Source organism: Paraburkholderia sp. BR10141 (assembly GCF_056155635.1).
Map to the genome: position 1 here is coordinate 1 of NZ_JBMIQH010000014.1, position 56,668 is coordinate 56,668.

Genomic DNA, 56,668 nt, shown 5'->3' on the forward strand with positions numbered 1-56,668 from the left:
CACGACGAGCGACGCCGCCACGAGCACGATCGGCACGCGCAGACGGCGCAGCGTCGCGCGGTCGAGCCGCCACGGCTGCGAGGCGAACTCGAACTGGCAGAGGTCGAAGCGGCAGGCGAGCGCGCGGCGCGCGAGCGCCTCGAACGTGAGCGGCTGCGCGCCCGGCAATGCGGCTGCCAGCGACGCACGTGCGGCGGCGCTCACGGGCTCGCCCGGCAAATTGGTGAGGACGTAGCCCGAAACCGGCGCGCCGCCGGCGAGCGCCGTGACGGTAGCGGCCACGCTCGCGGCAGGCACCGCGAAGCCCTCGGCGAGCGCGCCGCGCACGATCGCGAGTTCGAGCGCCGCTTGCGCCGTGGCTGCCGCCGGCTCGGGCGCGACGCCGGGCAGCAGCATGGGTGCAGTCGCGACGACATGGCCTAGCACGCATGCGGTCACGGGTTCGGGCGCGGGAGGCGCGGGAGGCGCGGCGCCGGGCGCTGCCCCCGGCTCGGCGGGCTCGGCCGGTTCAGTCACCTGAACCTCCTGAACCGCTTCCACCGCCTGCGCGGCCGGGAGGCAGCGCGCCACCGGCACGGCGCGCAGATTGCGGTGCCCCGCGGCGGTGAAGCCTTCCAGCAGAAAGCGGAACCAGCCGCGATCGATGGCCGCCACCACCTGGCGGCCGTCGGCCAGGCGCTTGGGATCGAGCGCCAGATGGCAGGTCTGCGCATCCTGGATCAGATGATCCTCGACCACGTTCGGCAGCGCCTGACGCAGCCGCGGCCCCTTGAGCGGCGGCACGGTGGCGGCGAGCGTGAGCAGGTCGCGCGCGGCGATCATCAGGATGGTGGCCGAGGCCTTCGGCAGCAGCCCGAGCGCCGAACGGCCCGCGCGTTGCGTGTTGCCCGTCTTGTCGAGCAGCACGAACGGCAGTTCCGGCAGCTGCCATTCCTGCGAGTGGACCGCCGGGTCGCGGGGCGGCATGAGGACGATCAGCGTGCTCAAACGCACCTCTTTTCGATGTTGGTCGGGGACGGATTCATGGTTCGTCGCGAACGCGCACGATGCGCGTCGTATGAGTGAGCGGGTCGCGCCAGACTAGCGTCGTGCGGTCCACCTCGGCGCGCTCGTGCTGCACGCGCCCATGGACGAGAAAATAACTCGTGTTGACGTCGATCTGCGTCGTGTCGATCGAGGCCTGCTTTACGCCTACGCCTTCGAGCGCGAGCTGCACGTCGCTCACGTTGCGGAAAAACACGCTCTGGCGACGCGCGACGAGGGCCTGCGCGTTCGACAGGCTCATGCCCGTTACGACGGAGGCGATCACCTCGGCGCTCGCCGTGTTCATGTTCACGGGCGTCACGGTGGGCAGGATCGTCACGAACGGGCGCAGCCGCGCAACGGCGTCGGGCGTGAAGCCGGGCACGTCGAGCAGCGAATCGACGCTCGTCATCAGGAGCGGCGCGACGCCACTGTTGTTGTCGCTGTCCGAGAGGCCCGGGTTGTCGGTGTAGTTGCCGCCGCCAGTCGAGCCGCCGCCGGCGAGCACCTCGGTTTGCGAGGTGCCGCTCGTCGTGGCGGTTTGCGTCTGGAAGCGCGTTGCGGAGTAGGAGAGGCCCGAGCGCAGGTACACCGCGGTGTTCTTGGCGAGTTGCTGGTCGATGCCGAGAATCTGCAGCAAGCGCGCGAACGCTTCGATTTCGGTCAGGTTCAGCTGCAGCGAGCCCGGCGCGTTGGACGCCACCAGATCGCGCAGATTGAAGCGCGACTGAGCGTCTTCGATCGAGCCCGAGAGCCAGGTGTCCGTGCCCTGTTGCGCGCGCGCCTCGCCGATCTGGCCGAGAAAGTCGGACAGGCGCGTCCTCGCGAGCGGCACGCCCCACGCGCCGCCGAGATACGTGATGCCCGCCGACGTATCCGCTTCGGAGCGCAGCACGAGGCGCGTCCAGTCGAGCGAGGCGCGCGCAATCCACTGCGCCTGCGCGAGCAGACGCTGATTCTCGATGCGGCGCAATTGCACCTGCTGGCGCCACAACATGCCCGCGACGAGGATCGCCGACAGCGCCACGACGAGCAGCGCGCTGATGATGGCCGCGCCGCGCCGTGCGCGCGTAGAGCGGCCGAATCGTCCGGTTCGCCGAGTGGAGGTTCGTTGTGTACGCAACGTCATTCCCCCACCATGAATACGCGGGCCACCGGCCGCTCGAGCGAATGCGAACCCACGCTCACCTGCACGCCCGTCACCGCGCGCGGCAACGGGGCGTTGCCGAGCTGCGGCACCTTGAGATCGTTGTTGTAGCCGCTTACCTGCGAGCGCACGTCCTGCATGTTCGCCGTCCAGCCTGTCTTCGGCACGTACAGGCGCGCGTTGATGACGTCCACGCCGCTCATCATCGGCAACGCGCCCCAGTTGTCGCCTTCGCCGCCGCGCAGCGCGCGCCGCAGCTCGCCGAGATTGGCAAGCGGGGGCGACGCATAGCGCACCACCTGGCCGCCCGACACGCGGTAACGCACCACTTGCATTCGCGGCGCGGCGCCCGGCGGCACCGCGAACGCGCGCACGACCTGCAGCGCGCCGCCGTCGAGCGAGATCGCGACGCCGCCCGCTTCGTCATCGGAGGTCGCTGCGCGCAAGTCGATGCGCATCTGGTCGAACATCTGCGCGAACACGCGTTCCTCAGCCATCGAGCGCGTGATGGTTTCGCGCCCGCGCACGATTTCGTCGAGGCCGCGCCACGAGAGGATCGCGACCACGGCCATGATGGCGATCGCCACGAGCAGCTCGATCAGCGTGAAGCCGCGCGCTGACGCGGCGACGCGCGCGCGGTCACAACGAGCGGTTCGTCTCATTGGCGAGCACCGTGACGAGTTGCGCGAGATTGCCGGAACGGCCGGGCGTCGTCACCGACACCTCCACGCGCCGGAAGACGGGGTTGGGCGTCGTCGCGACCTGCTGCGTGCAGGTCAGCCGCAGATTGCCCTGCGAGCAGTCGAAGCTGCTCTCGCCAAGGTCCGGCCACGCGTGCGCGAGACGCAGTTGCGCGAGCGTGTTGTCCGCACTCCAGCCCGCGAGCAGGCGGTCGTGCAGATCAGCCTCGCTCGCGGCGAGACTGCCCACAGCGCGCAACGACGCGGCCAGCGCAATCGCGATGATTGCGAGCGCAACCAATACCTCGATCATCGTGAAACCGCGCTCGCGCAGCGGGCGAGCCGGACGATTCACGCGGGCACCGTGGCCGCGCTTTCCCCCATGCATCGAGCGCCGCATCTCAGCGCACCTCGAAGCGGCCAGTGCCGGTGCCGACGATCGTCGCCTGGCCGGCTGCCGAGAAGAGCGTGACCTGCACCGGCACGTCCACGGCTTCCGTGCCGAAAATGAGCCGGTTGGCCTGCGTGTCGTCGCTGCCGGGGTAGGTGATCGCCACGCCGGTCACGCCGCCTTCCCAGTTGCGCGGGCCGAGCAGATCGTCGCGCAGCGGACGCCAGCCGTCCTCGGTATGGACATCGAAGCGAAACCCGCCCGCGAGCGGCTGCCATGCAATGGGCCGGGCACGCACCTGTGCCTCGTCGCCGGCCGATTCGAACAGGAGCGCGAGTCGCTGCGCTTCTTCGTTCAGGTCGGTGCGCGGATTGCGCGTGAGCGTGAGCGAAGCGAGCGAGATGAGAATCCCCGCGATCAGCAGCACCACGAGCATTTCGAGCAGCGTGAAGCCCGCCGCGCGCGAATTGCGCGCGGTGCGTGTCGATCGGCGGTCCCGGCAAGGGACGAGGCGGCTCGGTTGCATGGCTACGCCGTGGCGGACGACTTACTGCCAGGACCCGACGTCGGCGTCGTTGCCCTCGCCGCCGGGTTTGCCATCGGCGCCGTAGCTGAATACGTCGATCTCGCCGTGCACGCCCGGGTTCAGGTATTGGTACGCGTTGCCCCACGGGTCGTTGGGCAGACGCTCCAGATAGCCGCCGTCCTTCCAGTTGTTCGGCACGGGCTCGGTGGTCGGCTTTTGCACCAGCGCCTGCAGCCCCTGGTCCTGGGTCGGATAGCGGCCGTTGTCGAGGCGATAGAGCTTCATCGCCTGCATGATCGTGCCGATGTCCTGGCGCGCGGCGACGCGGCGCGCTTCATCGGGGCGGCTCATGATCTTCGGCACGATCAACGCGGCCAGAATGCCGAGAATCGCGATCACGACCATGATTTCGATGAGCGTGAAGCCGCGTTGGCGGCGCGCGCGCGTGACTTCGATTTCGGCACGGCGTTTGGCCCACATGGACATGAGTTCTTTCCTCCCTCGCTAGATATGGTTGCGGTGCACGCCTGTGCGCCGCGCTTCGTCCCGCCTGCGATCGGACCCGCCGCTTGTATCGGCCGTGTCCTCGCACGCATGACGGGTCATTGTAATGTCACACGATGACGCCTTTCCGACGCCTTGCGGGCATGGCAAACGCGTACATCAAAAATTTCATAAACCTTCGTACAATGAGCGCATGAGCCCACTGCAAATCCGCCTTCTTTCCCTCGCCGCGTTTGCGGTGTTCTGCGCCACGGCCACGTGGTGGACGATCACCCTCGCCACGAACCGCGCGGCGCCGGTGCAGGCCGCCGCCGCCCGGGTGCCGGTTTCGCTCGATCAGGCCGGCACGCTGTTCGGCGGCAGACTCGAGCGCAACCCGGTGCAGGACATTCACCTGTTCGGCATCCTCTCGCTCGCGCAGGGCGCAGCGGCCATCGTCAGCGTGGGCGGCGAACCCCCGCGGGCCATTTCGCTCGGCGGCCCGATCGACCAGAACTCCAAACTCTTCGAAGTGCGCCCCCGCTCGATCCTCATCGACCGCCACGGCGTGCACTCCGAAATCTTCCTGCCGCCCAACGCAGCCGGTCCCACCATCTACGTGCGCTGAGTTCGGCGCGCCTGCCTTCACGCGACTTCGTGCGGTTCGTACGCCTTACTGCACGAGGTTGTTCAGCTCGATGATCGGCAGCATCACCGCGAGCACGATCACGAGCACCACGCCCCCCATCGCCAGGATCAGGAGCGGCTCCAGCAGGCTCGTGAGGAACATCGTGCGCCGCTCGAGTTCGCGCGCCTCGCCTTCGGCCGCGCGGTCGAGCATGGTCGTTACGTCGCCGGTCGCCTCGCCCGAGCGGATCAGGTGCACGAGCACGGGCGGAAACGTCTTCGTGTTGCCAAGCGCCCGAGACAGCGACGTGCCTTCGCGCACCCGCACGATGGCTTCGTCGATGTTCGTGCGCATCGCCTTGTTCGAGAGCGTTTCGCCGGCCGCCTGCAGCGCGCGCAGGATCGGCACGCCCGCCGCGCTCAGAATGCCGAGCGTGCTCGCAAAGCGCACCGTGTTGTAGCCGCGCACGAGCTTGCCCGCGAGCGGCGCGGTGAGCATCCAGCGGTCGAATGCGAGACGCGGGCCGGGCCGGCGCAAGGTAGAGCGCACGATCCACGCGACCACGGCCACGGCGATCAGCACCGCCCACCACCACTGCCGCACGAAGCCCGAGAGCGCCATCATCACGATGGTGAGCAAGGGCAGTTGCTGCTTCGTGCTCGCGAACACGTTCACCACCTGCGGCACCACGTAGCTGAGCAGGAACGTGACGATGCCGAACGCGATGATCGTGACGATCGTCGGGTACGTGAAGGCGAGCACGATCTTCTGCTTGAGCGCGTTGCGCTGCTCGATGTAGTCGGCCAGGCGCGACAGCACGATGCCGAGCTTGCCGGTATGCTCGCCCGCGGCCACGAGCGCACGGTAGATGTCCGGGAAGTCGCGCGGGTGCTGCTCGAGGGCGCTGGCGAGCGAATGGCCGCCGAGCACCTCGGCGCGAATGGCCGCCATCAGCTCGCGGATGTAGTCGCGCTCGGACTGCTCGGTGAGCACCGCAAGCGCCTCGCCGAGCGGCAGTCCCGCCACCAGCAGGCTCGCGAGCTGGCGCGTGAGGATCGCCTGCTCGCGTTGCGAGAGCTTGCGCCCGAGCGCGAGCCGTTGCTGGCGCGCGCCGCGCGTGCGGCTCGCGGCGGGTTCGACCACGAGCGGCGTGAGGCCCTGGCCGCGCAGCAGCGCACGCGCGCCGCGAGCGCTGTCCGCGTCGAGCACGCCTTTTTGCGCTTTACCCGTGGCGTCGATGGCTTCGAAGCGAAATGCCGGCATGTTGCTGATCGCCCTCGCTTTTATTGAGCGTCCATCTGGTGGTTCATCGTGCGGCCCGTCGTGCGGCGCATTACGCGCCGCCCGTCACGCGCAGCACTTCCTCGAGCGACGTCCTGCCCGCTTCCACCCAACGCTCGCCGTCTTCACGCAGCGTGCGCATGCCTTGTGCGCGGCCGGCCGCGAAGATCTCCGCATCGGCGGCATTGCGGTGGATGAGGGCGCGAATCGGCTCGTCGATGAGCAGCAGTTCGTACACGCCGCGCCGTCCCGCGTAGCCCGAATGACCGCAGCGATCGCATCCCACCGGATGCCAGCGCTTTCTGCCGTCGTCTTCCACGCGTTCTTCCTTGCACACGGGGCAGAGCTGGCGCACGAGGCGCTGCGCGAGCACGCCGAGCAGGGACGACGCGAGCAGATACGGCTCGACGCCCATGTCGGTCAGTCGCGTCACCGCCGAGGCGGCGTCGTTGGTATGGAGCGTGGCGAGCACGAGGTGGCCCGTGAGCGACGCCTGCACGGCGATCTGCGCGGTTTCGAGGTCGCGGATTTCACCGATCATGATGATGTCGGGGTCCTGACGCAGGATCGAGCGCAACGCGCGCGCAAACGTCATGCCGATACGCTCGTTCACCTGGGTTTGCCCGATGCCCGAAAGGTCGTACTCGATCGGGTCTTCCACGGTCATGATGTTGGTCGTAGCCGTTTCGAGCCGCGACATCGAGGCGTAGAGCGTGGTCGTCTTGCCCGAGCCCGTCGGGCCGGTCACGAGCACGATGCCGTGCGGCTTCGCGATCAGCTGGTCGAACTTGCCGAGCGTGTCGCCGGCCATGCCGAGCGCTTCGAGGTTCAGGCGCTGCGCGTCTTTTTCCAGCAGACGCAGCACCGCGCGCTCGCCGTGGCCCGTGGGCAGCGTGGACACGCGCACGTCCACCGGACGCCCGCCCACGCGCAGCGTGATGCGGCCGTCCTGCGGCAGGCGTTTCTCGGCGATGTCGAGCTGCGCCATGATCTTGATACGCGAGATCAGCGCGCCATGCAGCGCCTTCTTCGGGCGCACGACATCGCGCAGCGTGCCGTCCACGCGAAAGCGCACGACCGATGCATTCTCGAACGGCTCGATATGAATGTCCGATGCCTGCTCGCGCGCGGCCTGCGTGAGTAGCGCGTTGATCATACGGATGATCGGCGCGTCGTCTTCGGACTCGAGCAGGTCTTCCACTTCGGGAATGTCCTGCATGAGGCGCGAGAGATCGACTTCGCCTTCCACTTCGCCCACCACCTGCGCGGCGCTGCCGTCCTGGCGCGCGTACGCCTGGTTGATGGCCTGCGCGAGTTCGTCGGCCGGTACGCGCACGAGCGCGAACGCGCCGAAGTTGCGCGCGACCTCGGCGATGGCGGCCTGCGAGGTGCGCTCGCTGATCCACACTTCGAGGCCTTCGGCGCGCTGCTGGGCGACCAGAATCTGGCCGCTGCGCGCAAAGCCGTACGGCACGAGGCGCGCGGCAAGCGGCGAGGGCGGCTCGCGCTCCGCTCCGCCGTTGGCCGCAGGCGCGTGCGGCGTGCTCACGGCTGCACCCGCGTGGTGGCAGGCGCCGCCTGTTGCACCGGCGTGGTTTCGACCGGCGCCGTTTGCACGGGTGCGGCGGGCTGCATTTGCACGGCGCTTGCCGGATTCGCGGGCGCCGCGGGCTGCACGCCCAGCGCCTGTTGACGCCGCATCTGGTCGAGGTCGAACAGGTTCAGCGCGGAGCCGCCCTGGCTCGGGCCGACCGGCATCGGCGGCACGACCGGGTCGTCGCGATCCTTGATCAGGTTGTTGTCGGACTTGTATGCGCCCGTCACGCCCTGGATATAGTCGTAGCGATTCGACGTGACCGCCTGCGCCGTGTCGCGGTCGCTGATGATCACCGGACGCAGGAACACCATCAGGTTGGTCTTCTCGCGGGTCTTGTTTTCCGAGCGGAACAGCTGGCCGATCCACGGAATGTCGCCGAGCAGCGGCACCTTGCTGTTGGCGACCTGGTAGTTGTCCTGCATCAGGCCACCGAGCACTATGATCTCGCCGTTGTCGGCCAGCACCGTGGACTGGATCGAACGCTTGGTGAATTCGGGGCCGGCGGGATTGGTCGTCGCGTTGGTCGTGCCCGTCACGATCGCCGAGTCTTCCGTGTACAGCTGCAGCTTCAGGATGCCGCCGTCGGTGATCTGCGGCTTGATGTGCAGCGTCAGGCCCACGTCCACACGATCGTAGGTGTTGAACGCCGTGCTCGCCGTGCCGCTCGTGAGGTTCGAATACGACCCCGTCTGGATCGGCACGTTCGTACCGACGACGATCTTCGCTTCCTGGTTGTCGAGCGTAATGAGGTTAGGCGTGGACAGCACGTTGGCGTCGGCGGTTTGCGAGAGCGCCTGCAGCAAGGCGCCGAGACCCCGCACACCGAAGATGTTCTTGATCCAGCCCACGTTCAAGCCCTGCTGGAGGCCGGAAGCCCCGAGCGCGCTTGCAAGGCCGCCGGTGCTGGCGTCGGCGGCCGCAGCGGCCGTCAGGTTGATGATGCTGTTGCCGCTGCCGGTGGAAAGATTGGTGCCGGCGTACAAATTGCCATTCGCCACCTGCCACTGAATGCCCAGGTTGGCGTTGGTGGTCGAGTTCAGTTCGACGATCAGCGCCTCGATATAGACCTGCGCGCGCCGCGCATCGAGCTGGTTGATCACGGCGCGCAGGTTGCGGTACACGGCGTCCGGCGCCGTGATGATCAGCGAGTTGGTCGCCGCGTCGGCCTGGATCATGCCGCCCGGCTGGTTCTCGTCGCCCTTGTCCTTGTCGCCGCCGAGGAACGGGGCTTCGTTGCTGCCGCCACCGCCGCTGCCGTACGAACTGCCCCCGCCTAGTGAACTCCCCGACGACGTACCGCCGCTGAGCGAGCTCGACGGCAGCGGCGGCGTGCCGGAGGTGCCGGTCGACATGCCGCCGCCGCCGCCGCTGTTGCCTGCCTGGTTGAAGCCGTTCGCATTGCCGGACGACGACGTATCGTTGCCGCCCTTGCCGAGCATGCCGCGCAGCGTCTTGGCGAGCTGCGTAGCGTCGGCATTGCGCAGCGGCACGACGTGAATGTTGCCCGGCATGCTGGTCGGCGCGTCGAGCTGCTTCGAGAGCTGGACCGCCGAGGCCAGGCGTTGCGCGTTCGAGGCGCGCAGCATCAGCGAATTGGTGCGCGGGTCGGCGATGACCGACACCTTCAGCGACGGGTCCGAGGCGCCGATCGCGCCCGGGTCGAGCATCTTCGCGATTTGCGGCGCGATGTCGAGCGCATTGGCGTTGTGCAGTGGTACTACCTGCACCTGCTGGCCGGCGGCCGAGTCCACACCCGCGATGATCGAAGCGATGCGGCGCACGTTGTCCGCATAATCGGTCACGATGAGCGTGTTGTTGGCCGGGTAGGCGGCGATGGTGTTGTTCGGCGAGATCAGCGGGCGGAGCACCGGCAGCAGGTTGTTCGCCGACTCGTGTCTGAGCGTGAACACCTGGGTTACCACCTGGTCGCCACGCGCGGTCGGCGCGTTGCCCACGTAGGTCGGCACGCCCTGCAGCTTGGCGTCGGCTTCCGGCACGACCTTCAGGACGCCGTGATCCTGCACGAGCGCGAAGCCTTGCATGCGCAGCGCCGACTGCAGGGTCTTGAGCGCCTGGTCTTCAGGTACGGGGTTTTCGGAGACGAGATTGAGCTGCCCCTTCACGCGGGGATCGACGATGATCGTTTTGCCGGTGGCGGCGCCAATTGCCTTCGCCACCTGATCGATGTCGGCGTTGACAAAATTGAGCGTGACCTGCGCATAGGCAAGCTGTGCCGTAATCAGTCCGCTCACGAGCAGCGCCGTGGCGACGCGACGCAAAGCCATACGATTTCTTCTCATGGGTGTCTTATCGAAGCCAGCGGCAGACGCGCGCGGCTATTCGTCCTCGACGTACGGCTGTGGGGCCGATTCGCCTGTGCTTTCCTGACTAGTGCCGACGCCGGCTCTCCTCGGCCCGGACGTCCGTCAGTCAACAAAAGATGAAACAGTAGCAGTTTTTCGTGTCGAATTTGTCACAAAAAATGGCTCTCCGGGGAATTCTTCTAATCGCCGAGCCGCGCCAGCCGGTAATCCCAAGCTGTTTGTAAGCATGCATGCCTCGCGAGCGAGAGCGCGTGGACTTCAATTGGCTCGAAGCGCTGCGCCTTGTCTGAGCAGCCAGCTTGACGCGTCATCAGTGACCGGTATCATACGAGCGGCCCGAAGGATGGCCAACGCGCGTTTCCCCCTGTCTTTATGTGGGAATTCCCGCATTGCGCGCCAGAAATCAGACCGGCTCGCGAGAGATTGCGTCATTCTGCAGGCTGTGCCGTTCGTCTCCGGGCTTGTCCTTTTGCTTGTCTTTTGCTTGCCCTTTTGTCAGTTTCCGCGCGAGTCGCCATGCCTAACGTCTGGTCCGCTACGCTTGCCGCCGCCGTGGTGCTCGTCACCGCGAGCGTCAGCACGCTCGCGCACGCGGATTGTTTCGACGAGGCCGCGCGCTACCAGAAGGTCAATCCGCTGATCCTGCGCGCCATTGCCTGGCAGGAGTCGCACAACCGTCCCGACGCAGTACACAGGAATGCGAACGGTTCGATCGACTACGGCGTCATGCAGATCAATTCGGTGCATCTGCCCGTGCTCTCGCAGTACGGCATTTCGCAAAGCACGCTCATGGAGCCGTGCAAGAACGTCTATATCGCCGCGTGGCATCTGCGCCAGAAGATGAACAAGTACGGCAACACGTGGGCTGCCGTCGGCGCTTACCATTCCGAAACGCCGACGCTGCGCGACCTCTACGCGCAGCAGATCGCAGACATTCTGCGCAAGTGGCATCTCATGCAATAGCGCGCTTGAGCGCGTGCTGAGCGCTCACAGCGTGCTCGCGCCCTGAATGCGGCGGCATGCGTGCCCTGCGTGGCGCGCGCACATGGTGCAAAATGCTGCCTGACGCCGCACCCTGACGAGGATTTCGGTCCTTTCGCGCGGCGCGCCTCCCGACTCACTTTTTGCACCACAACTGCGATGAACCAGCCGCCACTGCCCGTCACCGTGCTCTCGGGTTTTCTGGGCGCGGGCAAGACCACGCTGCTCAACCATATCCTGTCGAACCGCGCAGGCCTGCGCGTGGCGGTGATCGTCAACGACCTCGCCTCGGTGAACATCGACGCCGCGCTCGTGCGTGACGCCTCGGCACTCTCGCGCGTGGAAGAGCGCGTGGTCGAATTGTCGAACGGCTGCATTTGCTGCACGCTGCGCGACGACCTGCTCACCGAGATCCAGCGCCTCGCCGATCCGGCTCGCGCCGGCCAGCGCTTCGACGCCATCGTGATCGAATCGACCGGCGTGGCCGAGCCCATGCCGATCGCGGAAACCTTCACGTTCGCCGGCGACGACGGCATCGCGCTCGATGAATTCGCGCGTCTCGACACGATGGTCACCGTCGTCGACGCATTCAACTTCCTGCGCGACTACGCGAGCGCCGACCAGCTTGCGCAGCGCGGCGTGGCAGCGAGCGAGGAAGACGACCGCGCGATCGTCGAACTGCTCGTCGATCAGGTGGAGTTCTGCGACGTGCTCGTGCTCAACAAGGCCGACCTCGTAAGCGACGACGAACTCGCACGCTTGCAGCACATTCTCGCGCGCATCAATCCGCGCGCGGTGCAGGTGGTGAGCCGCTTCGGCAACGTGCCGCTCGAGGAGGTGATCAACACCGGCCGCTTCGATTTCGATGCGGCATCGAGCGCGCCGGGCTGGCTCGCCTCGCTGCACGAGCATGACCATTGCGAAGACCCGGCGCATTGCCACGATCTGGCGCATGCGCCGCGCAGCGAAGCCGACGAATACGGCATCAGCAACTTCGTGTATCGCGCACGCCGCCCGTTTCATCCCGAGCGCTTCTGGGCGCTGCTCAACCAGGAATGGAAGGGTGTGCTGCGCTCGAAGGGTTTCTTCTGGCTCGCCACGCGCAACGACGTGACGGGCACGCTCTCGCAGGCGGGCGGCGTGTGTCGTCACGGTCCCGCGGGCACGTGGTGGGCGGCGCTGCCGCGCGAGGAATGGCCGCAGGACGCCGAACTCGAAAAGGAAATCGCCGCCGACTGGCAAGGCGATCTCGACGACCCGAGCGTCGGCGATCGCCGTCAGGAGCTGGTGATGATCGGCGTGGATCTCGAGCGCGACGCATGGCGCGCGAAGCTCGATGCCTGCCTTCTCACTGATGCGGAATACGCGGCAGGCCCCGAAGCGTGGCTGGGCTACGCCGACCCGTTCCCGTCGTGGGAGCTCGACGACGACGATCACGATCATGATCACGGCGATCACGACGAGATCGTCCACCGTCCCGCCTGACCGGAACGACGCGCTCAACGAACAACGGCGCCGCAAAAATGCGGCGCCGTTTGCTTTTTCGCCAGCGATGCATGCACCGCGCAGGCGAAAAAAAACCCGCCAGGGGCGGGTGTCAACTTAAAGCGGCAATGCCTTAGCGCTTGTTGACGGCGTCCTTGAACGCCTTGCCAGCCGTGAACTTGACGGTCTTGGCAGCGGGAATCTTGATGGTTTCGCCGGTCTTCGGGTTACGGCCCGTACGGGCTGCGCGCTTGCCCGAACCGAAGCTGCCGAAGCCGATCAGCTGAACCGCATCACCTTTCGACACAGCCTTCTTGACCACTTCGAGGAGCGTGTCCAGCGTCTCGCCGGTTTGTGCCTTGCTAGCGCCCGTCTGTGCTGCGACGGCGTCGATCAGTTCCTGTTTATTCATTGAGAAGTTCCTTTCTGTGTTTAGGTTGACACGAACAGCGCGAACGCGCCGATTATACGGACGCGTGCCGCGCCGTCGAGCAGCGACGGACCCGGAGCACCCCGGCGTTTTCGCGTTGCGGCGACTAGCGTGTGTCTGATGCCGCAACGTCCGTGCTGCCGCTTCCCTGGGCGGCGCTTGCTATGATAGCGCAGCGCAAACCCAATAACGACAAGGGTTTCGAAGATTTCGCGCGGGAAATGCGGGTTTTTTGGAGCTTGTAGACCTTTTTGGGGTGCCCACCACCGCAAATCCCCCCGCCTGCGACGTTTTTCCCGCCGCACGCGTTGCGCCGCGCCAACGCAGCATGCGCGCAAACGCCGGCCCGGCAAGCGTTTGCGGCAACGCGATCCGCCTTCGTCACACGCTTTTTCCAGCCGCGCTGCTTGTCCGTTTTCTCCTCACCTCTGGCTTCGCGTTCCTCATGACCGCCACCCTGACACCCGCCACGCTCGCCTTCCGGGAAGACGGCACGCCGTTTTCGCCCATCTATGGCGACGTTTATCACAGCACTGCCGGCGCATTCGCACAGGCTCAAGCCGTCTTTCTGAAAGGCAACGCGCTGCCGCAGCGCTGGCAAGACAGGCGGATCTTCACCGTGGTCGAAACCGGCTTCGGCATGGGCGTGAACTTTCTCGCCACGTGGTCGGCATGGCGCGACGACCCGGCGCGCTGCGAACGCCTGCATTTCGTTTCGGTGGAAAAGCATCCGTTCGCGCGCAACGACCTGAAAAGTGCGCTCGACGCAGTCGTTGCACACGCACGCGAAGCGCCGCTCGCGCACGAACTCGTGAACGCCTGGCCGATGCTCGTGCCGGGCACCCATCGCCTCGAATTCGAGGGCGGACGCGTCACGCTCACGCTCGCTTTCGGCGATGCACTCGAGGAATTTCCCAAAATGTGGATGCGCGCCGATGCGATCTACCTCGACGGCTTCGCTCCGGCGAAGAATCCCGACCTCTGGTCGCCGGTCGTTTTCAAGGCGCTCGCGCGCATCGCCGGCGAGGACGCCACCTTCGCGACCTGGAGCAGTTCGGGCGACGTCAAGCGCGCGCTGGAGCAAAACGGCTTCGAATACCGCAAGGTGGAAGGCTTCAACGGCAAGTGGGCGATGCTGGTCGGACGCTTCGCGCCGCGCTGGCGCGTGCGCCGCTACGAGCCGCCGCTGCCGCTTGCGCTGCGCGAGCGGCACGCCGTCGTCGTGGGAGCGGGACTCGCCGGCTGCGCGCTCGTCGAGCGGCTGGCCGTGCGCGGCTGGCGTGTGACGCTCGTCGAACGCAACGCCGCGCCCGCGCTCGAGGCATCGGGCAATCCAGCCGGCGTGTTTCATCCGCTGATTTCGCGTGACGACAGCAGCGCGTCGCGCATCACGCGCGCCGGGTTTCTCTACGCGCTGCAACGCTGGGCCGCGCTCGAAGCCGCCGGCCACGCGCCCAGGCGCTCGCACGCCGGCTTGCTCCATCTCGCCACTGACGACGAATCGCGCGCCGTCGCCGCCGCGCTGGAATCGTTCGGCTATCCCGAAGAATTCGTGCGCGCCGTCACGCGCGAGCAAGCCCAGGCGCTGGCCGGCATCGCGCTCAATCAGGGCGGGTGGTTCTATCCGCAGGGCGGCGCAATCGACCCGGCAACGCTCTGCCGCGCCCAATGCGCCTTCGCCGCCGCGCTGCCCGGCGCGCAGGTCGAGACACGTTTCGGTGTGCGTATCGGTCACATTGCCCGCGCCGGCGAACAGGAATCCGGTGAATGGCAGGTGTTCGACGATGCCGGACGGCTCGTCGCCCAGGCAGCCGCGGTGATCTTCGCCAACGCCCAGGACACCTCGCGCGCCGCCGCGCTCGCGCATGCGCCCACCCGCATCGTGCGCGGCCAGCTCACGCTCGTCGATCCCAGCCCGCTCGCGAACCTGCGCGTACCCGTGATCGGCGAGGGCTATGCGGTGCCGCTCGACGGCGGCGTTACGCTCGCGGGCGCCACCTACGAAGTCGACGACGCCGACGACGCGCTGCGCGCCGCCGGCCATACCGAGAACATCGAACGTGTCGCGCACATGCTCCCCGGGCTTGCCGCGGCCCAGCGCGAGGGCGAGCGCGATTTCGCGGGCCGCGTGGCGTTCCGCTGCGTCACCAGCGACCGCATGCCGATGCTCGGCCCGCTCGCCGACGAAGACGCCGCCCGCCGCGACGCCCCGCGTCTGGCCGGCGCATGGCCCCTCGACCTGCCGCGCGCAAGCGGCCTCTACGGCGCGTACGCGTTTGGCTCGCGCGGGCTCGTTTGGGCGGGACTGGGGGCGGAGCTGATCGCGTCCCAGCTGGAAGGCGAGCCTTGGCCGCTGGAGCGGGAACTTGCGGACCAGCTGGATCCGGCGCGCTTCCTCCAGCGCGCCTTGCGCCAGCGCAGTCTTTGATCGCCCCCACACGGGAAAGCGCCGCCCGGGTTATCCACGCCAATCTGTGGATAACCGCGCGAGTTGCCAGCGAATCGAGTGTGGAAGCGGTGTGGACGTAAACGGGGTAACTCAGCACGCCCCGTTCCAGGCCCAAAAGTTACTCTTCGAAGTGCGCATGGACCGCACATGCTTTGCGCGCGGTTGTGCGAACGCCAACTCCCGGATTCCTTTCAGTAAACCCCGGTTATCCACAGGAAATCCAGGCCCTTGTTAACTTCTACTACGTATACATACGGTAAACAGTAAACCCCAAGCTAGCGCCATCGCTGTCGGCAAGGACGATCCAGCCGGGCTTGAAAAACCAGACGAAAGCCGCCCGCCCCCCGAGGCGGTCATTTTTTCCGCATACGTCGCCAAAAGCGCACAATGAGGACGCTATTACCGTCTTTGTCGATGCTTTCGATGCGGTGGGGCAATTGCAAAAAAGCTATGGCACAATCGCCGTTCTTTCCGCGTCAAATGCCGCAGCAGACGGTCGACGCATCCAAGGAACGGTTGCCCCTCATCCTGAATCTGAGTGCTCAGGGTAGACGGCAGCGTTCGTTCATCCAACGCGGGCGCAGCCACACCACACGCAAGCGCCCGTACCGGCTGTTCGCCGCACCGCCATGTGCCGGCTGCTTTGTCGCAGCGTTTTGCCGCACTGTTCGTCCGCACTCGCCGCAGGAAGCGCGTATTCGCGCCAGCTCGCCCAATCGTCATATCGTCGGGCCAGCCGGCTGCATCGATTGGCGCAGCGCCAGGCGCAGAGCAAGCCGACAACGGACGGGGAGTAGAGGTGTCGTTCGCCTCGTGCGGCACGCGGCTTGCCTGTTAGCCGGTCGTATGTCGATCCAACGTCGGACAGCCGGATTCGATCCCACGCAAGATGTCGTTGCCAAGGAGAAGCCACCACGATGAAGTCGGCGTTTTCGTTTTTTCCCGCCTGGCCGTTGCAGCTCGACGGAATTTTCTGGGCCGGGCTCGCGCTGCTCGCCGCCGGTTTGTGCGGCGAGCTTTGTTATCGGGCGTGGCGCTTGCCGCGGATCTCGGGCTATGGGGTGATCGGGCTCATTGCCGGATCGGCCGGGTTCGGCGTGATCGACGCCGATGTCGGCACGGCCGCGCGGCCGTTGCTCGACGTCGCGCTCGGCCTGCTGCTGTTCGAACTGGGCAGCCGTCTCGACCTGCGCTGGATCCGCCGCAATCCCTGGCTCATCCTGTCGAGCCTTGCCGAGTCCTCGCTCACCTTCGTGCTCGTGCTCGCGGTGCTGCTGTTCCTTTCCGTGCCGACGATGATCGCGCTCGTCGTGTCGGCGATCGCCATGGCGACGTCGCCTGCCATGGTGATCCAGCTCAAGACTGAGCTGCGCGCAGAAGGCCAGGTCACGCAGCGCCTGCTCACGCTCACGGCGCTCAACAGCATGTATGCGGTGATCGTGGAAAAGCTCGCCTCGACCTGGCTGCATCAGGAGATGTACGGCAACGTGTTCGCGACGATCCTGCAGCCGCTTTATCTGCTGATCGGCTCGCTGATTCTCGCGTTCGTGCTCGCCCGTGCTTGCACGCTGTTTTACCGCCGGCTGAGCCCGCAGGACGAGCACTCGTTCGTCGCGCTCTTCGGCCTCGTGCTGCTGGCGATCGCCATTGCGCACCTGCTCAAGCTCTCGACGATCCTGAGCCTGCTTGCCGCGGGCATCATCGTGAAGAATCTGGAGCCGCGTCCGCAGCTGTGGCCGCAGCATTTCGGCACGGCCGGATGGCTGCTCACGGTCATTCTGTTCGTGCTCACGCTCACCGCCTTCGAGTGGCACGACATTCTCGTGGGCGGCGCGGCGGCGGCGGGGCTGATCGTCGCCCGTGTCGCGGCCAAGCTCGTCGGCGTGCTGATGTTCGCCAAGCCGAGCGGGCTGCACTGGAAGCAGGGTGTGGCGCTCGGCCTTGCCTTGACGCCGATGTCGGCACTCGCGCTGCTGCTCGTCGAGGACACCTACGAGCTCTATCCGACGTTCGATCCGCGCCTGCGCGCGATCATTCTTTGCTCGATCGTCGTGCTGCAGCTCTTCGGCCCCTGGGTGGTCTATCGCGCGCTCGCGCTCGTCGGCGAACGCGGCGAAAAATGAATCTCGCGGCGCGCGCGGCCGGCGGCTTGCGCGCGACGCCCCGACAGGAAACGCCATGTCACTTGAAACGTTTGTCGATTCGAAGCCGTTTACGTTCGGCGTCGAACTCGAAATGCAGATCGTCAACACGCACGACTACGATCTGACCAAGGCGGGGAGCGACCTCATGCGCCTCGTCAAAGATCAGGAGATTCCGGGCAACATCACGCCCGAAATCACCGAAAGCATGATCGAACTCTCCACCGGCATCTGCACGAATCACGAGCAGGCTGTGGCCGATCTGCGCAAGATTCGCGACACGCTCGTCGCCGCGGCCGATCGTCTCAACGTCGGCCTGTGCGGCGGCGGTACCCACGCGTTCCAGCAATGGAGCGACCGGCGCATCGTCGATACGCCGCGCTTTCAGTATCTGTCCGAACTGTACGGCTACCTGGCGAAGCAGTTCACGGTGTTCGGCCAGCACGTGCATATCGGCTGCCCGGATGCGGACAGCGCGCTCTTCCTGCTGCACTCGCTTTCGCGCTTCATCCCGCATTTCATCGCGCTCTCGGCATCGTCGCCCTATGTCCAGGGGGTGGACACCGGATTTCATTCGGCACGACTGAATTCCGTGTTCGCGTTTCCGCTGTCGGGCCGCGCGCCGTTCGTGCTGAGCTGGGAGGAGTTCAAGGAGTACTTCTCGAAGATGGTGCACACGGGCGTTGTCAACAGCATGAAAGACTTCTACTGGGACATCCGCCCGAAACCCGGCTTCGGTACGATCGAGGTGCGCGTGATGGACACGCCGCTTTCGGTGGAGCGCGCCGCCGCGATCGCCTGCTACATCCAGACGCTCGCGCGCCATCTGCTCACCGATCGACCGATCGCGCCGCTCGAGGACGACTACCTCGTGTACACGTTCAACCGATTCCAGGCGTGCCGCTTCGGCCTCGCCGGCACCTGCGTGAATCCGCAAACGGGCGAGCGCCGCACGATTTCCGAAGACATCCTCGAAACGCTGGACCGGATCGCCCCGCACGGCGAAGTGCTCGGCTCGACGCGCGCGCTCACCGAAATCGGCACGATCGCCCGTGCGCAGAACAACGACGCCACGTGGCTGCGCAGCGTGGTGGCCGAGGAAAAATCGCTGCATGAAGCGGTGCGCCAGCAGTGCCTGCGCTGGCGCGCCTGATGGGAATCGAAAAGAGGGAGCCGGCGGACAGACAGGACCACTGACCGATTTTTGCGGGGGGCAGGAGGTGTCGGAAGCACGCCCCGCGCCGGCAAAACAGGATGCAAGGGCAGCTTTCGGGCTGCCCTTCGTGCTTTGGGGGACCGGAAAACCGGTAGGCAGCGTGTGAAAAGCGGGCCAAAAACGGGTTGCGTTGGTTCCGCACGCCACTTTTTTCGAAGTGCACGAAAATTTTTTTGCCGCCTTCGAGGTACCTGGGGGTTCTTATTTTTTTGACCTGAGTCCCGACATGGTCCATATTCAAGGACAAATAGCCCAGGCCTTTGTGGGTAACCTTCGTTTTCCCTGCAAACTCAATGGACTACGTAATGATTGGTTAGGCCCGATCGGGCAGATTCCAGTTGCGTTCGAGACAGAAATCCGCGATAACCTGCATGGGTCGCGGGGCGACGACGGCGAGCAGCGAGGAACCTGTACACAAGGCAATAGCGTGCTTATCAACGGGTTATCCACAATTCACGTTGGATAAGTTAGCTGTGCGATTTGCCGCTCTCGCATAGAATGTCGGTTTGCTGCACTGGCGTCGGGACTTGAAGGATGTTTTCGGGGCCTGCGGCAAGAAACATGACAGTGCAACGCATACGATGACGTATGCGAAGCAGGATTTTTTGAGATGGTGCGGCGCTCGGGGAACCGGGCGCCAGCGTTCCCACAGGCCGTCGGTCAAAGCGGCGGCTGACGATGCAGCGCAAGCTGCCAATAACCAGCGAAAGACTATGAGCGAAGGCGTATACGGAGAGCAGGCAGCCGGGCGGGTGACCCATAGCCTGCTGCGACTTAGCACGGCAATGCGGAGCCAGGCGTGGGACTGGGCCGAAGGGGCAGGCCTCACGCCTACCCAGGGCGAAATTCTCGTGCTGCTGATGCAGCGTAAGGGGCCGATGCGCCTCGGCGAGATCGCGCGTGAAACGGCCCTCACGGCCGCGACCACCAGCGATGCGGTGAGCACGCTCGAAACCAAGGGGCTCGTCGAAAAGCGCCGTGCGCTCGACGACGGCCGCGCGCTCGCGGTGCGTCTCACCTCGCGCGGCCGCACGGCGGCGAAAAAGGCCTCGCAGTGGCCCGACTTCCTGTCGAAGGCGGTCGGCACGCTGAAGGCGGACGAGCAGTCCACGCTGTATCGCTCGCTGCTCAAGACGGTTTATCTGCTCGAATCGCAGGAAACCAGCCCGCAGCACCGCATGTGCCTGACCTGCTCGCATTTCGAGCCGAGCAAGAACCCGAAGAAGACGCCGCATCACTGCCAGCTCCTGAATATCGACATGGCTGACACGGATCTGCGTCTCGATTGCTCGGTCTACGAACAGGCCGACGTGACGACCCAGAAGAAAAACTGGAAGATCTTCGCGGTTTAAGGCCGAAGCTGCGCCGCCGCCCCCATGCGGGCGGCGCGCGCAACGCATGTAATGCACGGTAATGCAAAGCACCGCGCGGTCGTTGGCGTGCGGACTTTGCGTGCATCAAACGCGTGCATGGCAATTTGCGTAGTTCTCGCAAGTATTTGCCACAAGTATTTGCCACAAGTTTTTGTCACGACCGTTGGCGCAAACGTTCGCAGGCGCCGTGAAAAAGCGGTGACGTGCATGCCGTCCACAGCCGACCCGGGAATGTGCCGATGAATCGCGAAGTATTGGCTGTGCGCCATGTCTATTTCGAGGACCTCGGCAGCTTCGAGCGCGTGCTCGGCGACCGCGGCCGCCCCGTGCGCTACGTCGATGTCGGCTTCGCCCGCGTCGGCGCGCTCAATCCCTTGTCGGCGTCGCTCATGGTCGTGCTCGGTGGGCCGATCAACGCGTGCGACGATGCGCGCTATCCCACCCTCGTTCCCCTTGCCGCGATGATCGAAAAGCGCATCGCGGCGGGTCTGCCTACGCTCGGCATCTGCCTCGGCGCGCAGCTCATTGCGCGCGTGCTCGGGGCGCGCGTGTATGCGGGACCCCAGCCCGAGATCGGCTGGACGCCGCTCACGCTCACCGACGCCGGCCGCGGCTCGCCGCTGCAGCACCTCGACGGCGCGGCGACCTCCATGCTGCACTGGCATGGCGATACCTTCGATCTGCCGCAGGGCGCCACGCGGCTCGCTTCCACGCCGCTCTGCGAGAACCAGGCGTTTGCCTGGAGCGATAACGTGCTCGGCCTGCAGTGCCACCCCGAAGTGCGCGCCGACCGCTTCGAGCCCTGGCTGATCGGTCATGCCGCCGAAATCGCCGGCGCGGGCGTGGACGTGAACGCGCTGCGCGACGACACGGCGCGCCACGGGCCGCTCCTCGAAGCGCAGGCGAGCCGCATGTTCGGCGAATGGCTCGATGCCGTCGACGCCCAGATGGCCGCGCGCCAACCCTGACGCGCGCCTGAACCGAGCCTGATCCAATTCGCGCCGGCGCACGCGTCGTGTGCCTTGTCGAACGCGTGAAAAAAGCGCGTGCTATTCTCGGACGCTTCTGCCAACCGTCCGGGGACCTCCCATGAGCAAGCTCTTCAGTCCGCTCGAACTGCGTGGCGTGACGCTCCCCAATCGCATCGTCGTTTCGCCGATGTGCCAGTACTCCGCCGAGCGCGGCGAAGCCAACGACTGGCACATGATCCATCTCGGCCACCTGGCGCTTTCGGGCGCCGCGATGCTCTGCATCGAAGCGACGGCCGTCGAACCGGACGGCCGCATCACGCCGGGCTGTCTCGGCCTGTGGGACGACGTGACCGAAGCCGCACTCGAGCCCGTGATCGCCGCCATCCGCCGCCACTCGCCGATCCGCATCGCCATGCAGATCTCGCACGCGGGTCGCAAGGCGTCGAGTCATGTGCCCTGGGAGGGCGGCCAGCTGATTCCGGTCGCCGACGGCGGGTGGCTGCCGCACGCGCCTTCGGCGCTCGCGCACAAGGAAGGCGAGGCGCCGCCGCTCGCACTCGACGTCGCGGGTCTGAATCGCGTGCGCGATGCGTTCGTGGCCACGGCGCGCCGCGCTGCGCGTCTTGGCATCGACGCCCTCGAAATCCACGCGGCGCACGGCTATTTGCTGCACCAATTTCTCTCGCCGATCGCGAACCAGCGCAGCGACGAATACGGCGGCTCGCGTGAAAACCGCATGCGCTTTCCGCTCGAAGTGTTCGACGCGGTGCGCGCCGAATTTCCTGCCGATCGCCCGATCGGCGTGCGCGTTTCGGCAACGGATTGGGTCGATGGCGGCTGGACTCCCGAGGACACCGTCGTCCTCGCGCAGGCGCTCAAGGCGCGCGGCGCGGACTGGATCGACGTGTCGTCGGGCGGCGTGTCGCCGCTGCAGAAGATCGCGCTCGAGCCCGGCTATCAGGTGCCGTTCGCGCGCAAGGTGAAGGCCGAAACGGGCATGACGACGATTGCGGTGGGCCTCATCACCGACGCCTTGCAGGCCAATCAGATCGTCGAAGACGGCGAAGCCGACATGATCGCGATGGCGCGCGCGATGCTCTACGATCCGCGCTGGCCATGGCACGCCGCGGCGCAACTCGGCGCGAGCGTGAGCGCGCCGCCGCAATACTGGCGCTCGCAACCGCGCGAGTTGAAGAAGCTGTTTGGCGAGACGACGCTCGGCCAGCGCTGAGACACGCTGCGCGTGGCGGTTTCACACGGCGCATATGGGTTGAACGAAAGAGGCGCGAGCGTGTACGATGCCGTCTGTGGCGCGCCGGGCGTCGCATGAGCGCGGCGCCCAATCGGCGCCGCGTTTGCGTACGGAGCGCGACGAGCCGGGATGCAAGGGCCGATGCAAGGCCAGGCAGACCGCCAGGCACGGCTTCATGAGAGAGCCGCGGGCGGCGCGCGGAGGGACAGGTTCCACGCCGCCTGTCATGACCGGGACAGTCTCCCCCAGTACTTCACAAGGATTCATTCAATGAGTGAACGCAGGATCGTCGTGCGCCAGTCGGGCGTGCACGGCAAGGGCGTGTTTGCGGCGGTCCCCATTGCGACCGGCGAACGACTGATCGAATACAAGGGCGAGCGCATCTCCTGGAAGGAAGCGCTGCGGCGTCATCCGCATAATCCTGACGAACCGAATCACACGTTCTATTTCGCGCTGGACGACGGCGACGTGATCGACGGCAAGGTGAAGGGCAACAGCGCGCGCTGGATCAATCATTCGTGCGCGCCGAATTGCGAAGCCGAGGAAATCGAAGGACACGTCTATATTCATGCGTTGCGCGATATCGCTGAAGGCGAGGAGCTTTTCTACGACTACGGCCTCGTGATCGACGCGAAGCAGACGAAGAAGCTCAAACGCGAATACGAATGCCGATGCGGCGCCCGCAAGTGTCGCGGCACGATGCTCGCGCCGCCCGACGACGACAAGTCCGGGAAGGGCGCGAAAGCGTCGAAAGGCAAGAGCAAAAAGAAGAAGTAAACGGCGCAGCGCGCGTCGCACCGTATCAAGCATAAGGGCCGCATGAGCGGCCCTTGTCGTTTTCCCGGCACCTGCAGCGTCAGAGATCGATGCTCGCCTGGTGGCTCGGTTTCTTCTCGCGCGGCGCCTCGCCGGCCTCGACCGTATGCAGGTGGGCGGCCTCGAAGGCGGCGGCCTCCTTGCTGTCACTGCGGTCTTTGGCGTCCTTGCCGCCAGGGATGCCGCGATGCGCGAGCGGCACACGCACGATGAAACGCGCGCCGCCTTCGGGCGCATCTTCGTAATGCACACTTCCCCGGTGCAGCGTCATGATGTCGTGGACGATCGCGAGGCCCAAGCCCGCGCCGCTATCGACACCGCTTTCGCTCTGACCGTCGCCGCGGAAGAAGCGCTTGAAGAGATCCGCCTGCTGCGAAGCGGGCACGCCGCCGCCGTTGTCTTCCACGACGATCTCGGCCATCGGCACGCCGTCCGCGGAGGACTGCGAAACGGTGACGGTGATGCGCGCGCCTTCGAGACGCACGGGCGGCAAATACTTGAGCGCGTTGTCGAGCAGATTCGCGATGACCTCGTGCAGCAGCACGGGGTTGCCGCGCACCATCAACGGCGTGTCGTTTTCGGGATCGTCGAGGCGCTGGAAGCCGAGATCGACGTGGCTCGCCAGCGCCCGCGGCACCCACTCGGCGCCTGTTTCGAAGGCGAGCGCGGCCATGTCGATATCGACGAAGCGCGCGGCCTGTTCACCCGGCTCCGCACGCGCGAGCGAAAGCAGTTGATTGGACAGACGCACCGCGCGGTCGGCGGCCGCACGCAGCTCGCGCACCGCGTCGGTGACCTTCTGCGGCTCGCGCGCGTTCACGGCCTGCTCGGCGTGCAGCTTCACCGCCGTGAGCGGCGTACGCAGCTGATGGGCGGCGTCGGCGATGAACTTGCGCTGCGCGTCGAGCGCGGTCTTCAGGCGTCCGAGCAGCGCGTTCAGCGCGCCCGTGAGCGGACGGATCTCGACGGGCACGTAGGTCTCGTCCACGGGTTCGAGGGACGTGTGCGTCTGGCGGTTGAGCGAGTCGGCGAGCGCGGTGAGCGGGTTGAGCTGCTGGTTGACCACGCGCCACACGATGACCCAGCCGGCGAGCAGCAGGAGCAGCAACGGCATCATGATCGCGACGAGAAACTCGGCCGCGATGCGAAAGCGATGGTGCACCGGCTGACCGACTTCCACGACGATCGGGTTGCCATGCGCCTGAGGCACGCGCACCTGGGCGACACGCACGGTTACGCCCTGATAGATCGTTTCGAACACGTACGCGTAGTGCATGCGGCGCACGTTGGTGCCCTGCAGCGGGAGGTCATGGTCGCCCGCGATTTCCGTTTCGCCGTTGCTGATGCGATAGACGAGGTCCTCGACGGGGTCGGAAAACATCGCCTGGGCGAGCGGTGGGACGATATTGGCAGCATCGTCGCCGGCGATCTGGATCTGCCGGGAGATGGCCGTGGCGAGGTCGGCGAGTGAGCGGTCGACCACGTGCTGCGTGTACTGCCAGGCGAGCCAATAGGCGATCAGGCCGCTCATCAGCGCGAGCAGCGAAAGCGGGGCGGCGAGGCGCCGTAGCAGCGTGCGCCGCAGGCTCGTCGCGGCAGGTGAGGGCATGATGGCTTCGGGGCGAATGATGAATCGTAGGTGCGGCGGCGTGCGCGGCACGGGACCGATCCATTGTACGCGGGCCGCGGGCGTGGCGGCTGATGCGCCAGTGAGACGCCAGAAGCCGGCGCTTACAAGCGCAAACGGCGGCGGATTGCTCCGCCGCCGCTGGCTGCCCAGAAAAACGAGGCGGATCAGGCCGCCTGGCGGATTTCCTGCAGCAGATAGCCGAAGCCGCGCACCGTGACGATCTCGACACGGCAGTTTTCCAGCTTCTTGCGCACCCGGTGCACGTAGACTTCGATCGCGGTGTCGCCGAGGTCGCCGCCGAAGTGCGTGAGGTGGTCCTGCAGTTGCGCCTTGCTCACCACGCGGCCGTGACGCAGCAGCAGCATTTCGAGCACCGCGAACTCACGCGGCGAGAGTTCGAGCGGCTTGTCGTCGTTGAAGATGCGGCGATCGACGCCCGACAGGCGCACGCCGCCGAGCGACACTTCGGGGCGCGGCACGTCGCCGTGCGGCCCGCTGCGGCGCATCACGGCGCGAATGCGCGCTTCGAGTTCGGCCGGTTCGAACGGCTTGAGCATGTAGTCGTCGGCGCCGGAATTCAGGCCCTGGACGCGGTCGTTCAGTTCGTCGCGCGCGGTGAGCACGATCACGGGCGTATGCCGGTTGCTCTGGCGAAAGCGCGAAAGCAGCGTCATGCCGTCGATGCCCGGCAGCCCCAGATCGAGGATCACGAGCTCATGGCGATTCTGCGTGAGGGCCTGTTCGGCGAAGATGCCGTCGTGGACCATGTCGACCGTAAAGCCGGCTTGTTCGAGGCTGGACTGGATACCGCGTGCGATAGGGCGGTCGTCTTCGATCAGAAGGAGTCGCATGGGATTCGCTCAAGTACAATGGGTTTTAGCGTTCAGGCACGCAGTTCGCGAAGCGTCGCTTGCTGGTCTCGAGGCACAGCCCGACGGTTGCGCGATCACGATCCACATGTCCGATATTTCAATCACCGAACTCGAAGCCGCGATCAACTTCTGGCGCAACCGCTCGCCTTCGATTGGCGATGAACTCGCGTTGTGCCAGGAGGCAAGTGCGCTCTCCAAGCCTTATGCGCTGCTGATTGTACAGCGTCAGAACACCATATCACCGGAACGTTTAGACCCGATTGCCCGCGCTGCCTGGGAGTCTTACGTATCCATCAAGAATAGCCTTCAAAGCTGAAGGTTTGAAGGCCCCGCACCCTGCATTATGCTTTCACGGCGCGCTGTGCGCTCGCTGTGTGCACTCGCCGTGCGCACAGCGTACCCATGATTAGTACCGCTGCTTATGCGCTGAGCGGCCCCGGCGCGATCGAGTCGATGAAGCGCGCGAGTTCGATGTCGCGCGAGGTGAGGCCGTCGGCTTCGTGGGTGGAAAGCGTGATCTCCACACGGTTGTAGACGTTGAACCACTCGGGGTGGTGGTTCATCTCCTGCGCCTTGATGGCGACGCGCGTCATGAAGCCGAACGCTTCATTGAAGTCGGCGAAGCGGAAATGGCGCTGGATCGCATCGCGGCCGGCGACGGCCTGCCAGCCGCGCAGGTCGGCGAGTTCGGATGCGCGCTCTTCGGATGTGAGTCGGTTGATCATCATTGCACCTGTATTGAGCTTGAGGCCCGGCGTGCGCCGTGAGCCGATCAGCCATTTTTTCACGTATGGGGCACGCGTGCGAGCGCTCGCATCAAGGAACGCGCGCGTGCTGCGGCGCAAAGCCCGCATGTCGTTCAGACGTCGCCGTCGTCGAGCCAGCCCTCGCGCGTGCCGCGCGTGATGATCGTGTCGCTTTGCAGCACGTCGCCGGCTGCGTGCGGCTGCACCGCGATGAGCGCCGCCGGATCAGCCAGACGCGAAGCAATGCCCGCGCCCAGCGCGTCGAAAAGCTGCGCGAACGAGTCGATCACGAAGTAGGTCTTCTGGAACATGTCGATGCGATAGCGCGTGCGCAGCACGCGGTCGAGGTCGAACGCGAGCCGGTTGGGCGCCGCGCTCTCCACGCTGTATAGCGTCTCGCCCTTGCTCGAGACGATGCCGGCGCCGTAGATCTTCACGCCGTAGGGTGCACTCGGGTCGCGCATCAAGCCGAACTCCACCGTGTACCAGTAGAGCCGCGCGAGCAACGGCAATGCGCGCTCCTCGACGCCGAGCGCAGCGCGGCCATAGGCGTGAATCGCATCGGCGAAAGTGGGGTCGGTGAGTAGAGGGACATGGCCGAACAGGTCGTGGAAGCAGTCGGGTTCCTCCAGATAGTCGAGCTGGTCGGGACTGCGCATCCACCAGGTGACCGGAAAGCGCCGGTTCGCCAGATGCTCGAAGAAGATGCGCTCGGGCACGAGACCCGGCACGGCCACGATGCGCCATCCGGTTGCAGCCATCAGGCGCTCGCTCACCTGCGCGAAGGACGGAACGTGGGCAACGTTCAGGCCGATGCGCAACGCGCCTTCCATGAAGGCGTCGCAGGCGCGGCCTTCGAGCAGGGCGCGCTGGCGCCGGTAGAGCTGGTCCCAGACGGCGTGATCGGCCGCGCCGTAGCGCTCGCGCGGCTGGTCGATCGTGAAATCGGGGCGGGTGGTGAGACCCGCGTCGAACTGCTCCTGCAGTTTCGCGGTCGCGGCGACCATGTTCGTAACGCTCCACTAAAAAGGCTTGCTGTCATGCAAGTCTAGAGCGGATGGCGCGCGGGATGTGCGCGTACTCCATGGGTTACGGCTGGTGTATGCAATAATCGAGTGCAATACAGTCAATTAATGCGGACTCCATTCATGCTTGAACTCGACCATTTCGATCTGGCGCTGCTCGACGTGCTGCAGCGCTTTGGCCGCGCCACGCATCAGCAGCTTGGCGAGCAGGTGCCGCTCTCGCCCTCGCAGATCGGCAGGCGGCTGCAGCGCCTCGAGGCGTCAGGGGTGATCGACGGCTATCGCGTGGTGCTGCGCCCCGAAAAACTGGGGCTGGGCGTGACCGCGTTCACGAGCCTCAAGCTCAAGCATCATGGGGATTCGATCATCGAGCAGTTCCAGCAGCAGATCGACGTGCTGCCCGAAGTGCTCGAATGCCATGCCGTGGTGGGGGACGCCGATTATTTGCTGCGCATCGTCGCGCCCGATCTGAACGCGCTCTCGACCTTCGTCATGAAGAAGCTCATGCGCGTGCCCGGCGTGGACAGCGTGCGCTCGAACATCGTGCTCACCACGTTCAAGCGCAACGGGCCGCTGCCGCTCGGGCATCTGGAGCCGGGCGCGCCGGCGGCATGAGTGGCGTGGGAGGGAAGGCGTAGCAGGCCGCAAGGGCCCGCTATGCCAATTACAGATGTCAGGCCGCGTTGGCCGTATTGAGCAGATCCACGTAAGCCACCGCGACGAGATCGCTTTCGTCCACGCCGAGCTTCGCGAACACCGCGTGCGCTTCGGCTTCGCCGCCTTGCTCGTCGTCCTCGGGGCCGAGCACCACCTCCAGTTCGACGAAGTCGCCCAGACCATCCACGCGGTCCAGATGGATGCGCGTGCGGCCCGCCAGATACACGTGGCGCTCCTTCGAGACGATGCCGCGCGTGGTGAGCGCCGTGGCGAGCAGCGAGTGCATGGCCTCGGCGTTGGTGACGGGGCTGCGCGTATAGTACGAGGCCTTCGGGCCGTCGCGGTCGTCGCGTTGATAGAAGATCAGCTCGGGCGGGGTGCCGTCGTCGAACTGGCGCAGCTTGAGGCGGCCGCGCGGTACGTCATAGAAGAAGTCCTGCTGGCGAAAGATCAGCGGCGCTTCGGTGGCGAGCTGGGAAGCGCGGTCGCGCAAGGCGTCGAATTGACGGGCGCGGGCTTTGATTTCGATGTTGCGGGCCATGCAAGGCTCCTGTCGAACGAAGAGAACAAGGGGAACGATGGGAGAAGCGGGGAAACGCGCCGCGCAGGGTGAACACACCCGTGGGCGTGCCGAAAACGCGGAGCGGATTCCCAATCTATCAAAACTTGGGCGACAGCGCTGTTACGCGACCAGGCCTGCGCTTACGTCAGACATGAACGGGGCGCGCGCGTCTTCATGAGCGCGGCTCATATCGCCCACTGCGTTTCGATCGACTTCAGTGCCGCCGCGATGGTGGGCTCGTCGCGCCGCGCGGCGAGCGTGATGAAGGTGAGTTCCGTGGGCACCGTCACGCCTTCGACAATGGTGAGCCCGTGCGCGTGGGCTTCGGCGAGGGCCGTGGAATCGCGTGCGAGCGTGAGGCCCACGCCCGACTTGACGAGGTCGAGCATCGACGGTTCCTGGTCCACCTCGGCTACCTTCACCGGTTTGGCGTGCGCGGCCTCGAACAGCGTGGTCAGCAGGCGATTGTGCGCGGAGGCGGGCGGAGTCCAGATCCATGGCAGCGCGGCAAGTGCGCGCCAGTCGCGCGCATCCTTCACGCGGTCTTTCCAGCCTGCCGGCGCGAGCACGCGGTATTGGAAGCGCGTGAGCGTGATGGCGTGGAAGGTGTCGGGGTCGGGCACGGGCTGGCCGATGTAGTAGCCCACGTCGAGCTCGCGCGAGCGCACCTGGTCGAGCACCCAGCCCGACATGCCGTGGCGCAGCGCCGTTTCGATCTGCGGCCAGGTTTCGACGAGCTGGCGCAGAAAGCCGCCGAGGCGCAGGAACGCCGGATCGAGAATGGTGCCGATGCGCAAGCGCCCGCGGACTTCGTGCCGCAGCGCAGCAGCGGCGCGCTGCACGTCGCCGGCGGCGGCGAGCGCGCGTTCGGCATGCGGCAGCAGCGCCTGGCCGTCGCGCGTGAGTGCGAGGCCGTGCGAGGTGCGAGTGAAGAGCGCGATGCCCAGCGCCTCCTGCAAATGCTTGATCTGCAGGCTCACGGCCGGCTGCGTGAGATGCAGACGGGTGGCCGCGCGCGTGAGGTTGCCCTCGCGCGCGACCGTGACAAACGCTCGGAGCAAGGTCAGGTCCATATCCTGATATTAAACCGCCTTATATCGCTGTTGAGCATTAATCATTGGATCGCGCCCCAGCCTCGCGATTACGCTAGCTGGATCGAGGCTTCACGACAAAAGAGGCACACCCATGGGCGAGACACATCAAAACGAAGCCGGCGTCCGCATGCTGACCCACTTCGTCAACGGCAAGCCGCTGGCTGGAACGAGCGAGCGTCATGGCGACGTTTTCAATCCGGCGTTCGGCAAAGTGAGCGCGCGCGTGCCGCTCGCCACCGTGGCGGAGGTCGACGCCGCCGTTGCCGCCGCGCAGGCAGCCTTTCCCGCGTGGGCGGAAATGGCCCCTATCAAGCGCGCGCGCATTCTCTTCAAGTTCAAGGATCTGCTCGACCAGCATCACGACGAACTCGCCGAACTCATTACGCGCGAACACGGCAAGGTGTTCTCCGACGCCAAGGGCGAGGTGATGCGCGGCATCGAGGTGGTCGAGTTCGCGTGCGGCATTCCCAATCTGCTGAAGACCGATTTCACCGACCAGATCGGCGGGGGCATCGACAACTGGAATCTGCGCCAGCCGCTGGGCGTCGTCGCCGGCATCACGCCGTTCAACTTCCCGATGATGGTGCCGTGCTGGATGTTCCCGATCGCGCTCGCGTGCGGCAACACGTTCGTGCTGAAGCCTTCGGAGCGCGATCCTTCCGCTTCGGTGCGGCTTGCCGAACTGCTCAAGGAAGCGGGGCTGCCCGACGGCGTGTTCAACGTCGTGCATGGCGACAAGGTGGCCGTGGACGCGCTGCTTGCGCATCCGGACGTCACCGCGCTGTCGTTCGTCGGCTCGACGCCGATCGCGGAGTACATCTACACGGAAGGCACGAGACACGGCAAGCGTGTGCAGGCGCTGGGCGGCGCGAAGAATCACCTCGTCGTGATGCCCGACGCGGACCTCGACCAGGCCGTCGACGCGCTGATCGGTGCGGCCTATGGCTCGGCCGGCGAGCGCTGCATGGCGATTTCGGTGGCGGTGGCCGTGGGCCATATCGCCGACGAACTCGTCGAGCGGCTCTCGCCGCGCGTGAAGGCGCTGCAGATCGGCAGCGGCATGGACGGCGCCTCGGAAATGGGCCCGCTCGTCACGGACGTACATCGCGCGAAAGTGCAGGGCTATATCGAGGCCGGCGTGGCGGCGGGCGCGAAGCTCGTCGTGGACGGGCGCGGCCACAAGGTGGATGGTCATGAGGAGGGCTTCTTCCTCGGCGGCACGCTGTTCGACGACGTGAAGACCGACATGACGATCTACAAGGAAGAGATCTTCGGTCCGGTGCTGTCGGTCGTGCGCGTGCCCGATTTCGCGAGCGCCGTCGAGTTGATCAACGCACACGAATTCGCCAACGGCGTGTCGTGCTACACCTCGGACGGCGGCGTCGCGCGCGCCTTCTCGCGCCAGATCAAGGTGGGCATGGTCGGCATCAACGTGCCGATTCCGGTGCCGATGGCGTGGCACTCGTTCGGCGGCTGGAAGCGCTCGCTGTTCGGCGATCACCATGCGTACGGCGAGGAAGGCGTGCGCTTCTATACACGCTACAAGAGCATCATGCAACGCTGGCCCGACAGCATCGCCAAGGGCGCGGAGTTCACCATGCCGGTGGCGAAGTAGGCGGCCGGGAGCCGGGCGGTTCGAAAGGAATCCGAAGCGTTCGATGCCGTCCGGCGCAGGAATCGCAGTTCAAAAAATACAACATAAAGAGAGCAGTCATCGCTGGAGACACATCATGCCTGCACCGAGCGAAGCTCAGGCCGCGCGCCGCCTCGAAGGCGAATTCGACTACGTGATCGTGGGCGCGGGCACCGCGGGCTGCGTGCTCGCCAATCGCCTGACCGAAGACGCGGACGTTTCCGTGCTGCTCATCGAGGCGGGCGGCGCGGACGACTATCACTGGATCCACATTCCCGTGGGCTACCTGTATTGCATCGGCAATCCGCGCACGGACTGGCTCTACAAGACCGCCGCCGAAAAAGGCCTCAACGGCCGCTCGCTTTCGTACCCGCGCGGGCGCGTGCTGGGCGGTTCGTCGTCGATCAACGGCATGATCTACATGCGCGGCCAGCGCGAAGACTACGACAACTGGGCGCGCGAGACCGGCGATTCCGGCTGGTCGTGGGACAGCGTGCTGCCCGTGTTCCGCCGCAGCGAAGATCATCACGGCGGCGCGAGCGAGTTTCACGGCGCGGGTGGCCAATGGCGCGTGGAGAAGCAGCGCCTGCGCTGGCAGATTCTCGAATCGTTCGCGCACGCCGCGCAGGAGCAGGGCATTGCCGCCACCGACGACTTCAATCGCGGCGACAACAGCGGCGTGGGCTATTTCGAAGTGAACCAGAAGCGCGGCGTGCGCTGGAATGCGTCGAAGGCGTTCTTGCGTGCGGCGATGAAGCGGCCCAACCTCACGGTCGTCACCGGCGCGCTCACGCAGCGGGTGATCTTCGAAGGCAAGCGCTGCGTGGGCGTGGAGTATCGCGGCGACGTCGACTACGTCGCGCGGGCACGTTGTGAAGTGATCCTGAGCGCCGGTGCCGTGAATTCGCCGCAATTGCTCGAGCTTTCCGGCATCGGCGACGCTGCCCGGCTCGCGCAGCTCGGCATTGGCGTCGTGCAGGATCTGCGCGGTGTGGGCGAGAACCTTCAGGACCATCTGCAATTGCGCATGGCGTTTCGCGTGAACGGCGTGCGTACGCTCAACACGGCCTCCGCGCACTGGTGGGGCAAGCTGTTGATCGGCATGCAGTACGCGTTCTTCCAGAGCGGGCCCATGTCGATGGCGCCCTCGCAGCTCGGCGCATTCGCGAAATCGGACCCGAGCGATCCCACGCTCACGCGGCCCGACCTCCAGTATCACGTGCAGCCGCTTTCGCTCGACCGCTTCGGCGAGCCGCTGCATCGCTTCAACGCGTTCACCGCCTCGGTGTGCAACCTGCGGCCCACGTCGCGCGGCAGCATCCACGCCGTGTCGGCGGACCCGTCGCAGCCGCCTGCGATCGCGCCCAATTATCTGTCGACCGATCGCGACCTGCGCGTGGCGGCCAACGCGATACGGCTCACGCGGCGCATCGCGGCTTCGGGCGCGCTCGCGCGCTACCAGCCGCATGAGATCCTGCCAGGGCTCGCGTTCCAGACTGAGGAGCAGCTGCGCGAGGCGGCGGGCAACGTCGGCACGACGATTTTTCATCCCGTCGGCACCTGCCGCATGGGCCGCGCCGACGACCCCGACGCGGTGGTCGACGCGCGCCTGCGTGTGCGCGGCGTGGAGGGCCTGCGCGTGGTGGACGCCTCGGTCATGCCGACCGTTACCTCGGGAAACACGAATTCGCCGACGCTGATGATCGCGGAGCGCGCCGCCGAGATGCTGCGCGCCGACCGCCGCGAGGGTGCGCGTGCCCAAACGGAGGCCGCCGCCGGTGTCACGCTGACGATCGCCTGAGGGCATGGAGCGACGCGCAAGATAGCGTCGATTCGAAGACTATGTGGGACGCGAGCGCAAGCGCTTCCGCTCGCGTGCTTTTGTACGTCTGTGAGTTACGGGTTTGCGGTGATCGTGCGCCTAACGTGTGGGCATCTTTCTTCGTACTGTCGTCAACTTCCGGTTGTAATGTTCGCTGTCCTTGTGGCGCTCCCTTAAGTGCAAATCCCAATGATTGCGCTGCATCATTGGCGAGACAATGACGCGAAAGTCGGCAGGCGCGCGTTGCGCGCATCGGGAGGCGCGCCGCCACGTCCGCGCCGGACCTCACCGTGCACCACGAGTCACGGACGGTCTGCAGTGTTACGCCTTACCACGCTCGGAAGGGGACATGATTCTCGGCGACACGATTCTGGAGACGCGCGACCTCACGAAACAGTTCAAGGGCTTCACGGCCGTGAACGGCGTGAACCTGCGCGTGTGCCGCGGCTCGATCCATGCACTGATCGGACCGAACGGCGCAGGCAAGACCACCTGCTTCAATCTCCTCACCAAATTCCTCGTGCCCAGCGCGGGGCGCATCGTTTTCAACGGCATCGACATTACGCATGAGCGGCCCGCGCAGATCGCGCGGCGCGGCATCATCCGCTCGTTCCAGATTTCGGCCGTATTTCCGCACCTCACGGCGCTCCAGAACGTGCGCGTGGGGCTGCAGCGCTCGCTCGGCACCGCCTACCACTTCTGGAAGAGCGAACGCACGCTCGCTGAGCTCAACGATCGCGCGATGGATCTGCTCACGCAGGTGGGCCTCACCGATTTCGCCGATGTGCCCACGGTCGAGCTCGCCTATGGCCGCAAGCGCGCGCTGGAAATCGCCACGACGCTCGCGATGGAGCCCGAGCTGATGCTGCTCGACGAACCGACCCAGGGCATGGGCCACGAAGACGTGGACCGCGTGACGGCGCTCATCAAGAAAGTATCGAGCGGGCGCACGATCCTCATGGTCGAGCACAACATGAACGTGATTGCCGGCATCTCCGACACCATCACGGTGCTTCAGCGCGGCGAGGTGCTCGCCGAAGGCAGCTACGCCGAAGTCTCGAAGAACCCGCTCGTCGCCGAGGCCTATATGGGCAGTGCGGACGCAGCCCTTACGGGGGCGCACGCATGAATACGGTCACCGAACGCGAAACGACTGCGGCCGCCGGCGCGACCGAGAGCGCGAAGGCGCTGGAGATTGCGGGGCTGCAGGCGTGGTATGGCGAGTCGCACATCCTGCACGGCGTGGATCTGTCCGTCGGGCGCGGCGAGGTCGTGACACTGCTCGGGCGCAACGGCGCGGGGCGCACGACGACGCTGCGCGCCATCATGGGGCTCACCGGCCGGCGCACGGGCTCGATCCGGATTGGCGGGCGCGAGACCATCCAGATGCCCACCTATCGCATCGCGCACTGCGGCGTGGGGTATTGCCCCGAGGAGCGCGGCATTTTCGCGAGCCTCTCGTGCGAAGAGAATCTGCTCCTGCCGCCGCACATCGGCACGAAAGGGGCGAAGTTGGCGCAGGGCATGTCGCTCGACGAGATCTACGCGATGTTTCCCAATCTCGCCGAACGGCGCAACAGCCAGGGCACACGGCTTTCCGGCGGCGAGCAGCAGATGCTCGCCGTGGCGCGCATCCTGCGCACGGGCGCGAACCTGCTCCTGCTCGACGAGATATCCGAAGGGCTGGCGCCGGTGATCGTTCAAACGCTCGCGCGCATGATCCTCACGCTGAAGTCGCGCGGCTACACGATCGTGATGGTCGAGCAGAACTTCCGCTTTGCGGCGCCGCTCGCGGACCGCTTTTACGTGATGGAGCACGGGCGCATCGTCGAGCACTTCGGCACTGCCGAACTCGAGGGAAAGATGCCGGTGCTGCACGACCTGCTGGGCGTTTAATTTTTTGGTCTGGTTTTGCGCGCGACGTGAGCGTGAGATGAGCGCCGCGCGAATCGCTTTGCCTCCGATGTTCATGGAGTATTCCTGATAATTACGCAACCAAGGAAGGAGACTGCAATGAAGAAAACCACGTTCGCGCGGCTCGCGGGCCTTTTTGCCGCCTCGGCAGCTGCGATGGCGTTCAGCGCGGGGGGCGCGCAGGCCGCCGACGACGCGGTGAAGATCGGCTTCATCACGGACATGTCCGGCCTTTACGCCGACGACGACGGCCAGGGCGGCCTCACGGCGATCAAGATGGCGGTCGCGGACTTCGGCGGCAAGGTGCTCGGCAAGCCGATCCAGATCGAGTACGCCGATCACCAGAACAAGGCCGACATCGCCGCCTCGAAGGCGCGCGAATGGTTCGACCGTGACGGGCTCACCATGCTGCTCGGCGGCACGAACTCGGCGACGGCGCTGGCGATGAACCAGGTCGCGCAAGAGAAGAAGAAGGTGTACTTCAACACGGGCGCGGGCACGGACGCCCTGACGAACGAGCAGTGCACGCCGTACACGGTCCACTACGGCTATGACACGGTCGCGCTCGCGAAGGGCACGGGCCTCGCGGTGCTCAAGCAGGGCGGCAAGAGCTGGTTCTTCCTGACCGCAGACTACGCGTTCGGCAAGTCGCTCGAGAAGAACACCGCGGACGTCGTGAAGGCGAACGGCGGCCAGGTGCTCGGCGAAGTGCGCCATCCGCTCTCGGCGTCGGACTTCTCGTCGTTCCTGCTGCAGGCGCAAGCCTCGAAGGCGCAGATCCTCGGCCTCGCGAACGCGGGTGGCGACACGGTCAACGCGATCAAGGCCGCGAAGGAATTCGGCATCAACAAGACGATGAAGACCGCGGCGCTACTGATGTTCCTGCCCGACGTGCACAGCCTTGGGCTCGACACCACACAGGGCCTCGTGCTGACGACCGGCTGGTACTGGGACCAGAACGACGACACGCGCAAGTGGGCGCAGCGCTACTTCGACCAGACGAAGAAGATGCCGTCCGAACTGCAGGCGGCTGACTATTCGGCGGTGACGAACTATCTGAAGGCGGTGCAGGCGGCCGGCACGACGGACTCCGACAAGGTCATGGAGCAGCTCAAGAAGACCAAGGTCAACGACTTCTATACCAAGGGCGGCTACATTCGCCAGGACGGCGTGCTGATCCACGACATGTATCTCGTCGAGGTGAAGAAGCCGTCGGAGTCGAAGAAGCCGTGGGACTACTACAAGGTGCTGCAGACGATCCCGGGCGAGCAGGCCTATACGACGAAGCAGGAGAGCAAGTGCGCGCTGTGGAAGTAAGCGCGAGCGCGTAAATGCTGCAGTCGGATGCCGCGCCCGGCGCCCCGAGGTGGGTGCGCCGGGCGCGGCATGATTGCGTAATCCGTTAATGCATTCATGGCGGCTCTCATGACGATTTTTGGCATTCCGCTTCCGGCAATGCTGAGCCAGTTGCTGCTCGGGCTCGTGAACGGCTCGTTCTACGCGATCCTGAGTCTCGGTCTCGCGGTGATCTTCGGCATGCTCAACGTGATCAACTTCGCCCACGGCGCGTTGTTCATGCTGGGCGCGATGCTCACATGGATGGGGCTCGCGTACTTCGATCTGCCGTACTGGGCGATGCTCGTCGTCGCTCCACTCGTGGTCGGCCTGTTCGGCGTCGTGATCGAGCGCTCCATGCTGCGCTGGCTTTATAAGCTCGATCATCTGTACGGACTCCTGCTCACTTTCGGCCTCACGCTCGTGGTGGAGGGCGTGTTCCGCTCGATCTACGGCTCGTCGGGGCAGCCCTATGATGTGCCCGGCCTGCTCGCCGGCGCGACCAATCTCGGCTTCATGTATTTGCCCAACTACCGCGCCTGGGTGGTGGTGGCTTCGCTTGCCGTGTGTTTCGCGACCTGGTTCGTGATCGAAAAAACACGCCTTGGCGCGTATCTGCGCGCGGGCACGGAGAACCCCAAGCTCGTCGAGGCGTTCGGCATCAACGTGCCGCTCATGATCACGCTGACCTACGGCTTCGGCGTCGCACTCGCGGCGTTTGCGGGCGTGCTCGCCGCGCCCGTGATCCAGGTCTCGCCGCTCATGGGCCAGCCGATGATCATCACTGTGTTCGCCGTGGTCGTGATCGGCGGCATGGGCTCGATCATGGGCTCGATCCTCACCGGCCTCATGCTCGGCGTGATCGAAGGCTTCACACGGGTGTTCTGGCCCGAGGCCTCCGCGACCGTGGTGTTCGTAATCATGGCGATCGTGCTGCTGATTCGCCCCGCTGGTCTCTTCGGCAAGGAACGATGATGCAAAGAAAAGCGCTCTATGGTTTGTTGCTGATCGGGCTGATCGTCGCGCCGTTCGCCGGCGCCTATCCGCTCTTCGTGATGAAGGTGCTCTGCTTCGCCCTGTTCGCCGCGGCGTTCAACCTGCTGATCGGCTACACGGGCCTGCTTTCGTTCGGCCATGCGATGTTTCTCGCGAGCGCGGGCTACACGGCAGGCTATGCGATCCAGTCGCTCAACTTCACGCCCGAGGTGGGCGTGCTCGCGGGCACGGCGGTGGCCACCGTCCTCGGGCTCGTGGTAGGCATTTTCGCGATTCGCCGGCAGGGCATCTACTTCTCCATGGTCACGCTCGCGCTCGCGCAAATGGTCTACTTCGTGTTCCTGCAGGCGCCGTTCACGCACGGCGAAGACGGTCTGCAAGGCGTGCCGCGCGGCAAGCTGTTCGGCGTGCTTTCGCTCGGTTCCGATCTCTCGCTCTACTACGTCGTGCTCGTCGTGATGGTGCTCGCGTTCGGTCTGATCGTGCGCATCGTGCATTCGCCGTTCGGGCAGGTACTCGTGGCGATCAAGGAGAACGAGCCGCGCGCCGTCTCGCTCGGCTACGACACAGACCGCTTCAAGCTGCTCGCGTTCGTGTTGTCGGCGGGGCTCGCGGGTCTGGCCGGCGCGCTCAAGGTGCTCGTACTCGGCTTCGAAACGCTCGGCGACGCGTACTGGACCATGTCCGGCCTCGTGATCCTCATGACGCTCGTGGGCGGCATGGGCACGCTGTTCGGGCCGCTGCTCGGCGCGACGCTGATCGTCGCGCTGGAGGACCGGCTGGGCGACATCGGCACGGCGCTCGCGAGAGGGACGGGCGTGGAGTGGTTCCGCTCACTCGGTGAGTCCACAACGATCGTCACGGGGATCATCTTCATTGCCTGCGTGCTGGCGTTCCGGCGCGGCATTGTCGGCGAGGTCGTGGCGCGCGTGCGGCCCTTGCGCGCTTGACGAACTGGCGTGCCAGGACTGCTCTGCACTGCGATAGAATGATCGCCGGTCGGCGCGAGCTGGCATAGCCCGCGCAAGGACGTCGCGCTGCGGCATCCCGCAGCGCCCCGTTGTGCGACAAACCTGTGGCGCCACGCCCCATTTCGGTGCCGCACTGCACCACTAGGGTAAATGCTAGTTGCTGCAGAGGGGGGTGAAGTTTAAAGTTGCGCTTAGTTCTGATGCACCGAATTTGCAGGTGGAGAACGAGGAGACAACTGAGGCACCAAGTGCCCGGACAAGGAAGCGCTGTTGGATGAGAGTCCAACAGCGCTTTTTATATTTCTACGCCTGTTTTCAACGGCGAGCCGATTATCTTTTTTCCGCTGCGAGGCATGCGACTTACGCACCTTCGCACGCACCGATTATCCCTTCCCGTATTACGCAAATCAGGCCGCGCGGCAGCACTTTGCCCACTGCACAAGCGTTTGCGCATTACGCAAAACGCGCGCGCAATCCTGCTCACTGTAAGCAGATGGAAAGCGCTTGCCATCCGAATACGCAGACCGCTACACTCGCCAATCACCGACCATGCGGTCAGCATTTTTGCGTTGATTTCCCGCAGACGATTATCGGTTGGACTATGAGGTGATCGGCCGCGGTGCGCCACAAATCCGTAGCAATAAAGAAAACGAATATAGAAGGAGTGGAGATGCAGTTGGTTTTGCGTTGGATGGGGGCGGCTTGCGTCGCGACCGGGGTGCTCGCGGCGACGGCCGGCGGGGCGTATGCAGATGTGAAGATCGGAGTGACGCTGTCGGCGACGGGGCCGGCTGCCTCGCTCGGGATTCCGGAAAAGAACACGGTTGCGCTGCTGCCGAAGGAAATCGCGGGCCAGAAAGTCGATTACATCGTGCTCGACGACGCCACCGATTCCACGCAGGCGGTGAAGAACGCGCGCAAGCTCACGAGCGAAGATCACGTCGACGCCTTGATCGGCTCGACTGTCGTGCCGAACTCGCTCGCCATGATCGACGTGGCCGCGGAAACGTCCACGCCGATGATCTCGATGGCCGCAGCGGCCTCCATCGTCGAACCGATGGATGCCAAGCGCTCATGGGTCTTCAAGACGCCGCAGAACGACGCGTTGATGGCCGGCGCCATCGCGCAGCACATGGCCGCGCACGGCGTGAAGACGGTGGCCTTCATCGGCTTCGCAGACGCCTATGGCGAGAGCTGGTACAAGGAATTCAGCGCGGCCGGTTCGAAACAGAACATCAAGGTCGTCGCGAACGAACGCTTCGCGCGTAACGATGCCTCGGTCACGGGCCAGGTGCTCAAGATGATCTCGCAGCACCCCGACGCGGTGCTCATCGCGGGTGCGGGCACGCCGGCCGCGCTGCCGCAGAAAACGCTCAAGGAGCGCGGCTACGCGGGCAAGTACTACCAGACCCACGGTGTGGCCAACAACGACTTCCTGCGCGTGTGCGGCAAGGACTGCGACGGCACATACCTACCGGCAGGGCCGTTGCTCGTCGCCGATCAAATGCCTGACTCGAATCCCGTGAAGCAATCGGCGCTTGCGTACAAGGCCGCGTATGAAAAGGCCTATGGCGCAGGCTCGATTTCGACGTTCGGCGGTCACGCGTGGGACGCAGGCCTCCTGCTCCAGCACGCGATTCCGGTCGCGCTGAAAGCGGGTCAGCCGGGCTCGAAGGCCTTCCGCGAAGCGCTGCGCGCCGCGCTTGAAAACTCGCACGATGTGGCAGGCGCGCACGGCATCTTCACCATGAGCGCGACGGACCACGCGGGTCTCGACCAGCGTGCCCGCGTGATGGTGGAGATCGTCGGCGGCAAGTGGAAACTCGCCGGCGATTGAGCGCCGGTTGAATGACGCACGAAACACGAAAAAGGCACGCTCGATCGAGGTGCCTTTTTTGTTGCCGTGACAACGGCTTTGCAGCAGTAGGGGAGCAGGCGACAAAGCGGAGAGCGCCCCCTGGCGCGCGGCGGCTTGTGCGGCGCCGCAGGCAGGGAAAACCATGCATTACACGCGCGATCCCGATTACTACACTCAAAGGCCGGCGCCGATTCACGAACATCCTAGTAATCGGCGCAGGATCAATCGACAACACGCAGACCAAGCGTTTGGAGACGCGCAATGAAAACGAAGAAGTGGGTATTGAGCTCGATTAGTGCCGGACTCGCAGCGGCGCTGATGGGCACGGCGGGCATCGCCGCCGCGCAGGTGAAGATTGGCGTGACGCTCTCGGCAACGGGGCCGGCCGCGTCACTCGGCATTCCCGAGAAGAACACCATCGCGCTGCTGCCCAAGGAGATCGCGGGCAAGAGCGTGCAGTACATCGTGCTCGACGACGCCTCGGACACGAGCAAGGCCGTGCAGAACACGCACAAGCTGATCGACGAAGACCACGTGGACGCCATCATCGGCTCGTCGGTCACGCCGAACTCGCTCGCCATGCTCGACGTCGTCGCGCAGGGCAAGACGCCGATGATTTCGCTCGCCGCATCCGCCGCGATCGTCGAGCCGATCGACGCGAAGCGTCAGTGGGCCTTCAAGACGCCGCAGAACGACAGCCTGATGGCCGACGCGCTCGCGAGCTACATGGAGAAGCAGGGCGTGAAGACGGTGGGCTTCATCGGCTTCACCGACGCCTACGGCGACAGCTGGCTCAAGGAGTTCACCAGCGCGGCCGGCAAGCACAACCTCAAGATCGTGGCGAATGAGCGCTACAACCGCACCGACTCGTCAGTGACGGGCCAGGCGCTCAAGCTGATGTCGGCGAACCCCGATGCGATTCTGATCGCCGGTTCCGGCACGCCCGCGGCGCTGCCCGCGACCACGCTCAAGGATCGCGGCTACAAGGGCAAGATCTATCAGACGCACGGCGTGGCGAATAACGACTTCCTGCGCGTCTGCGGCAAGGATTGCGAAGGCGAGCTGCTGCCCGCAGGCCCGATTCTCGTGGCCGACCAGTTGCCCGATTCGAACCCCGTGAAGAAGTCGGCACTGGCCTACAAGACGGCCTATGAGAAGGCCTATGGCGTTGGCACGGTGGCGACCTTCGGCGGTCATGCATGGGACGCCGGCCAGTTGCTCCAGCGCGCGATTCCGGTCGCGCTGAAGGCGGGCCAGCCGGGCACCGAGGCGTTCCGCGTGGCGCTGCGCGCCGCGCTCGAAAACTCGCAGGACGCGGCGGGCGCGCACGGCATCTTCAACATGAGCTCGACGGATCATGCGGGCCTCGACCAGCGCGCACGCGTGATCGTCGAGATCGTCAACAACAAGTGGAAGCTGCAGAGCGAATAACGTGCGGCGCACGGGAAAGCGCAGTGCGTTTTCCCGTGGAACACGCGCGCGCGTTACAGCGTCATTCTGGCCACTGAGAATCACGTACGAGCATGACCGGTGCGCAGCTCCGTTGCTGCGCACCGGCTTTTCACAGCCGAAGGCCGAACCGCGCCTTCGGCGGTTCTTTCCCGCATTGCCGTTTTTCGACGCCGCTGTTTTTCCAGGTTCCAGAAGGTTTCAGGAAGAGGGGAGTATGGATTTATCGATCGCCGCGATCCTCGCGCAGGACGGCATCACCACCGGTGCGATCTATGCGCTGCTAGCGCTCGCCCTGGTGCTGGTGTTTTCCGTGACGCGGGTGATCTTCATTCCGCAGGGCGAATTCGTTTCATATGGCGCGCTCACGCTCGCCGCGCTGCAATCGCAGAAGTTTCCGGCCACCTGCTGGCTGCTCGTCGCGCTCGGTGCGGCGTGCTTCCTGGTCGAGACCGCCGGGCTCGTGCGTCGCGCCGAACGGCGGCGCCACGCGGCGCGCACGCTCGTGACGCTTGCCGGCAAGTATCTGCTCTTTCCCATCGCGCTCTATGCGGTCACGCGCGGCGTAGCGAGCCAGCAGTTGCCGATGCTCGTACAGATCGCGCTCACGCTTGCGATCGTGGTGCCGATGGGGCCGTTCATCTATCGCCTCGCCTATGAGCCCATCGCCGAGGCGACCACGCTGCTGCTGCTGATCGTAGCGGTGGCCGTGCACTTCGCGATGGTGGGCCTCGGGCTCGTGATGTTCGGCGCGGAAGGCTCGCGCACGAACGCGTTCTCCGACGCCACGTTCAACATCGGCAGCCTGTCGATCTCGGGCCAAAGCCTCTGGGTGATCGGCACGGCCGCCGTGTTGATCGTCGCGCTGTATCTCTATTTCGATCGCACGATTTCGGGCAAGGCGCTGCGCGCGACCTCGGTGAACCGGCTCGGCGCGCGCCTCGTCGGCATCGGCACCACGCAGGCCGGGCGGCTCGCGTTCACGCTCGCCGCGGGCCTCGGCGCGCTGTGCGGCATCCTCGTCTCGCCGCTCACCACCATCTACTACGACTCGGGCTTTCTGATCGGCCTCAAGGGCTTCGTAGGCGCCATTATCGGCGGCCTGGTGAGCTATCCGCTGGCTGCGGCAGGGTCCGTGCTCGTGGGCCTGCTGGAGTCTTACTCGTCGTTCTGGGCGAGCTCTTACAAGGAAGTGATCGTGTTCACGCTGATCATCCCGGTGCTGCTGTGGCGCTCGCTCTCGACGCCGCACGCCGAAGAGGAAGAGGAGTGACGCGATGAAACGATTCGTCATGCACAACCGCTTCTTCTGGCTGTTCCTCGTGGTGATGTTCGCGTTGCCCGTGCTGCCGCATCCGGTGCACGTGCCCGAGTACTGGATCACGCTGCTCAACTACATCGGCCTGTATTCGATCGTCGCGATCGGGCTCGTGCTGCTCACCGGCATCGGCGGGATGACGAGCTTCGGGCAGGCCGCGTTCGTCGGGCTCGGGGCTTACGCGACTGCTTATCTGACGACGCAGTACGGCGTTTCGCCCTGGTTGGCACTCATCGTCGGCGTGGTGATCACGGCGCTCGTGGCGCTCGTTCTGGGGCTCGTCACGATGCGTCTGTCGGGCCACTTCCTGCCGCTCGGCACGATCGCCTGGGGCCTCGCGCTGTTCTTCCTGTTCGGCAACCTCGACATGCTCGGCAAGTACGATGGCATCAACGGCATTCCCGTGCTGAACGTGCTGGGCATCGACCTCGAATCGGGCCGCCATATCTACTACCTGATCTGGGTAGTGGTGCTTGCGTCCGTGGTGTCCGTTCAGAATCTGCTTAATAGCCGCATGGGGCGCGCGATTCGCGCGCTGCGCGGCGGCGGCATGATGGCCGAGGCCATGGGCGTGAACACCGGCTGGATGCGTGTGGTGATCTTCGTCTATGCGGCCGTGCTCGCAGCCGTTTCGGGCTTCCTGTACGCGCACTTGCAGCGCGCGGTGAACCCGACGCCGTTCGGTCTGAATCACGGCATCGAATATCTCTTCATGGCCGTGGTGGGCGGCGTGGCGCACGTCTGGGGCGCAGTGCTGGGCGCGGCGATTCTCACCGTGCTGCAGGACTGGCTGCAAACCCTGCTGCCGAAGCTGCTTGGCGAGAACGGCAACTTCGAGATCATCGTGTTCGGCATTCTGATGGTGCTGCTGCTGCAATACGCGCGGCGCGGCGTCTGGCCGTTCGTGGCGCGCTTCTTCCCGCGTGGTCCGCAGGCGCATGTGCCCGAGCATGCCGAGGCTTTGCCGCAGCGCAGCAAGCCGGCCACCGGCGAAATGCTGCTGACGGTGAACAAGGCGCGCAAGCAGTTCGGCGGTCTCGTGGCGGTGAACGACGTGAGCTTCGAAGTGAAGGCGGGGCAGATCATCGGCCTGATCGGTCCCAACGGTGCGGGCAAGTCGACGACCTTCAATCTCGTGACTGGCGTGCTTCAGCCGACCAGCGGTGAGATCACGTTCCGCGGCGAGCGCATCGACCGCCTCACTTCACGTGAAATCGTCGCGCGCGGTATTGGCCGCACGTTCCAGCACGTCAAGCTGCTGCCGACGATGACGGTGCTCGAGAACGTCGCCATCGGCGCGCACCTGCGTGGTCACGCGGGCGTGCTGCGCAGCGTGGCCAAACTCAATGCCACGGAAGAGGGCAGGCTCATGAGCGAGGCCGCAAAGCAGATCCGTCGCGTGGGCCTCGAACAGCATATGTATGACGAAGCGGGCAGCCTCGCGCTCGGTCAGCAACGCATCCTCGAGATCGCCCGCGCGCTGTGCTGCGAGCCGACCTTGCTGCTGCTCGACGAGCCTGCGGCTGGCCTGCGTTACAAGGAAAAGCAACAGTTGGCGGCATTGCTGCGCAAGCTGAGAGAAGAGGGGATGAGCGTGCTGCTGGTCGAACACGACATGGATTTCGTGATGAATCTCACCGACCGCCTCGTGGTGATGGAGTTCGGCACGCGTATCGCGGAAGGTTTGCCGCAAGAGGTGCAGAAGGATCCGGCCGTTCTGGAAGCATATCTGGGCGGGGTGGAATGATGACGGCACCCGTTCTGGAAGTCTCCGGGCTCGCGGTTCGCTACGGCAAGATCGAGGCGCTGCACAAGGCGGCGATCAGGGTGGGCGCGGGGCAGATCGTCTCCGTGATCGGTCCCAACGGCGCGGGCAAGTCCACGCTGCTCAACGCCATCATGGGCGCGCTGCCCGTGACGGGACATGCGAGCGGCCGCATCGCTTATATGGGCGAGGAGATTGGCGCGCTGCCGATCGAGCGACGCGTGGCGCGCGGCATGTGTCTCGTGCCGGAAAAGCGCGAGTTGTTCGCCTCGATGACGGTGGAGGACAACCTCGTGCTCGGCGCGTATCGCCGCAAGCGCGCCGGTGAGCGTAATTTCCTCGACCAGCTCGAACCTGTTTTCACGCTGTTTCCGCGCTTGAAAGAACGCCGCGCACAGGCGGCAGGCACGCTCTCGGGCGGCGAGCGCCAGATGCTCGCAGTCGGCCGCGCATTGATGGGCAAGCCCGATCTTCTGATGCTCGACGAGCCGAGCCTCGGTCTCGCACCGCTGATCGTGAAGGAAATCTTCCACATCATCAGCGCGCTGCGGCAAACGGGCGTCGCGACGCTGCTCATCGAGCAGAACGCGCGCGCTGCACTGCAGATTTCCGACTACGGCTACGTGCTGGAAACTGGCGACCTGGCGCTAGAAGGACCGGCGGGGGAGTTGGCGCAGAACCCGCGCGTGATCGAAACGTATCTCGGGTTGGCGAAGAAACCGGTCTGACTTCGTCTATCGCTGTAGAAATGAGCGGCGTGTTTCACGTGAAACACGCCGCTTTTTTTTTGTTCAACGCCGGCGCGTCTGGGGAACAAAATTCGGGTGTGAACGGCCGAAAACCCGAAACCGTTATAATTCGCGCATACCACTTTTCCGAGAAGGCTCACGCGGTCGTTTCGTCCTTGCGTGAGGTCCCGCCATGCTTTATCCCACAGAGTTTGACGTAATCGTCGTCGGCGGCGGTCACGCCGGAACCGAGGCTGCGCTTGCCGCCGCCCGCATGGGCGTCAAGACGCTCCTGCTCACGCACAACATCGAAACGCTGGGCCAGATGAGCTGCAATCCGTCGATTGGCGGCATTGGCAAGGGCCATCTGGTCAAGGAAGTCGATGCACTCGGCGGCGCCATGGCCGCTGCGACGGACGAGGGCGGGATCCAGTTCCGCATTCTCAATTCGTCCAAGGGCCCGGCGGTTCGGGCGACGCGCGCGCAGGCCGACCGCATTCTTTATAAGGCGGCGATCCGGCGACGTCTCGAGAATCAGCCGAATCTGTGGCTATTCCAGCAGGCCGTGGAAGACCTGATGATCGAAGGCGATCGCGTCGTAGGCGCCGTCACGCAGGTGGGCATCCGCTTCCGCAGCCGTGCAGTCGTGCTGACGGCGGGGACTTTCCTCGACGGTAAGATCCACGTGGGCCTGAACAACTACACGGGCGGCCGCGCTGGCGATCCCGCTGCCGTGACGCTCTCGTCGCGCCTGAAGGAGCTGAAGCTGCCGCAGGGCCGTCTCAAGACGGGCACGCCGCCGCGTATCGACGGCCGCACGATCGACTTTTCGGTGCTCGAAGAGCAGCCCGGTGACCTCGATCCGGTGCCGGTGTTCTCGTTTCTTGGCCGCGCGGAACAGCATCCGCGCCAGATTCCGTGCTGGGTCACGCATACGAATGAGCGCACCCACGACATCATTCGCGGCGGTCTCGACCGCTCGCCGATGTACACGGGCGTGATCGAAGGGGTGGGACCGCGCTATTGCCCGTCCATCGAGGACAAGATTCATCGTTTCGCGTCAAAGGAATCGCACCAGATCTTCCTCGAACCGGAAGGCCTGACTACGAACGAGTTCTACCCGAACGGCATCTCCACGAGTCTGCCGTTCGATGTGCAGCTCGAGCTCGTGCACTCGATGCGCGGCCTCGAGCACGCGCACATCCTGCGTCCGGGCTACGCGATCGAATACGACTATTTCGACCCGCGCGGCCTCAAGGCTTCGCTCGAAACCAAGGTGATCAACGGCCTGTTTTTTGCGGGCCAGATCAACGGCACGACGGGCTATGAAGAAGCGGCAGCACAAGGCTTGCTCGCCGGCATGAACGCAGGCCTCCAGGTGCAGGGCAAGGACGCATGGTGCCCGCGCCGCGATCAGGCGTACCTCGGCGTGCTGGTCGACGATCTGGTGACGCGTGGCGTTTCCGAGCCGTATCGCATGTTCACGAGCCGAGCCGAATACCGCTTGAGCCTGCGTGAAGACAACGCGGATATGCGCCTGACGGAGATTGGCCGCGAACTGGGCGTGATTGACGACGTCCGTTGGGACGCCTTCTCCCGTAAGCGTGATGCTGTTTCACGTGAAACAGAGCGTCTGAAGTCGACGTGGGTGAACCCCAAGACGCTTTCGGCGGAAGAAGCGACGGCATTGCTCGGCAAGTCGATTGACCGCGAATACAACCTCGCGGACCTGCTGCGCCGCCCAGGTGTGAGCTATGACGGCGTTTGCGGTCTGCGCGAAGGCGCTTGTGCGCCGGAAACCCCGCTCGCCGAGGATGAAGTTTTGCTAGCCCAGATCAAGGAACAGATCGAAATCGGCATCAAATATCAGGGCTATATCGATCGTCAAGCCGACGAGATCGAACGCAACGGCGCGCAGGAAAATACCCGCCTGCCTGAAGGCATCGATTACGCGGAAGTGCGTGGCCTGTCGTTCGAGGCGCGCCAGAAGCTGAGCCAGTTCCGCCCTGAAACGATCGGCCAGGCGTCGCGCATTTCGGGCATTACGCCCGCCGCGATTTCGTTGCTGATGGTTCACCTCAAGCGTGGCCTTGGCCGCCGTCGCCAGAATCCGGGTGCTGCAGACGAAAGCGGCATCGACTCGACGCCGGTGGCGCAATGACGGGGCGCTCGAGGCAACCCGGCATTGCGGACCGCGACGCGCTCGCTCGTCTGCTGAAAGAGGGCGCTCAGGCGCTTGGCGTCGAGCTCACCGAGCGGCAGCACGAGCAGTTGCTCGACTACGTTGCGCTGCTCGCGAAGTGGAACGCCGTGTACAACCTCACGGCGATTCGCGATCCGCGCCAGATGCTGATCCAGCACATTCTCGATTCGCTCTCGATCGTGCCGCACCTGCCGGCGCGCGCCGACGCAACGGTGCTCGATGTCGGCTCCGGCGGCGGACTGCCCGGCATCGTGCTCGCGATCGTGCGTCCGGACTGGCAGGTCACGCTCAACGATATCGTGCAGAAGAAGTCGGCGTTCCAGTCGCAGGCGAAGGCTGAACTCGGACTCGCGAACCTCTCGGTGGTGACCGGCCGGGTCGAATCGCTGCGTTCCGGCATCGAAGTATCGAAAAAATTCGATTTGATCGTGTCTCGGGCATTCGCGGATCTCGCCGATTTCGTTACACTGGCCCGTCATCTCGTTGCCGAGGGTGGCGCGATCTGGGCCATGAAGGGTGTGCACCCCGAAGGCGAGATCGAGCGTCTGCCGGCCGGCACCCGGGCGCTGAACACGATCCGCCTGAGCGTGCCGATGCTCGATGCGGAGCGCCACTTGATCGAAGTGTCGGTTGAGTCGGTCGCCGCGGCCTGAGCCGATCCGGCGATAATCGGCCGAAAGGTGCGCGAAGCAGTTGCGTCATAACGTAAGCAAACTACTTAAGGCAGTAAAAGGGACACACAAAAGATGGCAAAAATCTTCTGCGTTGCGAACCAGAAGGGCGGCGTCGGCAAGACGACGACAACGGTCAATCTCGCCGCGAGCCTCGCATCGCAGGGACAACGTGTCCTTCTCATCGACCTCGACCCGCAGGGCAACGCCACGATGGGCAGCGGCATCGACAAGGCCGCGTGCGAGAACACGGTCTACGAGGTGCTCGTCGACGGTGTCACGGTGAACGCCGCGCGCACGCGACCGGAACAGGTCGGTTACGACGTCCTGCCGGCCAACCGCGAGCTGGCCGGCGCCGAGGTGGAACTCGTGACGGTCGAGCAGCGCGAGCGGCGCCTGAAGGCCGCGCTCGCCGAAGTCGACGCCGATTACGACTTCGTCCTCATCGATTGCCCGCCGGCGCTTTCGCTGCTCACGCTCAACGGCCTGTGCGCCGCCCATGGCGTGGTTATCCCGATGCAGTGCGAATACTTCGCGCTCGAAGGTCTTTCGGATCTCATCAATACGATCAAGCAGGTCCACGCGAACATGAATCGCGACCTGAAGGTGATCGGCCTTCTGCGCGTGATGTTCGATCCGCGCATTACGTTGCAGCAGCAGGTTTCCGAGCAGTTGAAAGAGCACTTCGGCGACAAGGTCTTCGACGCCGTGATCCCGCGCAACGTCCGCCTCGCTGAAGCGCCGAGCTACGGCTTGCCGGGCGTGGTGTTCGATCGCGCCTCGCGCGGCGCACAGGCCTATGTGCAGTTCGGCGCGGAAATGATCGAGCGCGTGCGCGCACTCTGACGAGAGACTGGGGAAGCACGATGAATGCAGTAGCACGGAAGAAGGGGCTGGGCCGGGGGCTGGAAGCATTGCTCGGCGGCAGCGCGGACATCACCGAGGCGGTGAAGATCGACGGCGCGCCTAACACGCTGCCGCTCACGCAGATGCAGGCCGGCAAGTATCAGCCGCGCACGCGCATGGACGAGGGCGCGCTCCAGGAGCTGGCCGCGAGCATTCGCGCGCAGGGTCTGATGCAGCCGATTCTCGTGCGCCCGGTTGCGACGGGGCGCTACGAAATCATCGCGGGCGAGCGGCGCTTCCGTGCTGCGCACATCGCTGGCCTCACCGAAGTGCCGGTGCTCGTGAAGGATGTGCCCGACCAGGCCGCCGCCGCCATGGCACTGATCGAGAACATCCAGCGCGAGGACCTGAATCCGCTGGAAGAGGCGCAGGGCATCCAGCGCCTGCTCGACGAGTTCAGCTTCACGCACGAGCAGGCGGCCGAGTCGGTGGGACGCTCGCGCAGCGCGGTGTCGAACCTGCTGCGTTTGCTCAATCTCGCGGCGCCCGTGCAGACCATGCTGCTGGCCGGCGACCTCGACATGGGCCACGCCCGTGCGCTGCTCGCCGTGGACGCGGCCACGCAGATCACGCTGGCGAACCAGGTGGTCAACAAGCGGATGTCGGTGCGTGAAACGGAGAAGCTCGTTTCGGCCACCACGAAGGCCGCACCGGCAGTCAAGGCGAAGGCCGCGCACGATGGCGGGCGCGACACGCGCCGCCTCGAAGAGGAATTGTCGGACCTGCTCGCCGCATCGGTGAAGATCAAGCTCGGCCGACGCGGGCGAGGGCAGCTCACGGTCGACTTCGGCGACCTCGACGCGCTTGACGGCATCCTGCTGCGCCTGCGCGGCGAGACGGCAGCGTGATGGGCACGATGCGCGCCGCCGCGGCTAACGCGCGCGCCGGCGCATAAATCCGGTGCGCGAATCGGAGCAGGGCGCGCCTGAGCCCTTGAGCCTGTTGCGCCGCATCGGCGCATTCGCCGTTTCGGAGCCGGTGCTCGCGATCCTCATCGTGGCGTTCGTGGCGTTGCAGATTTACGCACCTCGTCCCATCGCCTCGCTGCCCGCACTTGTCGACTGGCAAACGGTGATGACCCTCGCGGGTCTGCTCATTCTGACGAAGGGTATCGAATATTCAGGACTGCTGACCTGGCTCGCGCACAAGCTCGTCCACTACATTCACTCGGAGCGCGGGCTCGCGTTGCTGCTCGTCGCGCTGGCCGCGGTGCTGGCGATGATCGTGACCAACGATGTGGCGCTTTTCGTCGTGGTGCCGCTCGTGCTGTCGCTGCACAAACTCACGCCGCTGCCGCTCAAGCGCCTCGTGATCGTCATCGCGCTTGCCGTGAACGCGGGGTCGGTGCTCACGCCGCTCGGCAACCCGCAGAACCTGTTTCTCTGGCAGGTGAGCGGGGTATCGTTTGGACGCTTCGTCGTGGGGCTCGCACCGCTTTGCGCGTTGCTCATGGCGATGCTCATCCTGCTCACAGCGTTTCTTTTCAAGACCATACCGCTCGATCTCTCGAAAGACGCCGCGCCGCAGCGCGTCGACCGGGCGCTTGCGAGCGTGGCGGCTGTGCTCTTCGTCGCGTTCGTGCTGCTCGCCGATGCGCACCACGCAGGCGTTGCACTTGCCGCCGTCGCCGCGGGCTTTGTGATCTGGCGCATTCGCATCGTGCTCAAGATCGACTGGCTGCTGCTGCTGATCTTCGTGCTGATGTTCATCGTCCTGCGCAGCGTGGCCGCGCTGCCCGCCATCCATCACGCGCTGACGTCACTGTCGCTGCAAACGCCGATGCGCGCTTTTGCCGCAGGGGCGGTGCTGTCGCAAGTGATTAGCAATGTTCCGGCCGCCATTGTGCTCGCGGGTTTCACGCATGACTGGCGCGCGCTCGCGTTCGGCGTGAGCGTGGGGGGCTTCGGGGTGGCCATCGGCTCGCTGGCGAACCTCATCGCCGTGCGTCTGTCCGGCCAGCGCGGCGTGTGGTTGCTGTTTCACCTGGTCGCCGTGCCGTTCTGGATCGCGGCATTTTTGGGCGGCGCGCTGCTGCTGCATCTGTTCTGACGGCACCCCGTCCCACATCCTGGCGCATAGCCCGGATTGCGCGCCAGATGGGCTCGAAATTACCTGGTCATCCTGATGATTGCGCGTTGCCTGCTGCATCCCTTACAGTTACCGGTCACACCCTCGCGGCGCTGAGTTTTCCGCATCATGAAGTCGCATTTCACGGGTGTTATTGAAGGGCCTAAAGTCTTGAATTGCCTGCAACTATCGCTTACAATCGCCCGGATTTATTTGGTTGGCGATGCCGTAAGTACGCTGTAATAAAACGCGTGCAAGGCGAATTTCCGGAATAAAGCGATGGTGGGTCAGAGGCCAGACGAAGCGCCACAGGCGCATGAAGGGCCCGATGTACCGCCGGGCGCAGCCGGAGCATCCAGCCGGGGGCAGGATGCAGCGGCAAGAACTTCCGGACGCGTTGTTTCCAAAGCGGATCACAACGCGCGCTGGGATGAACTGGACGCCAGCCAGCAAGATAACAACGACATCGTTCCGCTCACCCGGGCCGAAGCCGAGCAAATTTTCGGCGCACAGGTGAGTCGCCCATCGCGCGTCACGCCGTTTCGTGTCGTCGCGGCGCAAGTGGTTTTGTCCCTGGTTGCAACGTTGGCGTGGTGGCTGTTTTATAAGCCGCCGGGCAGTGCTGCGTTGTCGGCCTTCCTGGGCGGAGCGATCTGCTGGTTACCCGGTGCGCTGTTCGCGGCGCGCCTGAAGCAGTTGAGCAGGGCGGGCACCGTATTTAACTGGATGCTCGGTGAAGCCTTCAAGATGGGGGCGACGATTGCGATGTTCGTCGCCATCGCGTTCTGGTATCACGACGTGCTGTGGATTCCGCTGCTCGTCACGTACCTGATCGCACTAAAGACATACTGGATCGCGCTCGCGTGGCGCTGACCCGCCAACATCGCGCCGCCTCAAATCAGGGCGTCGAAGCGATGACGGTGGAAGTTAGCTGGCCGATGCGAAGCAGATAAGACACGATCCACGGCGGCGCGTTCCCGCAATACAGTATTGCGGCGGGAACGGCCGAAAACGATTTTCGACAATTTGGGTGGCTCTAACGATATGGCAGCTAGCGAAGGAACGAGCGGACCGGGTCCGTCCGAGTACATTGCTCACCACTTGCAGAACTTTGCGACCTCGCACCAGACGTCGATCGTCGACTTCAGCGTCTGGAACATCGACACGCTGTTCTGGTCGATTCTGTGCGGCGTCGTGACGATCCTCATCCTGCGCCTCGCTGCGCGCAAGGCGACCCCGGGCGTACCGGGCCGCTTCCAGTGCGCCATCGAAATGCTGGTCGAGATGGTCGAGGACCAGTCCAAGTCCATCGTCCATGGCAACCGCGCATTCATCGCACCGCTCGCGCTGACCGTGTTCATCTGGGTCGCGCTCATGAACTCGCTCGACTTCATTCCCGTCGACCTGCCCACGCGCGTGATCGGCTGGCTCGGCCTGTCCGAAGCGCTGCCGCACCAGCGCATCGTCCCGACTGCCGACCTCAACGGCACGTTCGGCATCGCGCTCGGCGTGTTCGTGCTGATGATTTACTACAACCTCAAGATCAAGGGTCCTGGCGGCTTCGCACACGAGCTGCTCTCGGCCCCGTTCGGCGCGCATCCGCTGCTGTGGATCCCGAACCTTGCACTGAACATCATCGAGTTCGTCGCCAAGACGGTTTCGCTCGCCCTGCGGTTGTTCGGCAACATGTATGCAGGCGAGCTGCTGTTCCTGCTGATCGCGCTGCTGGGCGGTCTGTGGAGCTTCGGCGCGGACACGACGGTGCTTGGCTTCATCGGCCACGTGATTGCGGGCAGCGTCTGGGCGATCTTCCACATCCTGATCGTTCTGCTGCAGGCGTTCATTTTCATGATGCTGACGCTGGTGTACATCGGCCAGGCACACGACAAGCACTAAGTGCTCGTCAAACCAGATTTGCAGTTTTAAATCCCCAGTTCCAGAAAATCTCAATAAGGAGTGATCATGCAAGCTTTCATCGCCAACATCCAGGGTTTCACGGCCATCGGTATCGGCATCATCATCGGCCTGGGTGCAATCGGCGCCTGTATCGGTATCGGCCTGATGGGCGGCAAGTACATCGAAGCCTGCGCACGTCAGCCTGAACTGATGAACCCGCTGCAGACGAAGATGTTCCTGCTGGCTGGTCTGATCGATGCAGCGTTCCTGATTGGCGTTGGTGTTGCAATGCTGTTCGCGTTCGCTAACCCGCTGCTCTCGAAGCTCGCGGGCTAAGTTCCCTGGAAGGTTGCGCCTGACCTATAACGGGTAGTGGGCGCATGGCGGAACGGGAGACGAGGCGCTGATCGAGTTTCACAACCGATGAGCGCCTTGCCGTTTCAATTCCCCGGAATAGCAACGATTAAGGAAACACCGTGAATCTCAACGCAACCCTGTTTGCGCAAATGGTCGTGTTCCTGATCCTCGCGTGGTTCACGATGAAGTTCGTGTGGCCGCCGTTGATCAACGCCCTCGACGAGCGCTCGAAGAAGATCGCAGACGGCCTCGCCGCTGCGGAAAAGGGCAAGGCGGAACTCGAAGCGGCGCACAAGCGCGTCGGCGAAGAGCTCGCTACGGCCCGTAACGAGGGTCAAAGTCGTATCGCCGACGCTGAAAAGCGCGCACTGGCGGTCGCAGAAGAAATCAAGGCCCAGGCACACGCCGAAGCGGCACGCATCATCGCTCAGGCGAAGGCCGACGCCGACCAGCAGGTGGTCAAGGCACGCGAAGCCCTGCGCGCCGAAGTCGCCGCCCTCGCCGTGCAAGGCGCCGAGCAGATCCTGAAGCGCGAAGTCGATCAGTCGGCCCACGCCGAACTGCTGAATCAACTGAAAGCCGAGCTCTGATCATGGCCGAACTTGCAACCATCGCCCGCCCGTACGCAGAAGCATTGTTTGGCGTGGCCGAAGCTGGTGACACCGCCGCCTGGTCCACGCTCGTTTCGGAGCTGGCACAGGTTGCGGCCTTGCCCGAGGTGCAGTCGGTCGCGACGAGCCCGAAGGTGAGCCATGCCCAGGTCGCCGAGCTGCTGCTCGCGGCGGTGAAGTCGCCGGTCAAGGAATCGGCCGAGGTGAAGAACCTCGTGCAGATGCTGATCGAGAATCATCGCCTGGCGCTGCTGCCGGAAATCCAGACGCAGTTCGAAGCGCTCAAGAACGCCAAGGCAGGTGCTGCTGACGCAGTGATCGTCAGCGCGTTCCCGCTCGAAGGCGCCCAGTTGAACGACCTCGTCGCCAGCCTCGAACGCAAGTTCAAATGCAAGCTGAAGCCGACCGTCGAGATCGACAACTCGCTCATCGGCGGCGTGCGCGTCACGGTCGGCGACGAAGTGCTCGATACCTCGGTCCGCGCGCGGCTCGCCAGCATGCAGGCGGCGTTGACCGCCTGAGCGCCTCGATTCCAGTAATCGGGCGCGGCGGCTGGCACGCAACAGAATTGAACATCAGGAGCGAATAATGCAACTCAATCCCTCTGAGATCAGCGAGCTGATCAAGAGCCGGATCCAGGGCCTTGAAGCGAGCGCAGACGTTCGCAATCAGGGCACCGTGATCTCCGTGACCGACGGTATCGTGCGTATCCACGGCCTGTCGGACGTGATGCAGGGCGAAATGCTCGAATTCCCGGGCAATACCTTCGGCCTCGCGTTGAACCTCGAGCGCGACTCGGTCGGCGCCGTGATTCTGGGTGAGTACGAGCACATCTCGGAAGGCGACATCGTCAAGACGACGGGCCGCATTCTCGAAGTGCCGGTTGGCCCCGAACTGATCGGCCGCGTGGTCGACCCGCTCGGCAACCCGATCGACGGCAAGGGCCCGGTCAACGCGAAGATGACCGACGCGATCGAAAAGATCGCTCCGGGCGTGATCTGGCGTGAAGGCGTGTCGCAGCCGGTGCAAACGGGTCTGAAGTCGATCGACTCGATGGTGCCGATCGGCCGTGGCCAGCGTGAGCTGATCATCGGCGACCGTCAGTGCGGCAAGACCGCGGTGGCCGTCGACACGATCATCAACCAGAAGGGCAAGGACCTCATCTGTATTTACGTCGCCATCGGTCAGAAGGCTTCGTCGATCCAGAATGTGCTGCGCAAGCTCGAAGAAACGGGCGCGATCGAATACACGATCGTCGTTGCCGCTTCGGCTTCGGAATCGGCCGCACTGCAGTACCTCGCACCGTATGCCGGCTGCACGATGGGCGAATACTTCCGCGACCGCGGTCAAGACGCCCTGATCATCTATGACGACTTGACCAAGCAAGCCTGGGCATACCGTCAGATCTCGCTGCTGCTGCGCCGCCCGCCGGGCCGTGAAGCTTACCCCGGCGACGTGTTCTATCTCCACTCGCGTCTGCTCGAGCGCGCCGCGCGCGTGTCGGCCGACTACGTCGAGAAGTTCACGAACGGCGAAGTGAAGGGCAAGACGGGTTCGCTCACCGCACTGCCGATCATCGAAACGCAAGCCGGCGACGTGACCGCATTCGTTCCGACGAACGTGATCTCGATTACCGACGGCCAGATCTTCCTGGAAACCGACCTCTTCAACGCAGGCATCCGCCCGGCAATCAACGCCGGCGTGTCGGTGTCGCGTGTGGGCGGTGCGGCTCAAACGAAGGTCGTGAAGAAGCTGTCGGGCGGTATCCGTACCGACCTCGCGCAGTACCGTGAACTGGCTGCATTCGCCCAGTTCGCATCGGACCTCGACGAAGCGACCCGCAAGCAGCTCGAGCGCGGCCGCCGCGTGACGGAACTGCTCAAGCAGCCGCAGTATCAGCCGCTGCAAGTGTGGGAACTGGCTGTTGCGCTGTTCTCGGCGAACAACGGCTACCTCGACGATATCGACGTCAAGGACGTCCTGCCGTTCGAAAAGGGCCTGCGCGAATACCTGAAGTCGAAGCACGCTGACCTCGTCGCGCGCATCGAGGACAAGAAGGACCTGTCGAAGGACGACGAGAACGCGCTCCACGCGGCTCTCAAGGACTTCAAGAAGTCCGGCGCATATTGATCCGTCCGGGAATCAAACACGATAAACGGACTGGGACCCGGGTAAGTGCCGAATGAAGCGCTGACCCGGGTCGACAAAGGAGCAAAGCAATGGCTGGAATGAAGGAAATTCGCGGCAAGATCAAGAGCGTGCAAAACACGCGCAAGATCACCAAGGCGATGGAAATGGTCGCGGCGTCGAAAATGCGCCGTGCCCAGGAGCGCATGCGCGCCGCCCGCCCGTATGCCGACAAGGTCCGCGACATCGCTGCGCACATGA

General features: G+C 64.9%; 52 protein-coding genes (1 of these 52 cut by a window edge). 36 read left to right on the plus strand and 16 right to left on the minus strand.

What is annotated here, in order from left to right:
• From gspL to gspG, 6 genes are all read right to left on the minus strand, one after another.
• Positions 1–987: type II secretion system protein GspL (gspL, locus tag ACOJB8_RS19990; protein WP_475013859.1), on the minus strand; the 987-nt coding region annotated here is incomplete at its 3' end.
• A 34-nt stretch (positions 988–1,021) separates the two neighbouring features.
• Entirely contained in the window at positions 1,022–2,152 is a 1,131-nt protein-coding gene (gene gspK, locus ACOJB8_RS19995; protein ID WP_368603740.1) for a type II secretion system minor pseudopilin GspK, read from the minus strand.
• A complete protein-coding gene (locus ACOJB8_RS20000; protein ID WP_368682652.1) occupies positions 2,149–2,832 on the minus strand; it encodes a type II secretion system protein J in 684 nt (227 codons plus the stop codon). The genes gspK and ACOJB8_RS20000 overlap by 4 nt, the downstream gene beginning before the upstream one ends.
• Positions 2,810–3,238, minus strand: coding sequence for a type II secretion system minor pseudopilin GspI (gene gspI, locus ACOJB8_RS20005; RefSeq protein ID WP_342949250.1), 429 nt, complete (start codon positions 3,236–3,238; stop codon positions 2,810–2,812). The genes ACOJB8_RS20000 and gspI overlap by 23 nt, the downstream gene beginning before the upstream one ends.
• A 13-nt stretch (positions 3,239–3,251) precedes the next feature.
• Positions 3,252–3,767 (minus strand): GspH/FimT family pseudopilin, encoded by a 516-nt coding sequence (locus ACOJB8_RS20010; RefSeq protein WP_475013861.1) that lies wholly within the window; start codon positions 3,765–3,767, stop codon positions 3,252–3,254.
• Between the two features lie 21 nt (positions 3,768–3,788).
• Positions 3,789–4,253 carry a type II secretion system major pseudopilin GspG gene (gspG, locus tag ACOJB8_RS20015; RefSeq protein WP_069264508.1) on the minus strand — a complete coding sequence of 155 codons (465 nt, stop codon included), beginning with the start codon at positions 4,251–4,253 and terminating at the stop codon, positions 3,789–3,791.
• 211 nt (positions 4,254–4,464) lie between these two features.
• Here gspG and ACOJB8_RS20020 point away from each other — a divergent pair, with 211 nt between their 5' ends.
• A complete protein-coding gene (locus ACOJB8_RS20020) occupies positions 4,465–4,878 on the plus strand; it encodes a hypothetical protein (protein WP_342949153.1) in 414 nt (137 codons plus the stop codon).
• Between the two features lie 45 nt (positions 4,879–4,923).
• Here ACOJB8_RS20020 and gspF read toward each other — a convergent pair whose 3' ends face one another.
• From gspF to gspD, 3 genes are all read right to left on the minus strand, one after another.
• The gene (gspF, locus tag ACOJB8_RS20025; RefSeq protein ID WP_028203270.1) at positions 4,924–6,141 is read right to left on the minus strand and encodes a type II secretion system inner membrane protein GspF; all 1,218 of its coding nucleotides are present in this window, start codon (positions 6,139–6,141) and stop codon (positions 4,924–4,926) included.
• Positions 6,142–6,211: 70 nt separating this feature from the next.
• Positions 6,212–7,708, minus strand: a complete 1,497-nt coding sequence (gene gspE / locus ACOJB8_RS20030; protein WP_475013863.1) for a type II secretion system ATPase GspE — start codon at positions 7,706–7,708, stop codon at positions 6,212–6,214.
• On the minus strand, positions 7,705–10,041 hold the full coding sequence (gene gspD / locus ACOJB8_RS20035) for a type II secretion system secretin GspD (protein ID WP_475013865.1): 2,337 nt from the start codon (positions 10,039–10,041) through the stop codon (positions 7,705–7,707). The genes gspE and gspD overlap by 4 nt, the downstream gene beginning before the upstream one ends.
• Positions 10,042–10,596: 555 nt before the next feature.
• Between gspD and ACOJB8_RS20040 the strand changes: the two genes are divergently transcribed.
• Positions 10,597–11,043 (plus strand): lytic transglycosylase domain-containing protein, encoded by a 447-nt coding sequence (locus ACOJB8_RS20040; RefSeq protein WP_069264500.1) that lies wholly within the window; start codon positions 10,597–10,599, stop codon positions 11,041–11,043.
• Positions 11,044–11,220: 177 nt separating this feature from the next.
• Positions 11,221–12,546 carry a GTP-binding protein gene (locus ACOJB8_RS20045; protein ID WP_475013868.1) on the plus strand — a complete coding sequence of 442 codons (1,326 nt, stop codon included), beginning with the start codon at positions 11,221–11,223 and terminating at the stop codon, positions 12,544–12,546.
• Between the two features lie 133 nt (positions 12,547–12,679).
• Here ACOJB8_RS20045 and ACOJB8_RS20050 read toward each other — a convergent pair whose 3' ends face one another.
• The gene (locus ACOJB8_RS20050; RefSeq protein ID WP_027815965.1) at positions 12,680–12,958 is read right to left on the minus strand and encodes an HU family DNA-binding protein; all 279 of its coding nucleotides are present in this window, start codon (positions 12,956–12,958) and stop codon (positions 12,680–12,682) included.
• A 463-nt stretch (positions 12,959–13,421) separates the two neighbouring features.
• On the opposite strand from ACOJB8_RS20050, the gene mnmC reads away from it, so the two are divergent.
• From mnmC to ACOJB8_RS20085, 7 genes are all read left to right on the plus strand, one after another.
• Positions 13,422–15,404: a bifunctional tRNA (5-methylaminomethyl-2-thiouridine)(34)-methyltransferase MnmC2/FAD-dependent 5-carboxymethylaminomethyl-2-thiouridine(34) oxidoreductase MnmC1 gene (mnmC, locus tag ACOJB8_RS20055; protein WP_475013870.1), complete on the plus strand. Its 1,983-nt coding sequence runs from the start codon at positions 13,422–13,424 to the stop codon at positions 15,402–15,404.
• Between the two features lie 938 nt (positions 15,405–16,342).
• A complete protein-coding gene (locus tag ACOJB8_RS20060) occupies positions 16,343–17,548 on the plus strand; it encodes a cation:proton antiporter (RefSeq protein WP_069264496.1) in 1,206 nt (401 codons plus the stop codon).
• A 55-nt stretch (positions 17,549–17,603) separates the two neighbouring features.
• A complete protein-coding gene (locus tag ACOJB8_RS20065) occupies positions 17,604–18,719 on the plus strand; it encodes a YbdK family carboxylate-amine ligase (RefSeq protein WP_069264494.1) in 1,116 nt (371 codons plus the stop codon).
• 776 nt (positions 18,720–19,495) lie between these two features.
• Entirely contained in the window at positions 19,496–20,134 is a 639-nt protein-coding gene (locus tag ACOJB8_RS20070; RefSeq protein ID WP_069264492.1) for a MarR family winged helix-turn-helix transcriptional regulator, read from the plus strand.
• Positions 20,135–20,394: 260 nt separating this feature from the next.
• Positions 20,395–21,123: a glutamine amidotransferase gene (locus tag ACOJB8_RS20075; RefSeq protein ID WP_475013873.1), complete on the plus strand. Its 729-nt coding sequence runs from the start codon at positions 20,395–20,397 to the stop codon at positions 21,121–21,123.
• A 121-nt stretch (positions 21,124–21,244) separates the two neighbouring features.
• Positions 21,245–22,357, plus strand: a complete 1,113-nt coding sequence (locus tag ACOJB8_RS20080; protein WP_475013875.1) for an NADH:flavin oxidoreductase/NADH oxidase — start codon at positions 21,245–21,247, stop codon at positions 22,355–22,357.
• Between the two features lie 291 nt (positions 22,358–22,648).
• Positions 22,649–23,155, plus strand: a complete 507-nt coding sequence (locus ACOJB8_RS20085; RefSeq protein ID WP_069264486.1) for an SET domain-containing protein — start codon at positions 22,649–22,651, stop codon at positions 23,153–23,155.
• Positions 23,156–23,234: 79 nt separating this feature from the next.
• On the opposite strand, the gene ACOJB8_RS20090 is transcribed toward ACOJB8_RS20085, so the two are convergent.
• Both ACOJB8_RS20090 and ACOJB8_RS20095 read right to left on the minus strand, forming a co-directional pair.
• The gene (locus tag ACOJB8_RS20090) at positions 23,235–24,803 is read right to left on the minus strand and encodes a sensor histidine kinase (protein WP_342949159.1); all 1,569 of its coding nucleotides are present in this window, start codon (positions 24,801–24,803) and stop codon (positions 23,235–23,237) included.
• 185 nt (positions 24,804–24,988) lie between these two features.
• Complete coding sequence (locus tag ACOJB8_RS20095; RefSeq protein ID WP_027815974.1) at positions 24,989–25,675, minus strand: response regulator transcription factor; 687 nt, start codon at positions 25,673–25,675, stop codon at positions 24,989–24,991.
• Between the two features lie 106 nt (positions 25,676–25,781).
• Between ACOJB8_RS20095 and ACOJB8_RS20100 the strand changes: the two genes are divergently transcribed.
• A complete protein-coding gene (locus ACOJB8_RS20100) occupies positions 25,782–26,012 on the plus strand; it encodes a DUF3717 domain-containing protein (RefSeq protein ID WP_069264749.1) in 231 nt (76 codons plus the stop codon).
• Positions 26,013–26,115: 103 nt separating this feature from the next.
• Here ACOJB8_RS20100 and ACOJB8_RS20105 read toward each other — a convergent pair whose 3' ends face one another.
• Entirely contained in the window at positions 26,116–26,469 is a 354-nt protein-coding gene (locus ACOJB8_RS20105) for a 4a-hydroxytetrahydrobiopterin dehydratase (RefSeq protein WP_256094713.1), read from the minus strand.
• An 86-nt stretch (positions 26,470–26,555) separates the two neighbouring features.
• Complete coding sequence (gene phhA / locus ACOJB8_RS20110; RefSeq protein ID WP_475013877.1) at positions 26,556–27,449, minus strand: phenylalanine 4-monooxygenase; 894 nt, start codon at positions 27,447–27,449, stop codon at positions 26,556–26,558.
• Positions 27,450–27,590: 141 nt separating this feature from the next.
• Between phhA and ACOJB8_RS20115 the strand changes: the two genes are divergently transcribed.
• Complete coding sequence (locus tag ACOJB8_RS20115; protein WP_028203286.1) at positions 27,591–28,082, plus strand: Lrp/AsnC family transcriptional regulator; 492 nt, start codon at positions 27,591–27,593, stop codon at positions 28,080–28,082.
• 58 nt (positions 28,083–28,140) lie between these two features.
• Here ACOJB8_RS20115 and ACOJB8_RS20120 read toward each other — a convergent pair whose 3' ends face one another.
• Positions 28,141–28,665, minus strand: a complete 525-nt coding sequence (locus ACOJB8_RS20120; protein ID WP_069264482.1) for a class IV adenylate cyclase — start codon at positions 28,663–28,665, stop codon at positions 28,141–28,143.
• A gap of 206 nt (positions 28,666–28,871) precedes the next feature.
• The gene (locus tag ACOJB8_RS20125; RefSeq protein WP_342949161.1) at positions 28,872–29,759 is read right to left on the minus strand and encodes a LysR family transcriptional regulator; all 888 of its coding nucleotides are present in this window, start codon (positions 29,757–29,759) and stop codon (positions 28,872–28,874) included.
• A 112-nt stretch (positions 29,760–29,871) separates the two neighbouring features.
• Here ACOJB8_RS20125 and ACOJB8_RS20130 point away from each other — a divergent pair, with 112 nt between their 5' ends.
• The 24 genes from ACOJB8_RS20130 to atpG form a co-directional block, all read left to right on the plus strand.
• Positions 29,872–31,395 carry a CoA-acylating methylmalonate-semialdehyde dehydrogenase gene (locus ACOJB8_RS20130; RefSeq protein ID WP_475013880.1) on the plus strand — a complete coding sequence of 508 codons (1,524 nt, stop codon included), beginning with the start codon at positions 29,872–29,874 and terminating at the stop codon, positions 31,393–31,395.
• Positions 31,396–31,510: 115 nt separating this feature from the next.
• The gene (locus ACOJB8_RS20135) at positions 31,511–33,214 is read left to right on the plus strand and encodes a GMC family oxidoreductase (protein WP_475013882.1); all 1,704 of its coding nucleotides are present in this window, start codon (positions 31,511–31,513) and stop codon (positions 33,212–33,214) included.
• A gap of 370 nt (positions 33,215–33,584) precedes the next feature.
• Positions 33,585–34,364 carry an ABC transporter ATP-binding protein gene (locus ACOJB8_RS20140; protein WP_028203291.1) on the plus strand — a complete coding sequence of 260 codons (780 nt, stop codon included), beginning with the start codon at positions 33,585–33,587 and terminating at the stop codon, positions 34,362–34,364.
• On the plus strand, positions 34,361–35,131 hold the full coding sequence (locus ACOJB8_RS20145; protein ID WP_069264471.1) for an ABC transporter ATP-binding protein: 771 nt from the start codon (positions 34,361–34,363) through the stop codon (positions 35,129–35,131). Before ACOJB8_RS20140 ends, ACOJB8_RS20145 begins: the two co-directional genes overlap by 4 nt.
• 117 nt (positions 35,132–35,248) lie before the next feature.
• A complete protein-coding gene (locus ACOJB8_RS20150) occupies positions 35,249–36,466 on the plus strand; it encodes an ABC transporter substrate-binding protein (protein WP_475013885.1) in 1,218 nt (405 codons plus the stop codon).
• Between the two features lie 108 nt (positions 36,467–36,574).
• Complete coding sequence (locus ACOJB8_RS20155; protein WP_368603729.1) at positions 36,575–37,459, plus strand: branched-chain amino acid ABC transporter permease; 885 nt, start codon at positions 36,575–36,577, stop codon at positions 37,457–37,459.
• A complete protein-coding gene (locus ACOJB8_RS20160) occupies positions 37,459–38,430 on the plus strand; it encodes a branched-chain amino acid ABC transporter permease (protein ID WP_069264465.1) in 972 nt (323 codons plus the stop codon). Before ACOJB8_RS20155 ends, ACOJB8_RS20160 begins: the two co-directional genes overlap by 1 nt.
• Before the next feature lie 691 nt (positions 38,431–39,121).
• Positions 39,122–40,288, plus strand: coding sequence for an ABC transporter substrate-binding protein (locus ACOJB8_RS20165; RefSeq protein ID WP_475013887.1), 1,167 nt, complete (start codon positions 39,122–39,124; stop codon positions 40,286–40,288).
• A 282-nt stretch (positions 40,289–40,570) separates the two neighbouring features.
• Positions 40,571–41,740, plus strand: coding sequence for an ABC transporter substrate-binding protein (locus ACOJB8_RS20170; RefSeq protein ID WP_069264460.1), 1,170 nt, complete (start codon positions 40,571–40,573; stop codon positions 41,738–41,740).
• Positions 41,741–41,975: 235 nt separating this feature from the next.
• Entirely contained in the window at positions 41,976–43,031 is a 1,056-nt protein-coding gene (locus ACOJB8_RS20175; protein WP_368618554.1) for a branched-chain amino acid ABC transporter permease, read from the plus strand.
• A 4-nt stretch (positions 43,032–43,035) separates the two neighbouring features.
• Positions 43,036–44,823, plus strand: coding sequence for a branched-chain amino acid ABC transporter ATP-binding protein/permease (locus ACOJB8_RS20180; protein ID WP_475013890.1), 1,788 nt, complete (start codon positions 43,036–43,038; stop codon positions 44,821–44,823).
• Positions 44,820–45,569 (plus strand): ABC transporter ATP-binding protein, encoded by a 750-nt coding sequence (locus ACOJB8_RS20185; RefSeq protein WP_368603726.1) that lies wholly within the window; start codon positions 44,820–44,822, stop codon positions 45,567–45,569. Before ACOJB8_RS20180 ends, ACOJB8_RS20185 begins: the two co-directional genes overlap by 4 nt.
• Before the next feature lie 193 nt (positions 45,570–45,762).
• On the plus strand, positions 45,763–47,730 hold the full coding sequence (gene mnmG / locus ACOJB8_RS20190; RefSeq protein ID WP_475013892.1) for a tRNA uridine-5-carboxymethylaminomethyl(34) synthesis enzyme MnmG: 1,968 nt from the start codon (positions 45,763–45,765) through the stop codon (positions 47,728–47,730).
• The gene (gene rsmG / locus ACOJB8_RS20195; RefSeq protein WP_475013894.1) at positions 47,727–48,425 is read left to right on the plus strand and encodes a 16S rRNA (guanine(527)-N(7))-methyltransferase RsmG; all 699 of its coding nucleotides are present in this window, start codon (positions 47,727–47,729) and stop codon (positions 48,423–48,425) included. Before mnmG ends, rsmG begins: the two co-directional genes overlap by 4 nt.
• Before the next feature lie 93 nt (positions 48,426–48,518).
• A complete protein-coding gene (locus tag ACOJB8_RS20200; RefSeq protein WP_069264452.1) occupies positions 48,519–49,289 on the plus strand; it encodes a ParA family protein in 771 nt (256 codons plus the stop codon).
• Between the two features lie 20 nt (positions 49,290–49,309).
• On the plus strand, positions 49,310–50,197 hold the full coding sequence (locus tag ACOJB8_RS20205) for a ParB/RepB/Spo0J family partition protein (RefSeq protein WP_042265990.1): 888 nt from the start codon (positions 49,310–49,312) through the stop codon (positions 50,195–50,197).
• A 52-nt stretch (positions 50,198–50,249) separates the two neighbouring features.
• On the plus strand, positions 50,250–51,398 hold the full coding sequence (locus ACOJB8_RS20210) for an SLC13 family permease (protein WP_475013897.1): 1,149 nt from the start codon (positions 50,250–50,252) through the stop codon (positions 51,396–51,398).
• Between the two features lie 297 nt (positions 51,399–51,695).
• Positions 51,696–52,289 (plus strand): ATP synthase subunit I, encoded by a 594-nt coding sequence (locus tag ACOJB8_RS20215; RefSeq protein WP_083245236.1) that lies wholly within the window; start codon positions 51,696–51,698, stop codon positions 52,287–52,289.
• A 171-nt stretch (positions 52,290–52,460) separates the two neighbouring features.
• Positions 52,461–53,312: a F0F1 ATP synthase subunit A gene (gene atpB, locus ACOJB8_RS20220; protein ID WP_069264450.1), complete on the plus strand. Its 852-nt coding sequence runs from the start codon at positions 52,461–52,463 to the stop codon at positions 53,310–53,312.
• A gap of 66 nt (positions 53,313–53,378) precedes the next feature.
• A complete protein-coding gene (gene atpE / locus ACOJB8_RS20225) occupies positions 53,379–53,648 on the plus strand; it encodes a F0F1 ATP synthase subunit C (protein ID WP_028203308.1) in 270 nt (89 codons plus the stop codon).
• Between the two features lie 140 nt (positions 53,649–53,788).
• Positions 53,789–54,259 carry a F0F1 ATP synthase subunit B gene (locus tag ACOJB8_RS20230; protein WP_028213229.1) on the plus strand — a complete coding sequence of 157 codons (471 nt, stop codon included), beginning with the start codon at positions 53,789–53,791 and terminating at the stop codon, positions 54,257–54,259.
• Between the two features lie 2 nt (positions 54,260–54,261).
• Positions 54,262–54,801, plus strand: a complete 540-nt coding sequence (locus ACOJB8_RS20235) for a F0F1 ATP synthase subunit delta (protein ID WP_028203310.1) — start codon at positions 54,262–54,264, stop codon at positions 54,799–54,801.
• Positions 54,802–54,868: 67 nt separating this feature from the next.
• Complete coding sequence (atpA, locus tag ACOJB8_RS20240; protein ID WP_069264448.1) at positions 54,869–56,410, plus strand: F0F1 ATP synthase subunit alpha; 1,542 nt, start codon at positions 54,869–54,871, stop codon at positions 56,408–56,410.
• Between the two features lie 89 nt (positions 56,411–56,499).
• Positions 56,500–56,668: the beginning of a F0F1 ATP synthase subunit gamma gene (gene atpG / locus ACOJB8_RS20245; RefSeq protein WP_069264446.1), read on the plus strand. Its footprint extends 713 nt past the window's final position; 169 of the gene's 882 nt are visible here — the first part of the coding sequence; the start codon lies at positions 56,500–56,502; its stop codon lies off the right edge, out of view.

What these genes read in the sequence shown, in the direction of transcription:
- ACOJB8_RS20050 (WP_027815965.1), bottom strand. Translation starts at nt 12,958, where the DNA reads ATGAATAAACAGGAACTGATCGACGCCGTCGCAGCACAGACGGGCGCT.
- ACOJB8_RS20010 (WP_475013861.1), bottom strand. Translation starts at nt 3,767, where the DNA reads ATGCAACCGAGCCGCCTCGTCCCTTGCCGGGACCGCCGATCGACACGC.
- ACOJB8_RS20200 (WP_069264452.1), top strand. Translation starts at nt 48,519, where the DNA reads ATGGCAAAAATCTTCTGCGTTGCGAACCAGAAGGGCGGCGTCGGCAAG.
- mnmC (WP_475013870.1), top strand. Translation starts at nt 13,422, where the DNA reads ATGACCGCCACCCTGACACCCGCCACGCTCGCCTTCCGGGAAGACGGC.
- atpE (WP_028203308.1), top strand. Translation starts at nt 53,379, where the DNA reads ATGCAAGCTTTCATCGCCAACATCCAGGGTTTCACGGCCATCGGTATC.
- ACOJB8_RS20165 (WP_475013887.1), top strand. Translation starts at nt 39,122, where the DNA reads ATGCAGTTGGTTTTGCGTTGGATGGGGGCGGCTTGCGTCGCGACCGGG.
- ACOJB8_RS20130 (WP_475013880.1), top strand. Translation starts at nt 29,872, where the DNA reads ATGGGCGAGACACATCAAAACGAAGCCGGCGTCCGCATGCTGACCCAC.
- ACOJB8_RS20155 (WP_368603729.1), top strand. Translation starts at nt 36,575, where the DNA reads ATGACGATTTTTGGCATTCCGCTTCCGGCAATGCTGAGCCAGTTGCTG.
- gspG (WP_069264508.1), bottom strand. Translation starts at nt 4,253, where the DNA reads ATGTCCATGTGGGCCAAACGCCGTGCCGAAATCGAAGTCACGCGCGCG.
- ACOJB8_RS20170 (WP_069264460.1), top strand. Translation starts at nt 40,571, where the DNA reads ATGAAAACGAAGAAGTGGGTATTGAGCTCGATTAGTGCCGGACTCGCA.
- ACOJB8_RS20135 (WP_475013882.1), top strand. Translation starts at nt 31,511, where the DNA reads ATGCCTGCACCGAGCGAAGCTCAGGCCGCGCGCCGCCTCGAAGGCGAA.
- gspI (WP_342949250.1), bottom strand. Translation starts at nt 3,238, where the DNA reads ATGCATGGGGGAAAGCGCGGCCACGGTGCCCGCGTGAATCGTCCGGCT.
- ACOJB8_RS20235 (WP_028203310.1), top strand. Translation starts at nt 54,262, where the DNA reads ATGGCCGAACTTGCAACCATCGCCCGCCCGTACGCAGAAGCATTGTTT.
- ACOJB8_RS20125 (WP_342949161.1), bottom strand. Translation starts at nt 29,759, where the DNA reads ATGGACCTGACCTTGCTCCGAGCGTTTGTCACGGTCGCGCGCGAGGGC.
- ACOJB8_RS20085 (WP_069264486.1), top strand. Translation starts at nt 22,649, where the DNA reads ATGAGTGAACGCAGGATCGTCGTGCGCCAGTCGGGCGTGCACGGCAAG.
- ACOJB8_RS20040 (WP_069264500.1), top strand. Translation starts at nt 10,597, where the DNA reads ATGCCTAACGTCTGGTCCGCTACGCTTGCCGCCGCCGTGGTGCTCGTC.
- ACOJB8_RS20205 (WP_042265990.1), top strand. Translation starts at nt 49,310, where the DNA reads ATGAATGCAGTAGCACGGAAGAAGGGGCTGGGCCGGGGGCTGGAAGCA.
- ACOJB8_RS20000 (WP_368682652.1), bottom strand. Translation starts at nt 2,832, where the DNA reads ATGAGACGAACCGCTCGTTGTGACCGCGCGCGCGTCGCCGCGTCAGCG.
- ACOJB8_RS20185 (WP_368603726.1), top strand. Translation starts at nt 44,820, where the DNA reads ATGATGACGGCACCCGTTCTGGAAGTCTCCGGGCTCGCGGTTCGCTAC.
- ACOJB8_RS20145 (WP_069264471.1), top strand. Translation starts at nt 34,361, where the DNA reads ATGAATACGGTCACCGAACGCGAAACGACTGCGGCCGCCGGCGCGACC.
- ACOJB8_RS20150 (WP_475013885.1), top strand. Translation starts at nt 35,249, where the DNA reads ATGAAGAAAACCACGTTCGCGCGGCTCGCGGGCCTTTTTGCCGCCTCG.
- ACOJB8_RS20095 (WP_027815974.1), bottom strand. Translation starts at nt 25,675, where the DNA reads ATGCGACTCCTTCTGATCGAAGACGACCGCCCTATCGCACGCGGTATC.
- ACOJB8_RS20020 (WP_342949153.1), top strand. Translation starts at nt 4,465, where the DNA reads ATGAGCCCACTGCAAATCCGCCTTCTTTCCCTCGCCGCGTTTGCGGTG.
- ACOJB8_RS20175 (WP_368618554.1), top strand. Translation starts at nt 41,976, where the DNA reads ATGGATTTATCGATCGCCGCGATCCTCGCGCAGGACGGCATCACCACC.
- gspD (WP_475013865.1), bottom strand. Translation starts at nt 10,041, where the DNA reads ATGGCTTTGCGTCGCGTCGCCACGGCGCTGCTCGTGAGCGGACTGATT.
- ACOJB8_RS20120 (WP_069264482.1), bottom strand. Translation starts at nt 28,665, where the DNA reads ATGGCCCGCAACATCGAAATCAAAGCCCGCGCCCGTCAATTCGACGCC.
- ACOJB8_RS20070 (WP_069264492.1), top strand. Translation starts at nt 19,496, where the DNA reads ATGAGCGAAGGCGTATACGGAGAGCAGGCAGCCGGGCGGGTGACCCAT.
- ACOJB8_RS20045 (WP_475013868.1), top strand. Translation starts at nt 11,221, where the DNA reads ATGAACCAGCCGCCACTGCCCGTCACCGTGCTCTCGGGTTTTCTGGGC.
- ACOJB8_RS20075 (WP_475013873.1), top strand. Translation starts at nt 20,395, where the DNA reads ATGAATCGCGAAGTATTGGCTGTGCGCCATGTCTATTTCGAGGACCTC.
- phhA (WP_475013877.1), bottom strand. Translation starts at nt 27,449, where the DNA reads ATGGTCGCCGCGACCGCGAAACTGCAGGAGCAGTTCGACGCGGGTCTC.
- ACOJB8_RS20180 (WP_475013890.1), top strand. Translation starts at nt 43,036, where the DNA reads ATGAAACGATTCGTCATGCACAACCGCTTCTTCTGGCTGTTCCTCGTG.
- ACOJB8_RS20160 (WP_069264465.1), top strand. Translation starts at nt 37,459, where the DNA reads ATGCAAAGAAAAGCGCTCTATGGTTTGTTGCTGATCGGGCTGATCGTC.
- rsmG (WP_475013894.1), top strand. Translation starts at nt 47,727, where the DNA reads ATGACGGGGCGCTCGAGGCAACCCGGCATTGCGGACCGCGACGCGCTC.
- ACOJB8_RS20140 (WP_028203291.1), top strand. Translation starts at nt 33,585, where the DNA reads ATGATTCTCGGCGACACGATTCTGGAGACGCGCGACCTCACGAAACAG.
- ACOJB8_RS20060 (WP_069264496.1), top strand. Translation starts at nt 16,343, where the DNA reads ATGAAGTCGGCGTTTTCGTTTTTTCCCGCCTGGCCGTTGCAGCTCGAC.
- ACOJB8_RS20115 (WP_028203286.1), top strand. Translation starts at nt 27,591, where the DNA reads ATGCTTGAACTCGACCATTTCGATCTGGCGCTGCTCGACGTGCTGCAG.
- ACOJB8_RS20090 (WP_342949159.1), bottom strand. Translation starts at nt 24,803, where the DNA reads ATGCCCTCACCTGCCGCGACGAGCCTGCGGCGCACGCTGCTACGGCGC.
- gspF (WP_028203270.1), bottom strand. Translation starts at nt 6,141, where the DNA reads ATGCCGGCATTTCGCTTCGAAGCCATCGACGCCACGGGTAAAGCGCAA.
- ACOJB8_RS20215 (WP_083245236.1), top strand. Translation starts at nt 51,696, where the DNA reads ATGGTGGGTCAGAGGCCAGACGAAGCGCCACAGGCGCATGAAGGGCCC.
- atpA (WP_069264448.1), top strand. Translation starts at nt 54,869, where the DNA reads ATGCAACTCAATCCCTCTGAGATCAGCGAGCTGATCAAGAGCCGGATC.
- gspK (WP_368603740.1), bottom strand. Translation starts at nt 2,152, where the DNA reads ATGACGTTGCGTACACAACGAACCTCCACTCGGCGAACCGGACGATTC.
- ACOJB8_RS20065 (WP_069264494.1), top strand. Translation starts at nt 17,604, where the DNA reads ATGTCACTTGAAACGTTTGTCGATTCGAAGCCGTTTACGTTCGGCGTC.
- ACOJB8_RS20080 (WP_475013875.1), top strand. Translation starts at nt 21,245, where the DNA reads ATGAGCAAGCTCTTCAGTCCGCTCGAACTGCGTGGCGTGACGCTCCCC.
- mnmG (WP_475013892.1), top strand. Translation starts at nt 45,763, where the DNA reads ATGCTTTATCCCACAGAGTTTGACGTAATCGTCGTCGGCGGCGGTCAC.
- ACOJB8_RS20100 (WP_069264749.1), top strand. Translation starts at nt 25,782, where the DNA reads ATGTCCGATATTTCAATCACCGAACTCGAAGCCGCGATCAACTTCTGG.
- atpB (WP_069264450.1), top strand. Translation starts at nt 52,461, where the DNA reads ATGGCAGCTAGCGAAGGAACGAGCGGACCGGGTCCGTCCGAGTACATT.